Here is a 46,663-nt window from a genome sequence, read left to right as displayed (position 1 = left end):
CCCCACCAGCCGCGAGGGACTCCCCGCCTCCCGCGAGGACCTCCCCACCGGCCGTCAGGGATTCCTCCTCCTGGACATGCGCGATGCCGAAGTCCGTGAGGACGACGCGTCGGTCGGGGCCGAGCAGGACGTTGGCGGGCTTCACGTGCCGGTGCACGATGCCGACGGAGTGCGCGGCGCGCAGGGCGCCGAGGACGGCCTGGCCGATCCGGGCCGCTTCGCGCACGTCGACGGGACCGCGTCGGAGCGTCTCGTGCAGGGACTCGCCCTGGACCGACTCCATGACGATCCAGGGGAGTCCGTCGAGCGCCTCGGCCGCGTCCAGCTCGTCGGGGCCCGTAGGGCGCGGGCCCTCGTCCGGCCGCTCCGGCTCGACGACCACGTCGTGGATGGTGAGGGCCGCGGGATGGTCGACGCGGGCGGCGGCCCGGGCCTCGCGATGGAGCCGGTGGGCCGCGCGCCGGTGGCTCTCGTCCCGGGGGCCGCCCCGCAACCGGGGCTGCCTGATGACGACTTCACGCTGGACGAGTTCGTCGTGGGCCCGCCAGACCGTGCCTGTCCCGCCGGAGCCGATGCGCTCGATCAGCCGGTAGCGCCCGCCGATCAGCCGGCCCTGAGCGTCCGTCCCGCCCCCGTCGTTGCTCATGCCCCATCAGTACCGTGCGGGGCGGCCGGTTGTCGACGCGGGTGCTTTCCGGGGGTGTTGGAGGCGCGCGGGTTCAGGTCCCGTCGATGTCCAGGTTCGCGATCGCCGTGCTCGCCACCTCACGCCCCCGGTCGGTGAAGTCGCCCTTGCCCGGGTAGCTGACGGTGAGCTTGTACATGTCGCCGCCGGGAGTCCCGTAGTAGAACATCCGGAGTTCGCGGGGGCGGGGGTTCTCGCTGTCGTCGGTGTCGTAGACGACGGTGTTCTCGGCGGCCTTCTTGCCTCTGTACGTCGTCACCTTGGGGTTCGTCCTCGGGTTCTCCGGCATGTCCAGGTCGTAGCTGCCGCTCTCCTTGAACCCGCTGTCGTCGTCGTACATCTCGGCGGCCGCGGAGCCCGCGATGTTGCCGCCGGTGTCCTCCGCCTTCTTGTAGAGGGTCAGGCCGATCCAGATGCTGCCGCTCCAGTCGGTGTACGTGACCCAGTGCCCCTGGTCCCTCTCCCCGTCGGGCACGGCCCGGCGGTACTCGTCGGGGACGGCCAGCGATGCGGCGAGGCTCTTCTCCTGCTTGGTCTGCCAGCCGTCGGGCAATGGCCCGGCGAAGGGATCGGCGATCACCAGGTACGCCGTCACCGCCGCCGCCACGACCGCCGCGCCGAGTCCCAGCCACGCTCTTCGGCCGAACCGGATGCCCCGGCTGCCGGTGCCCTCGCCCGGGCCCCGCACGACCTGGGTGGGCTGAGCGGCGGGCGGGGCGGCGGCCTCCTCCAGCCGGGCACGCACCTGTGCGGCGTTCGGGCGGCGGGCCGGGTCCTTGTGCAGCAGGCTGGTGATGACCTCGGCGAGCGGGCCCGGGGCGGAGGCGGGCGGCGCGGGCGTGGCGTTGAGGACGGACTGCAGCGTGGCGGGCGTGTTGCTGCGGCGGAACGGCGAGACGCCCTCCGTCGCCGCGTACAGCACCACGCCGAGGGACCACAGGTCGCTGGCCGGGCCCGGGCGCTGGCCCAGCACCCGCTCCGGCGCGATGTACTCGGGCGAGCCGACGAAGCCGCCGGTGTCGGTCAGACTGGTCTCGCCCTCGATCTGGGCGATGCCGAAGTCCGTGAGGACGACCCGGTCGTACCGGCCGAGCAGCACGTTGTCCGGCTTCACATCGCGGTGCAGGATGCCCGCCGCGTGCGCGGCCTCCAGGGCGCCGAGCACCTCCAGGCCGATCCGGGCCGCCTCGCGCGCGGGCAGGGTGCCCTCCTGGAGCGCGTCGCCCAGCGACCGGCCCCGCACCAGCTCCATCACGATCCACGGCTGGTCGTCCACGACCGCCACGTCGTGGACGTCGACCACCGCCGGATGGTCGAGCCGGGCCGCGGCACGCGCCTCACGGCGCATGCGCTCGAAGGCATTGGCGCGTTCGCGCTCGGGAAGATGATCCGGAACGCGGGGCTCCTTGACGGCGACCTCCCGGTCCACCGTCTCGTCCTCGGCCCGCCACACCGTGCCCATGCCGCCGTGCCCGAGCTTGGCGATCAGCCGGTAACGCCCGGCGATGAGCCGACCGGCACCGGGATCCTCCGCCGCAGTCGCCACCGGTGCCGCGGCCGCCGTCCGGGGCGGTACGACCTGGGTGGGCGTCGCGTACGGGTTGCCCGGTACCGGCGCCGGCGGGTTGGGCGGTTGCAGAACGAAACTTGTCGGCTCATCGGCCCCGGATCCGGATCCCCCGTCGCTGCTCATGGGGTCATCCATATCGCGCCAAGCGCTTACGTATCCACCAATGCCGCGAACCGGTCACAGACCCGTGACCCTGGCCGAGGGCTTATCTCCCGTTTGTGCCGGTAGGAGAGCCGACCGGGGTGGTCGTGGGTGCGGGGGCGCTCGGGGACGAGGGCCGGGTCGAGGGGGTCTCGGGAGCCGAACTCCTCGGTGTGGAGCCTCCTCCCGGCTCACCGCTCTCGTCCATGAGCAGCGCAGCAGCGGACACTCCCGCCCCTGCCATCGCGGCGACCAGCAGCGCGGCCACGAGCACCCTCCGGGTGGGCTGCCGCATCAACTGCTCGGCGAGCCGGCCCGGTGCGGGCATGCCCGCCGACGGCATCAACGGCTGCTGTTCGGCGGCGTCTTTCGCTGTGCCGGGCGGCCGTCCGCCCGGTGTGTCCCGTACTGTCGGCACGTACCCGGGCGGCGGCGCCTCCGGCGTCCGGCCCGTGTCACGAAAGGCCCGCAGCATCCGCTCCGCCCGGTCCGCGTCCAGCCGCCGGTCAGGATCGCGTTCGAGCAGGCCCTGTACGACGGGCAGGAGCGGCCCGGCCTGCGCGGGTGGCCGGATCTCGGCGGCGACGACCGCGTGCAGGATGCCGCCCAGCGAGTCGCGGCGGAACGGCGACTCTCCGCTGAGGGCCGCGCACAGCAGCGCGCCCAGCGACCACAGGTCGGACTCGGGCCCGGTCCTGGCCCCCGACATCCGCTCGGGCGCGGTGTACTCGGGCGAGCCGACGAAGGAGTTGTTCTCGGTGAGGGTGGGGGCGCCCGCGACCTGGGCGATGCCGAAGTCGGTGAGGACGACCCGGTCGGTTCCGGCCTCCAGCAGGACGTTCGCGGGCTTGAGATCCCGGTGCAGGACCCCGGCGGCGTGCGCCGCGCGCAGCGCGCCGAGCAGGTCGATGCCGATGCGTGCGGCCTCGGCGGCGTCGACCGGGCCCCGGGCGGCGACCCGGTCGGCGAGCGAGCCGCCCTCGATCAGCTCCATGACGATGTACGGGCGTTCGTCGTCCTCGACGACGTCGTGCACGACGATGATGTGCGGATGGCTCAGCTGGGCGACGGCCCGGGCCTCGCGCAGCGTGCGGTCCCGCTGCCGGCGTGCCTCCGCCGCGGAGAGCGTCTCGTCGTAGGGGAGCTCCTTGACTGCCACGCCCCGGCCGAGCAGCTGGTCGGTCGCCCGCCACACCACGCCCATGCCACCGCGCCCGAGTCTCTCCTCGAACCGGTAGCGGCCCGCGATGACACGCGTGTTGTGCCCCTCGGTCCCCATGCGGCAATCATGCCCCACCGGACGGACCGGCTCCGGGGCGGCGCTCGCGGGTGGCCGAAACAGACGGCCCGCGTCAGCAGGGCTCCGTGCCGACGAGCCTCGGTGTCAGGAGGTCTTCTCCTGCCATCCCTGGAGCAGCGAGGTGAACTGCTTGCGCGCCTTCGCCCAGTCCTTGGCGGGCGACGACATGTAGAGCGCGTACTCGGTGCCGTCGCGGGCGACGTACGTCTCCTCGATGGCGCGGCGCGGGCCGGGGAACGGGGTGTCCTTCGCCCGCGCGGTCCAGGTGTACTCCCACAGGGCGCCGCCCCGGTCACGGTAGACGTTGCGCTCCAGCGTGATCCGCTTGTAGTCGACCAGATCCTTGATCTGCTGCTCCAGGTCGAGCTGGTGCGCGTACGGGTCGGCGAAGTCCGGGGAGGTGTCGACGGCGATGCGCACGAAGTGCCGTCCGCCGTCCGGCGTGTAGTCGATCTGCCTCAGCTCGCCCTGCGGGCCGAAGGGCTTGCGCTTCCAGCCCTTGGGCAGGGAGAGGCTGAAACCCGCGGGGTCGTCGTGGCGGACCCAGCTGTCGGGAACTCCCCCGGGCTGCTGCGTGCTCGTGGGACCCGCCGAGGAGGAGGCGCCGCCCGGCGTCTGCCGGCCCTCGTTCCACTGCTGCAGCACCACGGCGGTCGTCCCGCCGATGATGGCCGCGAGCGCGACGACGAGGGCGAGCGTCCGCAGCCGGCGGCGCCGGCCCGAACCGGTCTGCTGCGGCCCGGACCCCTGCGGACCCATCGCCGTCGGACCGACGGTGGTGGGAGCGGTCGCCGGATGGCCGGCGACGGGAGTCCCGGACGCCGGAGTCCCGGGTGCCGGGGCACCGTTGGCGGGGGTACCGGCCAGCGGCGGGAGCGGCGTGCGGGTGTGCGACCCGGAGCCGGTGCCGGACATGACAGGGCCGGCCGTGCCCGTGCCCGCCGTGCCCATGCCGCTGTGGACGTCGCGGTACGGCGTCCCCCCGTACTGCGTCGGGACATACGCCTCCGCCCCGCTGGGCCGCCGCCCCTCCGCCGCCTCGGCGAGCATCTGCTCGGCCTCGGACGCGTCGGGCCGGGTGGCCGGATCCTTGCGCAGCAGGGCGGTGATGACGGGCCCGAGCGGACCGGCGTGCCGCAGCTGGGCGGCCTCTTCCTCGACCACCGCCTGCATGGTGGTCAGCGGTGTGGTGCGGCGGAACGGCGACCGGCCCTCCACCGCCGTGTACAGCGTCGCGGCGAGCGCCCACAGGTCGGAGGACGGGCCCGGGTCGTGGCCGCGCACCCGCTCGGGCGCCAGGTAGTCGACGGAGCCGACGACCTCGCCGGTCCGCGTGATGGTCGTGTCGCCCTCGATCTGGGCGATGCCGAAGTCGGTGAGCAGGACGCGTCCGTCATGGCCGAGGAGGACGTTGCCCGGCTTGACGTCGCGGTGCAGGACGCCGGCGGTGTGCGCGGCGCGCAGGGCCCGCAGCACCCAGAGGCCGACGCGTGCCGCCTCGCGCGGCTCGACACGCCCCTCTTCCTTGACCGCGTCGGCCAGCGAGCGGCCCTCGACCAGCTCCATCACGATCCACGGGCGGCCGTCGTGCTCCAGCACGTCGTGCACCGTGACGACCGCCGAGTGGTTGATCCGCGCGGCGGCCCGCGCCTCAGCCCGGGTGCGTGCCAGGAGGATGGCCTGTTCGCTCTCGGAGACGTAGAGGGCTGCCGTCAACTCCTTGATGGCGACGGATCGGTGCAGCACCTCGTCATGGGCGCGCCACACCCGGCCCATGCCGCCGCTGCCGATGGAGTCGGCGAGCCGGTAGCGGCCCGCGACGAGCTGGCCCTGCATCTGATTCACGTTGCCCCGCAATGGTCTTGACAGGGTCAGCGTAAGGACCCGCCCCTCCCCAGGGAACAAGCGGGGTACCACGGTGACCGCACTGTGACGGTTGTCGCCTGCTGGGACGTGAGGCAACCAGGGGTTGAACTACCGCGTACAGGCGGCGCGCCGGGCGCTCAGCCCGTCGCCTTGTAGGTCGCCGCCGCCTGCTCGTACAGCCGCGTCACCTCGTCCCGCTCGGCCTCCGGCCCGCGCACCTGGATCACGTGGTACCGCCCGCCGACCAGCATCGCGAGGTTGCGCACGTACAGCTCGCCCCCGTCGCCGCCGGTCCAGGTGAACTGCCCCTCGGCCATGGTCCGCCCGCCCACCTCGATCGTCTTCAGCCCGGTGGAGGTGGCCCAGCTGGAGTCGCGGTACGGCTGCAACTCCCGCTCCTTCTCACGCTGGTAGGCCATCGGGTCGCCGCCGAACTCCGCGGCGCTGTCCCGGCCCGGTACGACGATGAGCTCGAAGTCTCCCTTCGCGTAGACGACCTGGCCGCTGCCGTTGCGAGGGGTGCGGTCCCAGCCCTTGGCGACGGCGACCTGGAACCCCGCCGAGTCCTTGCGCAGGGTGAAGCCGTCGGCGACATCGGGACCGGCGGTCTGTGTCTCGGCGGAACCGGCCGACGTCGACGGGCTCTTCTCCGGCTCGGGCGACGTCTGGTCGGGCCGGGGCTCGCTGCTGGCGTCCGGCTCGGGCGCCTGGCTGACCTCCCCGGCGGAACCGGCACGGTCCGTGCCGCCCGTGCCGTCCGCGCCGTCGGTCTTCGACTTGGGCATGAAGAGCATGGCGTAGGCGATCGCGGCGGCCATCACGAGCAGGACCAGCAGGAGCAGGGTGCGGCCGAGGCGGTTCGGCGACCGGGACTCGCGCTTGGCCCGTTTGTGCCGCCCGTGGTGCGCGGGCAGCCCGGCCTTCCGCCTGCGCACGAGCTCGCCCCGGCGGCGTACGACGGGCAGCCGGCTCGCGTCGGCGGGCGGCGCCGCGACGACGTGCACCCCGGCCTCCGGCTCGGGCGCGGAGCGTACGAGCGAGCGCAGCCAGCCGCGCAGTTCCTCGAAGTCGAGGCGCTCGGTCGGGTCCTGACGCAGCAGCGACTCCACGACCGGCCGCAGCGGCCCGCACTCCTCGGCGTACGCGGGCGGTTCGGCGCACACCATCTGCACCAGCTCGGCCGTCGACTCCTCCGGGTAGGGCGCATGCCCCTGTACGGCCCTGAAGAGCAGCGCGCCGAGCGCCCACAGGTCGGTCGCGGGTCCGATCGGGGCGGCCAACTGCCAGTTCTCGTGCACGGGTCCGGCCTGCTCGGGCGCCCAGCGCTCCGTCACGGGGCCCACGACGGCCATCCGGGCCTGCCGTGCCCGCTCGGCGGCCAGGGCCGTGGCCGGGCCGCGCCGGGGTGCGGGGGTGTCGGCGACCAGCTCGTCCCACCGGGCGGGCGACCCCTGGGCGGAGGGGTCCGGGGCCGGCGGGAGAGCGGTCTGCTCCTGCCCCTGCGGCAAGGGCGCACCGCCCGTTCCGCCCCGGGGCGTGGCGCCGTGCCACGCGGTCGTGCGGGGGGCGCCGCCCACGCCGTAGGGGTCGGCTATCCGCCCCGGCGGGCCCGCACCGGGGGCCGGGCCCTGCCCGGGGATGTACGGCGACTGCGCCGAGCCGTTGCCGTGGGGCGCGGGCCCGCTGTCCGGGGCGGACCGGGCACCGGGCAGGGCGGCCCGGCCGCCCTCCTGCGCCTCCTGGACCCGTGCGGCGGCCCGGGCACCCGCCCGGTAGGCCGCGATGGCGCCGGCTCGCGCGGCCCGTGGGTCACCACTGTCGTCCACACTCCTGCGGGCCGGCACGGCCGGGCCCCCGCCCGCCGTGTCACCCCCGGCCGCGGGCAGTCCCCTGGCCTCCCGCGCCTCTATGGCGGCTCGCCGGGCGGCCTCGGGATCGGCCGCGCCACGGAGGCCGCCCGGGGCGCCGCCACCCGGGCCTTGGACGCCGTTGGCCGGCCCGGCACCGCCCTCGTCGGCAGGCCCCCGCTCGTGCTCTTCTGCGGCCGGCACCGGGTCGTACCCGCACAGTGCCTCCTCCGCCGCGCCCACCGCGAGACCGGTCAGCATCACCCGGCCGTCGTCGCAGACGAGCACCGTCCGCGCGGTGACATTGCGGTGCACCCAGCCGTGGGCGTGCAGCACCCGCAGGGCCATGAGGACGTCGGAGGCGACCTCGGCCGCCCGGTACGGCGTCAGCGGCTTCTCGGCGAGCAGCGCCGCCAGCGGACGCGCGGCCACCAGCTCGCTGACGATCCACAGCGAACCGCCCTCGGCGAACACGTCGAAGACCTGGTCGAGCCGCGGATGGTCGGGAATGGCCGCAGCGGCCTGGGCGGCGTCGACCGCGCGCCGTACCACCGGGTCCGTGGGCCGCCGGGGGCCCGGACGCGTGCCGGACCGCCGCGCACCACCGTCACGCGCGGTGAAGCCGTCGGGCAGCCCCTCCGCGTCGAGGACCTCGGCCTCGACCACCTCGGGCAACGGCACCTGCCTGACGAGGACTTCCTGTCCGCTGTAGGTGTCGAAGGCCCGGGTCTCGGTGAGTTCGTACTCGTCGGACGGCGGCAGCGGCAGGCGGTAGCGGTCGGCGAGTACCCGGCCCGCATAGTCGTCCACGTTGCCTCCCCCGTCAGCCCGGTCGGTCACATCCGTTCGCCCCACGGTCTGTTCCGGCTGCGCACGGACCGCAAATATTTACGATACGTGCCGCAGGCAACCCGCAATGTGAGGATGCCAGATCTGCCTCCCCAAACCCCGGGACGCTCATGCTCAGGACTTGGGTTCGAAGGTCTTGGTCAGCGTCGCCCATGTCTTCTTGCGCGACTCACCGTCCCAGCCGGCCGCCTTCGCCGTGTACATCAGCGCGTAGCCCTGGGAGTCGTCGACGACGAACCCGCGGTCGATCGTCCGGTACTTGGTGCCGCTCTCGCGGTAGGTGAACTCCCAGTCGGCCGTGTTCCAGCCGCGGAAGTCCACCTTCTCTATTCGGATCCTCTTGTACTCCGCGCGCTGCATGTAGCGCTCCTGGCTCTTCCAGTCCGCCACCGGGTCGCCCTTGGGCGTGGACGTCCAGGCGATGAGCAGCTTCTGCCCGTCGGGCCCGGTGAACCGGTCGCCGGCGGAGCCCGTGGACTGGAACTTCCACCCCTTCGGCAGGCCGATCGAGTACCCCTGGTTCCCCTGGTGAGTCGACTCCGCCGCGGTGCCCGTTCCGGCGGACCCGTCCTTCCCGTCGCCCGCCGATCCGCTCTCCCCGCCGCTCGGTTCGCTGTTCGAGGCGGGCCCCGACGGCGCGGGCTGCGTCGCGGTGTTGTCGGTGCCCGTGCCGCCCTTCTCGTCGCCCTTGGTGTCGGCGCTCGACGCGGTGGCGACGGTCTTGCCGCCGCTCTCACCCCCGGCTCCCTTCGAGCCCTTGCCGTCCCCGCTGAACGCGATGGTGAGCACGGTACCGAGCACGGCGAGCACCACGACCACGGCGATGATCATCAGGGTCCGCCGCGACACCACGTCGGTGAGCGGCGCCCGGGGCACCTGCCGCGGCGGCAGGTCCGGCGGCGGCACGACGGGCCATCCCGAACTCCGCCCTTCGGAGGTCGCCTTCGCGTCCTGCGCGCCCCGCTCACCGGCCCCGGAAGCCGCAGCCTCCGACGTCTGCTTCGGACCCGACTTCGCCGCGGACGCGCTCGCGCCCCCGGCGGCCGCCTCGTCCTTCGGTCCGGAAGCGGCCTTGACGTCCTCCGACTTGGTGTGGGTCGCGGCCGACGCCGCGGCCGGTCCGGCCGCGGCCTTGCGCACCGAGCGCAACGCCCCGCGCAGCCGCTCCCCGGCCTCCTCGCCCCGCTTGCTCCCGGCACCCGCCGGACCACCCTTGCGTGAGGCCTTGTCCGGCTGCTTGGGCAGCGGCACGACCTTCGTCGCGTCCAGCGGCTCCGGCTCGGCCTTCTCCGGCGCGTGGATGACGGAGTTCAGCATCGCCCGGGCGCCCGCGTCGTCGAGCCGCTTGGCCGGGTCCTTGGTGAGCAGCCCGTGGATGACGTCCGTCAGCGGACCCGCGTTCTTCGGCTCCTCCAGCGGCTCGGTCATCACCGCGGTGAGGGTCGCTATGGCCGACCCCTTGTCGTACGGCGGCGTTCCCTCCACCGACGCGTACAGCAGCCCGCCGAGCGACCACAGGTCGGCGGCCGGGCCCGGCTTGTGGCCGCGCGCCCGCTCCGGGGAGATGTAGGAGGGCGCGCCGACGAGCATGCCGGTCGAGGTGATGGACGGGTCGCCCTCGACCTGGGCGATGCCGAAGTCGGTGAGCACGACCCGGCCGTCGTCGGAGATCAGCACGTTCGACGGCTTCACGTCGCGGTGCAGGATGCCCTCGCGGTGCGCGGACCGCAGCACGTCGAGGACGGCGAGCCCGACCTCCGCGGCCCGCTTCGGCTCGAGCAGGCCGTCCTCCCGGATGACCTCGGCGAGCGACTTGCCCTCGACGAGCTCCATCACGATCCAGGGCCGGTCGTCCTCCTGGACCACGTCGAAGACGGTCACGGCGCTGTTGTTGCGGATCCGCGCGATCGCCTTGGCCTCGCGCAGCGTCCGCGTGATCAGCCGCCGCTTCTCCTCCTGGTCGATGTTGGTCGGGAACCGCAGCTCCTTGACGGCGACCGTCCGCCCCAGCGTCTCGTCCTCGGCGCGCCACACCGTGCCCATGCCGCCGCGGCCGAGCACCTCGCCCAGCCGGTAGCGCCCCGCCAGGAGACGCTCCCTGTTGTCCTGACGAGTGTCCTGACGGGATGTGCCCGCCCGCTCCGCCTCCGACATGCGTCCCCTCATACAACCCGCCCTGACAGAGCCTCCATTGTCTCTCACCCGACAAGTGCCCCGTGCCCAGGGGGCCCCTGGGCACGGGGCGCCGGGCCCGCCCACCCGGAACCCGGGTGTGCCGCGCCCCGCGCCGCGCTGCATGATGGGCCCTGACTAGGGAGGAGCCCGTATGCCGCCGTTTCGGACGCTGCTGGCCCTGCCCGTGGCCGCCGCCCTCCTCGGCCTGCCCCCGGCCGACTCCTCGGCGCTTTCGGCCCCGCCCACGGACGCGGTGCTGCCGCTGCTCACGACCCGGGGCGGAGCCCCCGCCGCGGCCCTGCTGGCCCGGGAGGGAAGCACCACCCGCTATGCCCATGCCGGTCCCGGAATCGCCCGGTCGGACCATTTCCGCGCCGGCAGCATCACGAAGACCTTCATCGCGACGGTCGTGCTGCAACTGGCCGCCGAGCACCGGCTGTCGCTGTCCGACACCGTGGAGCAGCACCTGCCCGGCCTGGTGCGGGGAGCCGGCAACGACGGCCGCGCGCTGACCCTGCGCTCCCTGCTCACCCACACCAGCGGCCTGTACGACTTCACCGCGGACACCGACGGAGCGGCACCCGTCACACCCCGTCAGGCCGTACGCATCGCACTCACCCACCCCCCGGCCCCGCGCGGCCGCTTCTCCTACTCGAATACCAACTACGTCCTGCTCGGCCTGGTCATCCAGCAGGCCACCGGCCACTCGTACGCCACCGAGGCCGAGCGCCGCATCCTCACTCCCCTGCGTCTGACGGGCACCTCCTTCCCCGGCTCCCGCTCCTCGCTGCCCTCTCCGCACGGCCGCGGCTACGCCGCCGACGGAACCGACGTCACCCGTCTCGACCCGCGGGTGGCGGGCGCCGCGGGCGAACTGGTGACCACGCTCGCCGATCTGGACCGCTTCTACGCGGCCCTGCTCGACGGCCGGCTGCTGCCCCCGCGCCGGCTGCGCGAGATGCTCGACACCCGTGCCACACACGGCGCGTACGGCATGGGCCTGCTCCCCGAGAAGCTGCCGTGCGGCACCACGGTGTGGGGGCACAACGGGCACATAGCCGGCAGCTATGTGCGCACCGCGGCCACCGTCGACGGCCGGCGGCTCCTCACCTTCCGCGTGAACACGGACGAGATCGCGGATCCCGAGCTCGAACCCGCGGTGCTCGCGGCCGAGTTCTGCCCCCGCACCTCGTAGAACGACCGGACTCCGAACGAAGATCCCAGCTCACGACACTCGTTCGAGTGATGTCGGGAGCGGATACCCGGACACGGTGCCGTCGTCGGCAGGCGCCTACAGGGGCACGATGTCCGGCGCCCCCAACCGCGCCGCGTCCGCCGTGAGGTCGTCGGGCTGCCGCTGCGACTCCCGCTCGGCCTCCACCCGCTTCTGGTAGTGCTCGACCTCGCGCTCGATCTGGTCCTTGTCCCAGCCGAGCACGGACGCCATCAGCCCGGCGGCGTCGCGTGCGCTGCGGCTGCCCCGGTCGAAGGTCTCGATCGAGATGCGCGTCCGCCGCGTCAGCACGTCGTCCAGATGCCGCGCCCCCTCGTGCGAGGCCGCGTACACGATCTCGGCGCGCAGGTAGTCGTCAGCCGCCGACAGGGGCTCGCCCAGCGACGGGTCCTCGGCGATCAGCTCCAGGAGCTCCTCGGTCATCGCCCCGTACCGGTTCAGCAGGTGCTCCACCCGCACCACGTGCAGTCCGGTCCGGGCGGCGATCCGCGCCCGCGCGTTCCACAGCGCCCGGTAGCCCTCGGCGCCCAGCAGCGGCACGTCCTCGGTGACGCACTCGGCGACGCGCATGTCGAGCCCGTGCACCGCCGCGTCCACCGCGTCCTTGGCCATGACCCGGTACGTCGTGTACTTGCCGCCCGCCACGACGACGAGCCCGGGCACCGGATGCGCCACGGTGTGCTCGCGCGACAGCTTGCTGGTGGCGTCCGACTCGCCCGCGAGCAGCGGCCGCAGGCCCGCGTACACACCCTGGACGTCGTCCCTGGTGAGGGGCACCGCGAGCACTGAGTTCACATGTTCCAGCAGGTAGTCGATGTCCGCGCTGGACGCGGCCGGGTGGGCCTTGTCCAGGTCCCAGTCGGTGTCCGTGGTCCCGACGATCCAGTGCCGGCCCCAGGGGATGACGAACAGCACGGACTTCTCCGTGCGCAGGATCAGCCCGGTCGTGGAGTGGATCCGGTCGCGCGGCACGACCAGGTGGATGCCCTTGGACGCCCGGACGTGGAACTGGCCGCGCTCCCCGACCATCGCCTGGGTGTCGTCCGTCCACACGCCGGTCGCGTTGACGACCTGCTTGGCGCGGATCTCGTACTCCCCGCCCCCCTCGACGTCCTGCACCCGCGCCCCGACGACCCGCTCGCCCTCGCGCAGGAAGCCCGTCACCCGCGCGCGGTTGGCGGCCTTGGCGCCGTACGCCACCGCCGTGCGCACCAGGTTGGTCACGTAGCGGGCGTCGTCCATCTGGGCGTCGTAGTACTGGAGCGCCCCGACCAGGGCGTCCTTCTTCAAGCAGGGCGCCACGCGCAGGGCGTGAGAGCGGGTCAGATGGCGGTGCATCGGCAGGCCCCGGCCATGGCCGCGCGCCATGGACATGGCGTCGTACATCGCGACGCCCGACCCGGCGTACAGGCGCTCCCAGCCCTTGTGCTGCAACGGGTACAGGAACGGCACGGGCTTCACCAGATGCGGGGCGAGCCTCTCCAGGAGCAGGCCGCGCTCCTTCAGCGCCTCCCGGACGAGCGCGAAGTCGAGCATCTCGAGATAGCGCAGGCCGCCGTGGATCAGTTTGCTGGACCGGCTGGAGGTGCCCGAGGCCCAGTCGCGGGCCTCGACCAGGCCGGTGGCGAGTCCCCGGGTCACGGCGTCGAGGGCGGTGCCCGCACCCACCACGCCCGCGCCCACGACCAGCACGTCCAGCTCTCGCTCGGCCATGGATGCAAGTGACTCGGCGCGCTGCGCCGGCCCGAGTGTCGCTGTCCTCACCGCTGCCTCCCGCTCATCGGTCGCGCCGGCCGCACCCGTCGGGTGAGGCCCCGTCCGTATCCCCCATGCCCAAATTCTGACCGGGTTGCCCGACTTCAGCCACCACGGGCCCGCAGCCTGTGGACAACCGGCACGGAACACTCACCGAAACTCGGCCGGGCAATCCCACATAACGGTCATATTTACTCCTAGTCTGACATTGCGCTCGCCCGTCCTGTCCACAGGGCTTGCGCACCTGTCCCACTTCGGCTACGGGAAGGACGGCCACGCCGTGCCCGCAGATCTCGCCGTCATCGGACTCGGCCCTTACGGCCTGCCCCTGGCTCAGGCCGCCGTCGCCGCCGGCGTCCCCACCATCGGCTACCGGACCGGACCCGAGACCGGCCCCCTCAGCCCCGCCGAACTGCGCCGGATGCTCTCGGGGGGCTTCCGGCAGACCACGAACGCCGCCGAACTCGGCCGGGTGCGCACCGCGGTCATCTGCGCACCGACGCCGCCGGGTGCGGACGGCCGGCTCGACCTGAGCCAGGTGGAGACGGCCGCCCGCACCCTGGCCGCCCAGCTGCGCCCGCACACCACGGTGATCCTGGAGTCACCTGTGTACCCCGGGGCGACAGAGGAATTCCTGCGCCCGCTCCTCGAAGAGGGATCGGGCCTGCGGGCGGGCCGCGACTTCCACCTCGCCCACTCCCCCAGCCGCGTCGACCCCGGCAACCGCGACCTCACCCCCGCCGGCACCCCGAAGGTCATCGGCGGCCTCACCCCGGCCTGCACCGAGTCGGCCGCCGCCTTCTACGGACGGCTCACGGACAAGGTGGTACGCGCGCGTGGACTGCGCGAGGCGGAGACCGTGCAGCTGCTGGAGACCAACTACCGGCACGTCAACATCGCCCTCGTCAACGAGATGGCCGCGCTCTGCCACGACCTGGGCGTCGACCTGTGGGACGTGATCCGCTGCGCGGAGACCAAGCCGTTCGGCTTCCAGGCCTTCCGCCCCGGCCCGGGCGTCGGCGGCCACACCCTCCCGCAGGACCTGACCGCCCACGGCGGCCGCAGCCTGCGCATGGTGGAACTGGCCCAGCAGGTCAACAGCAGGATGCCCCGCTACGTCGTCCAGCGCGGCGCCCAGCTCCTCAACGAGCACGGCAAGTCGGCGCGTGGCGCACGCGTGCTGCTCCTGGGCGTCACCTACGAGCCCGACCTCGCCGACCTGCAGGGCACCCCCGCCGAGGAGATCGCCCTGCGTCTGATGGAGCTGGGCGCCTCGGTCAGCTACCACGACCCGCACGTCCCCGACTGGAGCGTGCTCGACCGCCCCGTCCCCCGGGCGGACTCCCTCTACGAGGCGGCCGCCGACGCGGACCTGACCATCCTGCTCCAGCAGCACCGCACGTACGACCTCCAGGGCCTGTCGGTGAAGGCACAGCTGCTCCTGGACACACGAGGGGCGACACCCGCAGGTGCCGCCCACCGTCTGTGACGTCGCCCTCGGGGCCTACCGCCGGTGCTGCGAGTCCGCCACCGTCACCTCGACGCGCTGGAACTCCTTCAGCTCGCTGTAGCCGGTGGTGGCCATGGCGCGGCGCAGGGCGCCGAAGAGGTTCATCGAGCCGTCGGGGGTGTGGGACGGGCCGGTGAGGATCTCCTCGATGGTCCCGACCGTGCCGAGGTCGACCTTCTTGCCGCGCGGCAGCTCCTCGTTCACGGCCTCCATGCCCCAGTGGTGGCCCTTGCCCGGACCGTCGGTCGCGCGCGCGAGCGGGGAGCCCATCATGACCGCGTCGGCACCGCAGGCGATCGCCTTGGGCAGGTCGCCGGACCAGCCGACACCGCCGTCCGCGATCACGTGCACGTAGCGGCCGCCGGACTCGTCCATGTAGTCACGGCGCGCGGCGGCCACGTCGGCGACCGCCGTCGCCATGGGCACCTGGATACCGAGCACGTTGCGCGTGGTGTGCGCGGCGCCGCCGCCGAAGCCGACCAGCACACCGGCCGCGCCGGTCCGCATCAGGTGCAGGGCCGCGGTGTACGTGGCGCAGCCGCCGACGATCACCGGGACGTCCAGCTCGTAGATGAACTGCTTCAGGTTCAGCGGCTCGGACGCCCCCGAGACGTGCTCCGCCGAGACCGTCGTACCGCGGATGACGAAGATGTCCACGCCCGCGTCGACGACGGCCTTGGAGAACTGGGCCGTGCGCTGCGGGGAGAGCGCGGCGGCGGTGACCACGCCCGAGTCGCGCACCTCCTTGATGCGGGCGCCGATCAGCTCCTCCTTGATCGGCGCGGCGTAGATCTCCTGGAGGCGCCGGGTCGCCGCCTCGGCGGGCAGCTCGGCGATCTCGTCGAGCAGCGGCTGCGGGTCCTCGTGGCGCGTCCACAGGCCCTCGAGGTTCAGCACGCCGAGGCCGCCGAGCTCGCCGATGCGGATCGCGGTGGCCGGGGAGACGACCGAGTCCATGGGGGCGGCCAGGAACGGCAGCTCGAAGCGGTAGGCGTCGATCTGCCAGGCGATCGAGACCTCCTTCGGGTCCCGCGTACGGCGGCTGGGGACGACGGCGATGTCGTCGAAGGCGTACGCCCGGCGGCCGCGCTTGCCGCGCCCGATCTCGATCTCAGTCACGTCTGTGGCCTTTCCCTGATGCGTTGCAGCGTCTTCCAGTATCGCCGACGGGCATGACGAGGGCGGCCCCGGATGCTTCCAGGGCCGCCCCATCAGGCCTGATGCCTACTGACGGCTGTAGTTCGGCGCCTCGACCGTCATCTGGATGTCGTGCGGGTGGCTCTCCTTCAGGCCCGCCGAGGTGATGCGGACGAAGCGGCCCTTGGACTCCATCTCCTCGATGGAGGCCGCGCCCACGTAGCCCATGGTCTGGCGCAGACCGCCCACGAGCTGGTGCAGCACGTTGGCCAGGGGGCCGCGGTAGGGCACCTGGCCCTCGACGCCCTCGGGCACGAGCTTGTCGTCGGAGGCCACCTCGGCCTGGAAGTAGCGGTCCTTCGAGAACGACTTGCCCTGGCCGCGGGACTGCATGGCGCCGAGCGAGCCCATGCCGCGGTAGGACTTGAACTGCTTGCCGTTGATGAAGAGCAGCTCGCCGGGCGACTCCTCGCAGCCCGCGAGCAGGCTGCCCAGCATGACCGTGTCGGCACCGGCGGCGAGCGCCTTGCCGATGTCGCCGGAGTACTGCAGACCGCCGTCGCCGATCAGCGGGATGCCCGCGGGACGGGCGGCGAGGGAGGCCTCGTAGATGGCGGTGACCTGCGGGACGCCGATACCGGCGACGACACGCGTGGTGCAGATCGAGCCGGGGCCGACACCCACCTTGATGCCGTCGACACCGGCGTCGATCAGGGCCTGCGCACCGTCGCGCGTGGCGACGTTGCCGCCGATCACGTCGACGGACACGCTCGACTTGATCTTCGACATCCAGCTGAGGGCGTTGCTGTTGTGGCCGTGCGAGGTGTCGACGACCAGGAAGTCCACCCCGGCATCGGCGAGCGCCTGGGCACGCTCCAGGGCCTCGGGGCTGGCGCCCACCGCGGCACCGACCAGCAGCCGGCCCTCGGCGTCCTTGGCGGCGTTCGGGTACTTCTCGGCCTTGACGAAGTCCTTGACCGTGATCAGGCCCTTGAGGATGCCGCGGTCGTCGACGAGCGGCAGCTTCTCGATCTTGTGCTTGCGCAGCAGCTCCATCGCGTCGACGCCGGAGATGCCGACCTTGCCGGTGACCAGCGGCATCGGCGTCATGACGTCACGCACCTGACGGCTGCGGTCGGTCTCGAAGGCCATGTCACGGTTGGTGACGATGCCGAGCAGCTTGCCGGCCGGGTCGGTGACGGGGACGCCGCTGATGCGGAACTTGGCGCACAGGGCGTCCGCCTCGGCGAGCGTCGCGTCGGGGTGCACCGTGATGGGGTCGGTGACCATGCCGGACTCGGACCGCTTGACCAGGTCGACCTGGTTGACCTGGTCCTCGACCGACAGGTTGCGGTGCAGCACGCCGACGCCGCCGAGGCGGGCCATGGCGATCGCCAGCCGGGACTCGGTCACCTTGTCCATCGCCGCGGAGAGCAGCGGGATGTTGACCCGGACGTTGCGGGAGATGCGGGACGAGGTGTCGACCGCGCCCGGGAGCACCTCGGATGCGCCCGGCAGCAGCAGCACGTCGTCGTAGGTCAGCCCGAGTGTCGCGAATTTTCCGGGCACTCCGTCGACGTTTGCAGTCATGACACCTTCCCCAAATGGCCTTGATCGGTGCGGATGTCCATGCTAACGGGAAGCGCGGCTGTCTCATTCCACGGTTCCCGCTCGCTCCGGGCTTCGTATGTTCGTACGGAGGCCGCGCACCGCCTGTTCAACCAAGGGCCGCTGAAGGGGCTACTGCTCAGCGAGCGCCCGCAGCCGGCTCAGCGCCCGGTGCTGCGCCACCCGGACGGCGCCGGGTGACATTCCCAACATCTGGCCCGTCTCCTCGGCCGTGAGCCCCACCGCGATGCGCAGCAGCAACAGCTCCCGCTGGTTCTCGGGCAGGTTGGCCAGGAGCTTCTTGGCCCATTCCGCGTCACTGCTCAGCAGTGCGCGCTCTTCCGGTCCCAGGGAGTCGTCGGGGCGCTCGGGCATCTCGTCGGACGGGATGGCCGTCGAGCCGGGGTGACGCATCGCGGCGCGCTGCAGGTCGGCGACCTTGTGGGCGGCGATGGCGAAGACGAACGCCTCGAAGGGGCGCCCGGTGTCCCGGTAGCGGGGCAGTGCGAGGAGCACCGCCACGCAGACCTCCTGGGCGAGGTCCTCCACGAAGTGCCGGGCGTCGCCAGGGAGACGGGACAGACGGGTGCGGCAGTAGCGCAGCGCCAGAGGGTGGACATGGGCGAGCAGATCGTGCGTGGCCTGCTCGTCCCCGTCGACGGCGCGGTGGACGAGCGCTCCGATCGCCCCTTGGGCATTGACCGCCTCGTCGTCGCGCATCGGTCCATGGTGCCTTGCGGCCACCGGGTCCGCGGCACCGCGCCCGTTGTTGTGCACCGAAGCGTTATGAGCAGGTGCGCCGGCACTCATCCCCTGCGCCCTCCCCTTCCGCTCGACCGACTCGTCCCCGAGGAACTCCACACCCTCAAGGATGCGGCATCCGCGGCGAAACAAGCAGCGGGCACCCTGCGGACCCCCGGTCCACCCCCGCCCACCTGGCTTTCCGTACTTCCGCCACGACCGCTTGGACCTCCGCGGTCGCTCCCAGGGCCTGCTGTTCGGATCATCCCGGGTACGTGGGTCCTCGCGGACACCCTCCCGAGCTCCCGGCCCCGCCCGGGGAGGCGGTGCCCCGCACCGGCGTCGCCGTCGACCGCCGGCTGTCGCACGCGGGCGTCCGGCTCACGCGGGGGCATCCGCATGCCCCCGCTCCCCGACCCGCCCCGGATGCCGCGCCTCGAGGCTGGCCCGATCCGAACGACAGGCCCTAGCGCACCAGGCCCCACCGGAAGCCGAGCGCCACGGCGTGGGCCCGGTCCGAGGCGCCGAGCTTCTTGAACAGGCGCCGGGCGTGCGTCTTGACGGTGTCCTCGGAGAGGAACAGCTCGCGGCCGATCTCCGCGTTCGAGCGGCCGTGACTCATGCCCTCCAGCACCTGGATCTCACGCGCCGTGAGCGTGGGCGCCGCACCCATCTCGGCCGAGCGCAGCCGGCGCGGGGCGAGCCGCCAGGTCGGGTCGGCCAGGGCCTGCGTCACCGTCGCGCGCAGCTCGGCGCGGGAGGCGTCCTTGTGCAGATAGCCGCGGGCACCGGCGGCGACGGCGAGCGCCACACCGTCCAGGTCCTCGGCGACGGTGAGCATGATGATGCGCGCACCGGGGTCGGCGGACAGCAGCCGCCGGACCGTCTCGACGCCGCCCAGGCCGGGCATGCGTACGTCCATCAGAATCAGGTCCGAGCGGTCGGCCCCCCAGCGGCGGAGGACTTCCTCGCCGTTGGCCGCCGTCGTCACGCGCTCTACGCCGGGCACGGTCGCGACCGCGCGACGGAGCGCCTCTCGGGCAAGCGGGGAGTCGTCGCAGACGAGGACGGAAGTCATGACCGCCCTCCGCAGCTGATGCGCGTCACCTTGAGCCTCCAGGCTGGTACGAAATCGTCACCTGTGCGGTCGACCGCCTCGGACGCCTGTCCGAGCGCTTGTTCCTTCAACCGCCTCGCACTCTCAACGACGGTCACTCGAAAGAGTTACGGGGTCGGCTGTCATCTTCGGCACTCTACGTGAGGGGGCGGACACGGTGCAGACATGCGCAGCAGACCCACGAACTTTCATCACAACCTATGCCCCATTCAGACCCATTTCTTCCGCTTTGCCAGTGTCTGGAGCTAGATTCGCAATGAGTCATATTTTCATCTCCTTAGATCGTAGTTGTACGGTCGTAGACACCGGATCCGCCCAAAACGGCTACAAGGGGTCACGTAATGGCAGATTTCTCCCGCCTTCCCGGACCGAACGCGGACCTGTGGGACTGGCAGCTGCTGGCTGCCTGTCGCGGGGTGGACAGCTCGCTCTTCTTCCATCCGGAGGGCGAGCGCGGTGCGGCTCGGAGTGCTCGCGAGAACTCGGCCAAAGAGGTCTGCATGAGGTGCCCGGTACGCGCCGAGTGCGCTGCTCACGCGCTGGCGGTGCGTGAGCCGTACGGCGTGTGGGGCGGGCTGACCGAGGACGAGCGCGAAGAGCTCATGGGGCGGGCGCGCAACCGGCTGGTGTCGGCGTCGGCACCGGGCGGGCATACCGCCTCGCATCACTGAAATAACGTTTCTGCGAAGGGCACGCGCACGCGTGCCGTCGGTTCTCGCTACCGGTCGGCCGCCCGCGCCAGCTGGTCGAGCGTCGCCGACACCGCCGGGACCTGTGCGAGGTCGGGCAGGGTGAGCGCGACGATCTCCCGCCGCACCGCCGGTTCCAGCGTCACGGTGCGTACTCCCCTGGGGCGCACCGACTCGACAGCCAGCTGGGGCAGCACGGCCATGCCCAGCCCGGCGCCGACCAGGCCGACCACTGCCGGATAGTCGTCGGTGGCGAAATCGATGCGAGGCGTGAAGCCGGCCGCCGCGCACACCTCGACCAACTGACCGCGACAGCGCGGGCAGCCCGCGATCCACGACTCCCGCGCGAGCTCCCCGATGGCGACGGATCCCGCACCCGCGAGCCGGTGCCGCTCCGGCACGAGGGCGACGAGCCGGTCCGACAGCAGCGGCCGTACGACGAGGTCGTCCCACTCCTCCGCGCCCGCCGCGCCCTCGTAGCGGAAGGCGAGCGCCACGTCGCAGTCGCCCTCGCGCAGCAGGCCCACCGACGCGGGCGGTTCGGCCTCCTCCAGGGAGACCCGGGTGCCCGGGTGTGCCGCGCGCAGTGCGGCGAGGGCCGTCGGTACCAGGGTGGAGCTGCCGCTGGGGAAGGAGACGAGCCGGACCCGTCCCGCGCGCAGCCCGGCGATGGCGGCGACCTCCTCCTCCGCGGCCGTGAGTCCGGCGAGGATCCCGGCGGCGTGCCGCACCAGCGCCTCACCGGCCTGGGTCAGGCGCATCTCGCGCCCGGTGCGGATGAGCAGGGGGGTGCCGACGGAGGTCTCCAGGGCCTTCATCTGCTGGCTGACGGCGGGCTGCGTGCAGCCCAGTTCCCGGCCCGCGGCGGAGAAGGAACCGGTGGCGGCGACGGCGCGCAGTACGCGGAGATGACGAGCTTCGATCACCCTTCGAGAATAAGCGACCCTTTGACGCTGATGCGAATATTGCGTCGACGCTTTGAGCCTCGGTCGCTTACCGTGCGGGTATGAAGCTTCTGTCTGTGAATCTGGGCCGTGCCAAGGCTGTGTCGTACACGGACAACCCGGCGGGCGTGACCGGGATCGACAAGCGGCCGGTGGACGGGGCCGTTCGGGTGTCGGCGCCCGGGCCCAAGGGCATCGGCGGGAGCGGGCTGGCCGGGGACGCGGTGTGCAAGCTGGAACACCACGGCGGCGACGACCAGGCGGTGTACGCGATGGCGCGCGAGGACCTGGACGAGTGGGAGCGCGAGCTGGGCCGGACGCTGGCCGACGGGGCGTTCGGCGAGAACCTCACGACCCAGGGGCTCGACGTGTCCGGCGCACTGATCGGCGAGCGCTGGCGCATCGGGCCCGAGGTGGTGCTGGAGATCACCTGCGGGCGGATCCCGTGCCGCACGTTCCAGGGTCATCTGGAGGAGAAGGGCTGGGTGAAGCGGTTCACCCGGCGGGGCGCGCCGGGGGCGTATCTGCGGGTGATCGAGCCCGGGGCGATCCGCGCGGGCGACGCCGTCGAGATCCTGCACCGGCCGGACCACGACGTGACGGTGGCGCTGCAGTTCCGCGCGGTGACCACCGAGCGGACGCTGCTGCCGCGGCTGCTGGCGGCGGGCGAGGCCCTGCACCCGGAGGTGCTGCGTTGGGCGCGCGAGTACGTGGAGAAGAACGGGGCCTGACAGCGCCTCACCGCGACTGTCTCCACGGACCCTTCACCGGCGAAGGTCCTGTTCGGAACCGGACGCACCCAGTCCGGGTCACTAACCTTCTGCCATGACAACGGCTCTGATTACGGGATCGACGGCAGGCATCGGGGCCGCGTTCGCGCGGCGACTGGCGGGCGACGGGCACAACCTGGTGCTGGTGGCCCGCGACACCAAGCGGCTCAGGGAACAGGCGACCGAACTGCACGACGGGCACGGCATCGAGGTTGAGGTGCTGACGGCCGACCTGGCTCAGGACAAGGGCATCGAGGCGGTGGCCGGCCGGCTGAGCGACCGCAAGAACCCCGTCGACCTCCTGGTCAACAACGCCGGCTTCGGCAACAAGGGCCGCTATCTCGATGTCTCCATGGCCGATGAGCTGCGGATGCTCAAGGTGCACTGCGAAGCCGTGCTGCGGCTGACGTCGGCGGCGGCCGAGGGCATGCGGGAGCGCGGCCGGGGCGGTGTCGTCAATGTCGCGTCGGTCGCCGCGTTCGTCCCGCGGGGCACCTACGGCGCGTCCAAGGCCTGGGTCGTGCAGTTCACGCAGGGCGCGGCGCGCGACCTGGCCGGCAGCGGCGTACGGCTGATGGCGCTCTGCCCCGGTTTCGTGCGCACGGAGTTCCACGACCGGGCCGGCATGGGCACGGACAACATCCCGAGCTGGATGTGGCTCGACGCGGACAAGCTGGTGGCGGCGGCACTGCACGATCTGGCCCGGGGCAAGACGCTGTCGATCCCGGATCCGCGCTACAAGGCGCTGATGGGGGCGGCGAAGCTGGTGCCCAGAGGGATGCTCGGGGCGGTGTCGTCCAAGACCGGGCGGAAGTACGGACCGCAGTAGGCGCCTGGAGTCAGGAGGCGACGGGCAGCTCCCGTTGGGACAATTGGAGCTGTTCGACCGGACCCAGGGGGGCCGGAGGCGAGGCCATGACCTTCGTACAGCTCATCGAATGCAGAACCAGCCGGCTCGACGAGATGAACCGGCTGATGGACAGGTGGGTCGAGCAGACCAAAGGGAAGCGCACCGCGTCGCACAGTGTGGTGGCGAAGGACCGGGCCGACGCGTCGCACGTGGTCGAGATCGTGGAGTTCCCGTCGTACGAGGAGGCGATGCGGAACTCCGGGCTTCCGGAGACCGACCGGATCTTCCAGGACATGGTGGCGCTCTGCGACGAGGCACCGACGTTCACGGATCTGGACGTGGTGCGGGACGAGCAGTTGTACGCGGCCGCCGCGCGCGGGTTCTTCGAGCAGGCGCCCGGGCAGGGTGCGGCGCCCCCGTTCAACGACGTGTTCATCGAGGACTACCACGACCACGATCCCGCCAATGTGCAGGACGTCATCGGGCTGGACGCGCTGCGGCGCGAGGTGGAGGTGTGGCGAGGCGGGTTCGACTTCTCGTTCACGATCGAGGACCAGATCGCCCAGGGCGACCGGGTCTGCACCCGCTGGACCTGGAAGGGACACCACAAGGGCGACTTCCTCGGGATTCCGCCGACCGGGAAGGACGTCACCATGACCGGGACGACCGTCCACCGGTGCACTCCGGACGGGAAGCTCGCCGAGGGCTGGTGGCAGTACGACCGGCTGGGGCTGATGCAGCAGCTGGGGGCGCTGGACCCGCTGGAGTTGTGAAGCACCCCACAAGGGAGAAGTCCCCGCACACGGGAGAAGCCCCCGTTCCGCACGAGGCGGAACGGGGGCTTCTGCTACGAGGCCGGTGCCTCAGTGAGCGTGGCCGTGGCCGTGGCCCGCGGCGGCCGGCTCCTCCTCTTCCTTCTTCTCGACGACCAGGGTCTCGGTCGTGAGGAGGAGGGAGGCGATGGAGGCGGCGTTCTCCAGGGCGGAGCGGGTGACCTTGACCGGGTCGATGACGCCGGCCTTCACCAGGTCGCCGTACTCGCCGGTGGCGGCGTTGAAGCCCTGGCCCTTGTCCAGCTCGGCGACCTTGGAGGTGATGACGTAGCCCTCCAGGCCGGCGTTCTCGGCGATCCAGCGCAGCGGCTCGACGGCGGCGCGGCGGACGACCGCGACACCCGTGGCCTCGTCGCCGGTCTTGCCGAGGTTGCCCTCGAGGACCTTGACGGCGTGGACGAGAGCGGAGCCACCACCGGAGACGATGCCCTCCTCGACCGCGGCGCGGGTCGCGGAGATGGCGTCCTCCAGACGGTGCTTGCGCTCCTTGAGCTCGACCTCGGTGGCGGCACCCACGCGGATGACGCACACGCCGCCGGCCAGCTTCGCGAGGCGCTCCTGGAGCTTCTCGCGGTCCCAGTCGGAGTCGGTGGACTCGATCTCGGCCTTGATCTGGGCGACGCGGCCCTGCACGTCGTCCTTGTTGCCGGCGCCGTCGACGACCGTGGTGTCGTCCTTGGTGACGGTGATGCGGCGGGCGGAACCGAGGACGTCCAGGCCGACCTGGTCGAGCTTGAGGCCGACCTCCTCGGAGACGACCGTGGCGCCGGTGAGGACCGCGAGGTCCTGCAGCATCGCCTTGCGGCGGTCGCCGAAGCCGGGGGCCTTCACCGCGACGGCGTTGAAAGTGCCGCGGATCTTGTTCACGACGAGGGTGGACAGCGCCTCGCCGTCGACGTCCTCGGCGATGATCAGCAGCGGCTTGGAGGCGTTGGCCTGGATGACCTTCTCCAGCAGCGGCAGCAGGTCCGCGATGGCGGAGATCTTGCCCTGCGTGATGAGGATGTACGGGTCGTCCAGGACGGCTTCCATGCGCTCCTGGTCCGTCACGAAGTACGGCGACAGGTAGCCCTTGTCGAAGGCCATGCCCTCGGTGAAGTCCAGCTCGAGGCCGAAGGTGTTGGACTCCTCGACGGTGATGACACCGTCCTTGCCGACCTTGTCCATCGCCTCGGCGATGAGCTCGCCGACCTGCTGGTCCTGGGCGGACAGCGCGGCGACCGCGGCGATGTCGGACTTCTCGTCGATCGGGCGGGCCGTGGCGAGGAGGTCCTCGGAGACGGCGGCGACGGCGGCGTCGATGCCCTTCTTCAGGGCGGCCGGGGAGGCACCGGCGGCGACGTTCTTCAGGCCCTCGCGCACGAGCGCCTGGGCGAGCACGGTCGCGGTGGTCGTACCGTCACCCGCGATGTCGTTGGTCTTGGTCGCCACCTCCTTGACCAGCTGGGCACCGAGGTTCTCGTACGGGTCCTCGACCTCGACCTCACGGGCGATGGTCACACCGTCGTTGGTGATGGTGGGAGCGCCGAACTTCTTGTCGATGACGACGTTGCGGCCCTTGGGGCCGATCGTCACCTTGACCGTGTCGGCAAGCTTGTTGACGCCGCGCTCGAGGGCGCGACGGGCGTCCTCGTCGAACTTCAGGATCTTCGCCATGGGAGCGTGAGCCCTCTTCCGGAATCTGGGATATACGGCACTGCGCCCCGGGCGCCCGGCTTATTGGAGATCGCGGGGGCCAGGGGCGCAGCTCAAAGCAATGTGCTTGGGGTGAATTACTTCTCGACGATCGCGAGCACGTCGCGGGCCGAGAGGACGAGGTACTCCTCGCCGTTGTACTTCACCTCGGTGCCGCCGTACTTGCTGTAGAGCACGACGTCGCCGACGGAGACGTCGAGCGGAAGACGGTTACCGTCCTCGAAGCGGCCCGGGCCCACGGCCAGGACGACGCCCTCCTGGGGCTTCTCCTTGGCGGTGTCCGGGATGACCAGGCCAGAGGCGGTGGTCTGCTCGGCGTCGAGCGGCTGGACCACAATGCGGTCCTCGAGCGGCTTGATGGCAACCTTGGAGCTGGTGGTCGTCACGATCCGACCTCCCCCTTCGGAGATCTCACGGGGTTAACTGTCTGAGGTGGCGACCAGGTGGATCCGTCGTCGCGGGTGCCGGACCTGCCCGTCGCTGTGTTGGCACTCTCCAGGGGGGAGTGCCAGAGCCGAGACTATGACCGTGATTAGCACTCGGTCAAGCGGACTGCTAATTGCCCGGCGGCGCGTCGGCCGGGCGGGTCTTTGAAGGCCGCCCCTACAGGTAGTCCTCCAGCCGCCCCACCCGCAGTCCCCGCCCCTCGATCTCCCCCAGCAGCCGCACGGTTCGTTCCGTCGTTGTCAGGGGATTCGTCGCGGCCGACGGCACCGAGACGATGTCGCCGGGGCGAAGGCGGGGCTCGCCGCGGGTGTACGTCAGTTCGCCGTCGGCGGACAGGGACGCCCGCCAGCGGACGATCGCCGTGATGCCGCAATCGGCGGCGGCGCGCACGGTCGTCGTGTCGTAGGTGCCGTAGGGCGGGCGGAAGAGGTGGGGGCGGATGCCGAAGCGGGTGCGGAGTTTGTGCTGCTGGCCGCAGATCTCGGCGCGCTGGCCGGCGTAGGGCAGGCCGCGCAGGGCCGGATGGTCGAGGGTGTGGTTCTGCACGGTCGCGCCGACCGCGCGCAGCCGGGCCAGATGGCCGTAGCCGGGGCCCGCGACGCTGTCCGTGAGGAACAGGCTGACCGGGAGCCGCCGTTCGCGGACGAGGCCGGCGAAGCCGGGGTCGCGTTCGGCGCCGTCGTCGTAGGTCAGGAAGACGACCGGGTCGCGGGTGCGGACCCGGTCCACGACGGGCGGCAGGCGTGCCGGACGGGTGTCGGGGCCGGCCGAGTGGGCCCGGTCCTGGCCCCGGCCGTCCGCTTCCGCCCGCTCCCCAGACGTCCCGGCGCAGCCGGCCAGCAGGAGCATGCCCGCACACAGCGCGGCAGCGGCCGGCAGCCGCCTCACAGGTAGTCCTCCAGCCGCCCCACCGCGTATCCCTCGGCCGTGACCTTGTTCAGGAAGCGGCGGATCATGTCGGTCATCGTGCCCTTCCATAGCTCACGGCCCCGGAAGTGGGTGAGGACGATGTCGCCCGGGCGCAGCCTGCGGTCCGCCTCGCGGTACTCCCAGTGGTCGGCGAAGACCTCCGCGTTCCACAGGGGGACGTACTCGATGCCGCAGGCCTCGGCGGCGCGCAGCGTCGCCCTGTCGTAGCTGCCGAAGGGCGGGCGGAAGAGGGTGGGGCGGGTGCCGTAGCGCCTCTCGATGAAGCGCTGCATGCCGCAGATCTCGCGCTTCTGCGCGCGGTACGACAGGCCCGGCATGTAGCGGTGCCGGAGGGTGTGGTTGTTCAGGACCGCGCCCCTGGCCTGCATCTGCCGGAAGTAGCGGTCGTCGTCCTTCACCAGGTAGCCGCTGAGGAAGGCGGTGTACGGGACGTCCAGGTCGCTCATCATCCGCAGGAATTCCGGGTCCTTCTCGGCACCGTCGTCGATGGTGAGGAAGACGACCTTGTCCCGGGTGGGGACGGTGGTGAAGACGGGCGGGAGGCCCAGCTCCCGGTGGCCGTCCACCTCGAAGCCCTTGCGGGTCCTGATCCTGGGCTTCTTCGCGGGGGCCGGCGGGGCGGCCTGCGGGACCCTTCTCAGCCCCCAGCGGTGCGCCGCGGCGATGCGGGCGGCGTGCGCGGCGCGCAGCTTGGTGGCGTAGGAGTCGAGCGCGCGGGCCGGGGGCGCGTCGAGCGGCTGCTGGCCGCCGGCCGGGGCGACCTGGCCGCCGTCGGCCTGTGCGCAGCCCGAGGCGATGGCAGCGAGGGCGAGCACGACGAGGCCGATGCGGATGCCGCCCGCTGCCCGCCTTTTGTCATTTTGTACGACTGCTCGCATGATGCCGGATCCTCGCAGCCGGCCGGTGCGAACCCTCCCCGACACCGCGGCCGACGGCATACCGTCCACCGACTGGCCCACAATGGTCCGGTGAACGATCTCGCCCCCCTCCTCACCCCCGAAGGCCGCGCCCTCCTCGACGAGGTCCGCGACACCGACCCGGCGAAGGAGCTGGCCGTGGCGACGCGGCTGCGCCGGGAGCACCCCGCCGAGCTGGTGTCGGCGGCGCTGGGCCAGGCGCGGTTGCGGCAGCGGGCGGCGGTGAAGTTCGGGGCCGAGGACGCGGGGCGGATGTTCTTCACGCCGAACGGGGTGGAGCAGTCGACCCGGGCGAGTGTGGCGGCGTACCGCGCCCAGCGGATGAAGGACCTGGGGATCACCTCCATCGCCGACCTGTGCTCCGGCATCGGCGGGGACGCGATCGCGCTGGCCCGCGCCGGGATCCGGGTGCTGGCCGTGGACCGCGACCCGATGACGGCGGCGGCGGCTCGGGCGAACGCCGAGGCGCTGGGTCTCGCCGCCCTGATCGAGGTGCGGGAGGCCGATGTCACCGAGGTGGACACGGCCGGGTACGACGCCGTCTTCGTCGACCCGGCCCGGCGCGGCGGCCGGGGCCGGATCTTCGACCCCGAGGCCTACTCACCGCCCCTGTCCTGGGCGGTCTCGGCCGCCCGCCGGGCCCCCCGGGCCGCCGCGCTGAAGATCGCCCCCGGCATCCCGCACGAGGCGGTGCCCGAGGACGCCGAGGCGGAGTGGATCTCCGACGGCGGGGACGTGAAGGAGGCGGTGCTGTGGTTCGGCACCGAGCCGGGGGCGGTCCGGGCCACCCTGCTGCCCGGCCCCCGCACCCTGCTCTCGCGCGGCCTGCCCGACCCGGAGGTCCGCCCGCCGGGCCGCTACCTGTACGAGCCCGACGGCGCCGTCATCCGGGCCCACCTGGTCTCCGAGGTGGCCGACCGGGTCGACGGCGGCCTGCTCGACGCGACCATCGCGTACGTCACGGCCGACACCCTGCGCCCGACCCCGTACGCCACCGCCTACGAGATCACCGACCATCTTCCCTTCAACGTCAAGAAGCTGAAGGCCCTGCTGAGGGAACGCCAGGTCGGCACCCTCACCGTCAAGAAGCGGGGCTCGGCGGTCGAGCCGGAGGAACTCCGCAAGAAGGTCAAGCCCCAGGGCCCGCACGCGGCCACGGTGTTCCTGACCCGGGTGGCGGGGGCGCCGGCGATGCTCATCGGCCACCCTGTCTGACGCTCAGGTCTCCTCCGCGGCCCGCCGCAGCAACAGCTCCCGCTCGCGCGCGTTCCGCGTCAGGGCCGCCGCCCGCTCGAACTCGGCCCGGGCCTGAGCCGTACGGCCGAGACGGGCGAGGAGATCACCGCGGACACTGGGCAGCAGGTGGTACTCGCGCAGGGCGGGATCGTCGGACAGTGCGTCGACGAGGGGCAGGGCGGCCTCCGGGCCCTCGGACATCGAGACGGCCACCGCCCGGTTCAGCTCCACGACGGGCGACGGGGAGCGGGCGGCCAGAAGTCCGTAGAGCACGGCGATGCGGGACCAGTCGGTCTCCTCGTACGTGTACGCGTGCGCATGGCAGGCGGCGATGGCGCCCTGCAGGAGGTACGGGCCCGGGGCGCCGGAGGAGGCGGCCTCGGCTCGGCCCAGCGCGGCGACGCCGCGGGCGATGAGCATGCGGTTCCAGCGGGCACGGTTCTGGTCCTTGAGGAGGACGGGTTCACCGGAGGGGCCGGTCCGGGCCGCCGTGCGGGACGCCTGGAACTCCAGGAGCGCCGTCAGGCCGTGGACCTCGGGTTCCTTCGGCATGAGGGACGAGAGCACCCGGGCCAGGCGCAGGGCGTCCTCGCACAGGGACGGGCGGAGCCAGTCGTCGCCGGCCGTGGCGGCGTAGCCCTCGTTGAAGATCAGGTAGATGACGTCGAGGACGGAGCCGAGACGGGCCTCGCGGTCGGGGCCGTAGGGCACCTCGAAGGCGACGTTCTTGGTGGCCAGCGTGCGCTTCGCACGGACGATGCGCTGGGCGACCGTCGGCTCGGGGACCAGGACGGCGCGGGCGATCTCGGCCGTGGTGAGGCCGCCGAGGAGGCGCAGGGTGAGGGCGGTGCGGGCCTCGGTGGACAGCACCGGATGGCAGGCGGTGAAGACCAGGCGCAGCAAATCGTCGTCGATGCCGTCGGGGTCATGGAAGTCCGCGGGCTCCTCCGGGGGAGACACGGTCGACGGGTCGCGGCCGATCTCCGCCAGCTTGCGGGCGTAGTTCTCCCGGCGGCGGACCAGGTCGACGGCGCGGTTGCGGGCGGTGGCCATGAGCCAGGCGCCCGGGTTGTCGGGCACGCCGCCGCGCGGCCACTGCTCCAGCGCGGCGACCAGGGCGTCCTGCGCGAGTTCCTCGGCGATGCCGACGTCCCGGACGATCCGGGTGACGCCGGCGATGATGCGGGGCGACTCGATGCGGAAGACCGTTTCGATGGCCGTGCCGGTGCCGCTCGGGTCCGGGGTGGGCTGCGCTGTCACAGCCCACCATCAGACACCCTCGGCGGCACCCGGCCAAGCAGCGCCGGTCAGTCCTCGGCGATCTGCCGGACCTCGGCCGTGATCGTCCAGTAGTCCTCGTGCGTGGACAGGAACCGCTTGGTCCACTCGATCGCCTCGGCCTTGTCCTTGCACTGGCTGATCGAGTAGCCGCCGATGACCTCCTTGGACTCGGTGAACGGCCCGTCGGTGACGGAGAGCTGCCCTCCCTCCCAGGTCACCCGGCTGCCGTCCGAGGTGGGGGTGAGTCCGGCCGTGTCGAGCATGACCCCGGCCTTGGTGATCTCCTCCAGGAGCGCGCCCATCCGCTCCATGAGCTCCGGGCTCGGGCCCTCAGCGGGGGCGTTCTTCTCGTCGATGCGGATCAGGGTGAGAAAGCGCGGCATGGTGACTCCTCGGGGTCTTCGGAGCGGGGCCTTTCCCGCTCTCACCCCTGCGTCGATCGGGAGACCCCGGGATCGACACGGTCGCCGCATTTTCTTCGAGATTTTTTTCCGGGTCCTCCCCGGGCCGCGTTCCCGCAGGTCAGCGCAGTGACTCCCACAGCTTCTCCGCCTCGGGCTGCTCGGCCACCACCCGGTTGGGGTCCGACGGTGCCCGCACCACCGGCATCGTCACCGTCCGCACCTCACTCGCCGAGAGGCCCCGCAGGCTCTGTCCGAGCCGGGTCAGATCGGTCAGGGAGTCCAGGCCGGTGTCGGTGGTGAGGCCGGCGGTCACCGCGTCCGCGACCCGGTACAGCTTCGCCGGGTCGGTGAGCAGGTTCTGTTCGGCGATCTGTTCCAGCAGCGCCTTCACCAGCGTCTGCTGGAGGCCGATGCGGCCGAGGTCGCTGCCGTCGCCGATGCCGTGCCGGGTGCGGGCCAGGGCGAGGGCCCGGGTGCCGTCCAGATGGTGGGTGCCCGCCTTCAGCCGCAGATGGCTGTGGTCGTCGGTGATGTCGTCCTCGGTGGTGACCGTGACGCCGCCGAGCGCGTCGACGAGCTTCGCGAAGCCGGAGAAGTCGATCTCGATGTAGTGGTCCATGCGGACGCCGGTCAGCGACTCGACCGTCTTCACGGCGCAGACCGGACCGCCCACCGCGAACGCGCTGTTGAACATGGAGTTGTAGGCCACCGCCGTCGAACCTCCGGACGAGCGGGGGCAGGACGGGCGAGTGACCAGCGTGTCGCGCGGGATGCTCACCACCGTCGCGCGGGTCCGCCCGGCGTCGAGGTGGACGACCATCGCCGTGTCGGAGCGGGCACCCGAGCTGTCGCCGCCGCCGAGCCTCTGGTTCTCCTCCCCGCCGCGCGAGTCCGAGCCCAGGACCAGGATGTTGAGCGCCCCGCTGGGCAGGGCGGAGGCCGAGGGCGACGGCGTCGTCACCGGCCTCGGCGGGCGGTTGTCGCCCAGCGCGTGGTCGATGTCGACGCTCTTGATGTTGCTGTCGAGATGCCAGTAGGCCCAGCCCGCCGCCGCGGCGGCCAGCATCAGCAGGGCCGTCAGGGTCAGGCCGGCGGTCCGCAGCGCGGTCGACCGCCGGGCAGTGCCTCTGCTCTCGTCCCCGTTCGCCTCGTGTCCCGTCACGGCAGGAACGTAAGTCCGAATTATTACCGGCAGGGACCTCGACGCGCCTTTTCTTCGGAAATTCTCAGACTTCGCTGGCACCGAACCGCCGTCCGGCACCGACCAGTTGTACGAGGCACTCGCACAACTGACCGCCACACCCGACTGGGTGTCTCAGCGATCTCGCACCTGATCTCGGCATCTCATCGCGGGGCCTCCGAAAGTTTCGGCGAGGCAACCGATTGGCTTCGGAGGTGTGTCGAGATGCCCGCCCCGCCCGTCAAAACGTCAACTTCCGGCCAGGGGCGCCGCCGTGCTGCTGCGCACCACCAGGCTCGTCGCCAGCTCGACCCGGGTCGCCGCCGGGGTGCCCTCCTCGCGGCCGAGGTCCAGGACCAGCTTGGCCGCCGCCTCGGCCATCTCCGTCAGCGGCTGCCGTACGGTCGTCAGCGGCGGCCCGACCAGAGGCGCCACCGGCAGGTCGTCGAACCCGACCACGCTCAGGTCCTCGGGGATGCGCAGCCCCAGTTCGCGCGCGGCCTCGTACAGCCCGAGCGCCTGCAGGTCGTTCCCGGCGAAGACGGCGGTCGGCCGGTCCGGGCGGCGCAGCAGGTCCAGGCCCCGCCGGTAGCCGGCCTCGTGATGGAAGTCGCCGTCCGCGATCAGCCCGGGGTCCACCGGCAGCTCGGCCGTCTCCAGGGCGGCCCGGTAGCCGTCGACCCGGGCGCGGCTGCACATCATCTGCGAGGGCCCGGTGATCGCGCCGATCCTGCGGTGCCCCAGCTCGACCAGGTGCCGGGTGGCGGCGAGACCGCCCTGCCAGTTGGTCGCGCCGATCGACGGCACGTCGGCGCCGGGGTCCCCGGCCGGGTCCATCACCACGAACGGGATGGCGCGGCTGGTCAGCAGTGCCCGCTGCGACGCGTCGAGCCCGGACAGCACCAGGACGACGCCGTGCGGGCGGCGCGCGGCGACCTGGTCCGCCCAGGTCCGCCCGGGGGTGAGCCGCCCGGCGCTCTCCGACAGCACCACACTCAGCCCGGCGTCCCGGGCCACGTTCTCCACACCCCGGATGACCTCCATCGCCCAGGCGCTCTCCAGCTCGTGGAAGACCAGGTCGATCAGGGGCGAGCGGGTCGCCTCGGCCCGGCGGCGCCGGTAGCCGTGGGCGCGCAGCAGGTCCTCGACGCGGGCCCGGGTGGCGGGGGCGACATCGGCACGGCCGTTCAGGACCTTCGAAACAGTCGGCGCCGACACACCAGCCTCACGGGCGATCTCGGCGAGCGTCGCGGTCTGCGCGGTGCGCCCCTGCGTCCGGGTTTGCGTCCGGCTTTGCGGCCGGCTTTCAGCGGGCTCCGGGGAAGTCATGGCGGCGATCGTAACCCTGCGGGCCCCCTTGACGAAGTCCTCGCGGCGCCATAGGTTCCCGGAACATTCGGAGTGAATATCGAAACATTCGTAGACACGTTCGTGAGAAACGCTCGTCAGCACCGTTCGTGAGAGGGCCGTCCGTCCACCCGACAGGAGCTTCATGACCACCGTGCCCTGGCGTGACCCCGCGCTGCCCGCCGCCGCCCGCGTCGACGACCTGCTCTCCCGGATGACCCTGGAGGAGAAGACCGCCCAGCTGTACGGCGTCTGGGTGGGCGCCTCGACGGACGGCGACGGAGTCGCTCCGCATCAGCACGACATGGCCGTCGACTACTCCGACGAGGCATGGGACGAGCTGATCACGCGCGGCCTGGGCCAGCTCACGCGCTCCTTCGGCACCGCGCCCGTGGACCCGGCGCTCGGCGTGCGCGCCCTGGCCCGCGCCCAGCGGCGTATCACCGAGGCCGGCCGCTTCGGCATCCCGGCGATCGCGCACGAGGAGTGTCTGGCCGGCTTCACCGCCTGGCAGGCCACGGCCTATCCGGTCCCGCTGGCCTGGGGCGCGACCTGGGATCCCCCGGTGGTCGAGGAGATGGCCCGCCGGATCGGCGACGACCTGCGCTCGGCCGGCGTCCACCAGGGCCTCGCGCCCGTTCTGGACGTCGTACGCGATCCGCGCTGGGGCCGGGTGGAGGAGACCATCGGCGAGGACCCGTATCTGGTCGGCACGGTCGGCTCGGCCTATGTGAGGGGCCTGGAGTCGGCCGGGGTCGTCGCCACGCTCAAGCACTTCGCCGGGTACGCCTCCTCGGCGGGCGCCCGCAATCTGGCACCGGTACGGGCCGGTGTCCGCGAGTTCGCGGACGTCACGCTCCCGCCCTTCGAGATGGCGCTGCGCGAGGGCGGGGCGCGCTCGGTGATGGCCGCGTACACCGAGCGGGACGGCGTCCCGGCCTCGGCGGACCCCGACCTGCTGACGGGGCTCCTGCGCGAGGAGTGGGGCTTCACCGGCACGGTCGTCGCCGACTACTTCGGCATCGGATTCCTGCAGACCCTGCACCGGGTCGCCGGCACCCCGGCCGAGGCGGCCCACGCGGCCCTCGAGGCCGGCATCGACGTCGAACTGCCCACCCTCAAGTGCTACGGCGACCCGCTGCCGGCCGCCGTCCGGGCGGGCCAGGTGCCCGAGGAACTCGTGGACCGCGCGGCCCGCCGTGTCCTGCTCCAGAAGTGCGAACTGGGCCTGCTGGACGAGGACTGGACCCCCGAGCCGGCCGCCGCGGTGAACCTGGACTCCACGGGCAACCGGATCCTGGCCCGCCGCCTGGCCGAGGAGTCGGTGGTCCTGCTCGACAACCCCGACGGCCTGCTCCCGCTGGCCCCCGACACCCGGGTCGCGGTGGTCGGCCCCCGGGCCGCCGACGCCCTGGCCATGCTGGGCTGCTACTCCTTCCCGTCCCACGTCCTCACCCACCACCCCGACGTACCGACGGGCATCGAGATCCCGACCGTCCTCGACGCCCTGCGCACCGAACTCCCCGACGCCAAGGTGACGTTCGCGGGGGGGTGCGAGGTGACCGGCCCGGACACCTCGGGCTTCGAGGAGGCCGTCGCCCGCACCGCCGAGGCGGACGTGTGCGTGGCGGTCCTCGGCGACCGGGCGGGCCTGTTCGGCCGGGGCACCTCGGGCGAGGGCTGCGACGCGGCGGACCTCGGCCTGCCGGGCGCCCAGGGCGAGTTGCTGGACGCGCTGATCGCCACCGGGGTGCCCGTGGTGCTGGTCCTGCTGACCGGCCGGCCGTACGCCCTCGGCCGCTGGCACGGACGCCTGGGAGCCGTCGTCCAGGCCTTCTTCCCGGGGGAGGAGGGCGGCCCGGCGGTCGCGGGCGTGCTGTCGGGCCGCGTGAACCCGTCGGGCCGTCTCCCCGTGAGCGTCCCGCGGGTCCCCGGCGGCCAGCCCTGGACGTATCTCCAGCCGCCCCTGGGCCTGGCGGGAGAGGTCAGCAACCTCGACCCGACCCCGCTGTACGCCTTCGGCCACGGCCGCTCGTACACGACGTTCGCCTGGGAGGACGGCACGGGCGGCGCGGAACCGGCCGAGATCGGCACGGACGGCTCGTACGAGGTGTCGGTGACCGTCCGCAACACGGGCGGGCGCGAGGGCGCGGAGGTGGTGCAGCTGTATCTGCACGACCCGGTGGCGTCCGTGACCCGTCCCGACATGCGGCTGATCGGCTATCAGCGGGTGACGGCAGCACCGGCCGAGGCGGTCCGGGTGACGTTCCGCTTCCACGCGGACCTGTCGTCCTTCACCGACCGCGCGGGCCGCCGGGTGGTCGAGCCGGGCGCCCTGGAGCTGCGGCTGGCGGCATCGAGCGCGGACGTACGGCACACCGCGCGCCTCACCCTGACGGGCCCGGTCCGGGTGCTCGGCACCGACCGGCGGCTGCGCTGCGACACGGAGGTCAGCGGCGTGGAGTGACCGGGCCGCTCAGCCCGTGCCCAGTGACTCGAACCGCCACCGGTGCACCGCCCGGGTCACCAACTCCGCGTCCGGCTCCGGCAGTTCCGGCAGCTCGGCGTCGTACGGAGCGTCCCACCAGGTGAGGACGAGGACCCGGTCCTGGGGAGCGCGCAGGGTCTCCCGGCGCAGCGGCTCGCGGGGCAGCTCCTGGGCGCGGGCCCAGGCCAGCAGGTCCTCGCCGCGCCCGGGCACGGCCCGCGCCTCCCACATCAGGGCGACCGTCACGGGTAGAGGTTCTCCTTGCTGACCTCGTGCACGTGGTCGTGACCATGGTGGTGTCCCTGATGGCTGCCCGGCACATGAGGCTCCGTCACCGGCAGCGAGGAGTCGGCCGGCAGGTCCCAGCTCGACGCGGCCCGGTTCCGGGCGACCATCTCGGCGCCGAGCGCGGCGACCATCGCCCCGTTGTCCGTGCACAGCTTGGGCCGCGGCACCCGCAGCCGGATCCCGGCCGCCTCGCAGCGCTCCTGGGCCAGGGCGCGCAGCCGGGAGTTGGCGGCCACACCGCCACCGATCATCAGGTGGTCGACGCCCTCGTCCTTGCAGGCCCGGACGGCCTTGCGGGTCAGCACGTCCACGACCGCCTCCTGGAAGGAGGCCGACACGTCCCGGACCGGGACCTCCTCCCCCACCGCCCGCTTGGCCTCGATCCAGCGGGCCACGGCCGTCTTCAGCCCCGAGAAGGAGAAGTCGTAGGCCGGATCGCGCGGGCCGCTCAGGCCGCGCGGGAACGCGATCGCGTTCGGGTCGCCCTCCCGCGCGTACCGGTCGATGACGGGGCCGCCCGGGAAGCCCAGGTTCAGCACGCGCGCGATCTTGTCGAAGGCCTCGCCGGCCGCGTCGTCGATGGTCGCGCCCATCGGGCGGACGTCGGAGGTGATGTCCGAGGACAGCAGCAGCGAGGAGTGCCCGCCGGATACCAGCAGCGCCATGGTCGGCTCGGGCAGCGGGCCGTGCTCCAGCTGGTCCACGCAGATGTGCGAGGCGAGGTGGTTGACGCCGTACAGGGGCTTGCCGAGCGCGTACGCGTACGCCTTCGCCGCCGAGACGCCGACCAGCAGGGCTCCGGCGAGGCCGGGACCGGCCGTGACGGCGATGCCGTCGAGGTCACGGGCGGTGACCCCCGCCTCCTTCAGCGCGCGGTCGATGGTGGGGACCATCGCCTCCAGGTGGGCGCGGCTCGCTACCTCCGGGACCACTCCGCCGAAGCGGGCGTGCTCGTCGACGCTGGAGGCGACGGCGTCGGCCAGCAGGGTGGTGCCGCGGACGATGCCGACGCCGGTCTCGTCGCAGGAGGTCTCGATGCCCAGGACGAGCGGTTCGTCAGCCATTGATCTCGGTTCCTCGTACGGAAGTTGAAGGGTCGGTGAGTCGCATGACCAGGGCGTCCACGTTCCCGGGCTGGTAGTAGCCGCGCCGGAAGCCGATGGGCTCGAAGCCGAAGCGCTCGTAGAGCTTCTGCGCGCGGACGTTGTCGACGCGGCACTCCAGCATCACCTCGGCGCACTCGAAGGCGGTCGCCGCGCGCAGCAGCTCCGCCAGCAGCAGCCCGCCGAGTCCGGTGCCCCACCGGTCCCGGGCGACGGCGATGGTCTGGACGTCGGCCTGCTCACCGGTGGCGACCAGTCCGGCGTACCCGGTGATCCGCCCGCCGGCCTCGGCGACCACGTACCGCCGGGTCGCCTCCGGCCCGCGCGCGTGGGCCAGTTCGGACCAGAACATGCCACGCGACCAGGCATCCTCGGGGAACAGGTCCCGCTCCAGCTCCAGCACGGGGTCGATGTCCCACCAGCGCATCTCGCGCAGCGCACACATCACGGGTTCGGTCACTTGGGGGTGACCACCTTGTAGTTCTTGGGGACCTGGGCGTCCGGGCGGCGCAGATACAGCGGCCGGGGCGCCGGGAACTCCTCGCCCGCCGCCAGCTTCCCGGCGGCCAGCCGGGCGAGGGCGGCGGCGGACACGTGCTCCGGCTCGTGCGCCTTGGGGAAGGTGTCCGGATAGAGCAGCGCGCCTGCGCCGACCGCGGGCAGGCCCTTGACCTGCTCGGCGATGTCGGCGGGCCGGTCGACGGCCGGGTCGGTGAGGCGGGTGCGGGAGTCGGCGTAGCGCGCCCAGTACACCTCTTTGCGGCGGGCGTCGGTGGCCACGACGAACGGGCCCTCGAGGTCGGCGGCGAAGGCGAGGCCGTCCAGCGTGCACAGGCCGTGCACGGGGACGCCGAGCGCCAGCCCGAAGGTCTCGGCGGTCATCAGCCCGACCCGCAGGCCGGTGTACGGGCCCGGACCGATGCCGGCGACGATCCCGGTGACGGCGTCCAGCTTCAGACCGGCCTCGGCGAGCACCCGGTCGATCGCCGGCAGCAACAGTTCCCCGTGCCGCCGCGCGTCCACCTGACTCGACGAGGCGATGACGTCGCGGCCGTCGTGCAGCGCGACGGTGACGGCGGGTGTGGCGGTATCCAGAGCGAGCAAGAGCACGCAAACAGCCTACGGCTCCGCGGGGCCCGAGTCGGACGTACCGCCGTCCGCCCGTCGGTCGCAAAGCCCCGGGGCCGGACCGGTTCCGGCCGTTCGGGGACGACCCCGCGGCGCGCCGGGCGCGCGTGCCCGGCATCGCGCGGCGGGCAGGACGTTCGACACGGGCCCCGGGCCCGGCGGAGCCGCACCTGCCGGGCCGTCACCTGCTGCTACCGTCACCTACCGTCACGGCAGGGACGTACGACGCGGAGGTGGCCGCCGGTGGCAGTCAGCAGCTCGGGAATCGTGGCCGGGCTCACCGCCGCGGCCCTCACGACGGTCGGCTACCTGGCCTACCAGGCGTCGGCGACCGCCCCGGCCGGCCTCGGCAAGCCCCAGGCGGGCGCCTCACCGAAGGCCGGCGCCTCGAAGGCGCCCCGGACCAAGAAGGACCCCTCCGCGCTGCCCGGCGGCTCCGGCCAGGGCGCCCGGGTCGTGTACTCCCTGAGCGGCGACCGCGTGTGGCTGGTCGGCACGGACGAGGTGGTCACGCGCACGTTCGAGGTCGACCCGAGCGCGGTGGACCCGGCGCCGGGCAGCTACTCGGTGACCTCCCGCTCGAACGCGATCACCGGCTCCGACGGCGTCCCCGTCGAGCACGTCGTGCGCTTCACCAGCGTCGATGGCGTGGTCATCGGCTTCAGCGCGGCCGTGCCCGGCTCGACCGCCACCCCCGACCCGAAGGTCCGCACGGGCGGCATCCGCGAGTCACGCGTGAACGGCGACGCGATGTGGACGTTCGCGACGATCGGCCGCAAGGTCGTTGTGGTCCGCTAGTCATATGGGGAGAAGCGGACCGGGAACTCGCCGGCCGCGCTGACTCGTTCCGCACCGGCGTCGTGCTCCTGCCCGCCGATGTGACCTTCATCGCGACAGCGGGGGCTCAGCGCCCTCGCCGTCACCCCGTCCATTCATCACGACGGGAGCGGCGCATGGCTCATCGACGGAGGTCAAAGCGCTGTGGCCGGAAGTGACCGGCAGGAACACTTCACCCGCACGGAACCAATATCTGTATCCGTGACGTGAGAAATAGCTGCGGTCCGCTGCGAGTATTTCTCGACCGCAGACCGGATCGGAATTTCCGACCGCACACGGCCCATCACACCGTGCTAATGTCGATCTCAGTTGCAGGTGTGGTTGCCAGAAGGTTCATTTTCCGACGGTAAATCAGCACGGCGACGCGGAATCCGCACAGGGCGAATTCCGAACATCGTGTCCGAAGGAGAAATAACATGGCTACCGGCACCGTGAAGTGGTTCAACGCGGAAAAGGGCTTCGGCTTCATCGAGCAGGACGGCGGCGGCGCCGACGTCTTCGCCCACTACTCGAACATCGCCACCCAGGGCTTCCGCGAGCTCCTGGAAGGCCAGAAGGTGTCGTTCGACATCGCGCAGGGCCAGAAGGGCCCGACGGCCGAGAACATCGTTCCCGCCTGACACCGGCGGCAACGCATACTTCGCAGCTGGGGCCCGCACCATGGGGTGCGGGCCCCAGCTCGCCGCATTTCAGGGCGCCCACGCGCCGCCCGTCATCTCCGGCTCGTTCTCGCGATTCTCTGCGTCTTTCATTTTGCTGCGGAAAATTCCTTGCTACGTGCCTACGTGCCCACATCGAGGAAGGTTCCGCTTGAACCGCGCACGCACTGACCGCACGACCCGCACGACCCCCACGACCTGCACCTACGACCGCTCCCGGAGTGCTGCCGCCCAGCGCTCGGGAGCATCGCGGCGTTCCAACGGCTACGAGCGCCGGCCGGCCGCACGCCAGGGCGAGTTCGCACTGCCGAAGACGATCACGCCCGCGCTGCCCGCCGTCGAGTCGTTCGCCGACCTCGCCCTGCCGGCGCCGTTGCTGGCCGCGCTCGGCCACGAGGGCGTGACCGTGCCGTTCCCCATCCAGGGGGCGACCCTGCCGAACTCCCTCGCCGGACGTGACGTGCTCGGCCGCGGCCGTACCGGGTCGGGCAAGACCCTCGCCTTCGGCCTCGCGGTGCTGGCCCGCACAGCGGGCCGGCGCGCGGCGTCACGGCAGCCGCTCGCCCTGGTCCTCGTCCCCACCCGCGAGCTGGCCCAGCAGGTGACCGACGCGCTCACCCCGTACGCCCGTTCCGTGCGGCTGCGGCTGGCGACGGTGGTCGGCGGGATGTCCGTCGGCCGGCAGGCCGGTGCGCTGCGTGCCGGGGCGGAGATCGTCATCGCGACGCCGGGGCGGCTCAAGGACCTCATCGATCGTGGCGACTGCCGACTGGACGACATCGGCGTCACCGTCCTCGACGAGGCCGACCAGATGGCCGACATGGGCTTCATGCCCCAGGTCACCGCCCTGCTCGACCAGGTGCGTCCCGAAGGGCAGCGGATGCTCTTCTCGGCCACCCTGGACCGCAACGTCGACCTGCTGGTCCGCCGCTACCTGACGGACCCGGTGGTCCACTCCGTCGACCCGTCCGCGGGCGCTGTCACCACGATGGAGCACCACGTGCTCCACGTGCACGAAGCGGACAAGTTCCGGACGACCACCGAGATCGCGGCACGAGAAGGCCGGGTGATCATGTTCCTGGACACCAAGCACGCCGTGGACCGGCTGACCGGGCATCTGCTGAACAGCGGCGTCCGCGCCGCCGCGCTGCACGGTGGCAAGTCCCAGCCCCAGCGCACCCGGACCCTCGCCCAGTTCAAGACCGGACATGTGACCGTGCTGGTGGCGACCAACGTCGCGGCCCGCGGTATCCACGTCGACCACCTCGATCTGGTCGTCAACGTGGATCCGCCGGGTGATCACAAGGACTACCTGCACCGCGGTGGCCGTACCGCCCGCGCCGGCGAGTCCGGCAGCGTCGTCACCCTCGTGACGCCCGGCCAGCGCCGCGGCATGAGCCGGCTGATGGCTTCGGCCGCCATCACCCCCCGGATCACCGCGGTACGTTCGGGTGAAGCGGAACTGAGCCGCATCACAGGTGCCCAGGCCCCCTCCGGTGTCCCTGTCGTCATCACCCCGCCGGCCGCGCCCCGCCCCCGCCGCGCCGCGTCTTCCGCGGCTCCCTCCTCCCGGGGCCGCCACGACCGTCCCACCCAGGGACGCGCCACCGGGCCAGCGGGGCGGCGCAGGCCACAGCGGTCCTCCTTCGACCCGACGGCCTAGAGCGCGTCGATCAAGAGCTCACCCATCTCCGAGGAGGCCGCTTTGGCACCGATTCAGGCACCGCGACACCAGGCGGATCACTCCCCCATGGCCCTGGCCGACGACATGACCGTAGAGGTCGCGCTGTCCGTCATGGCCAGTGCCCGGGTCGAGTACCTCCTTCTGTGCGACGCGGACGACCAGTGCACGGGCTCGGTCACCCGGGCCGAACTCGCCGTGCACCGCGGCAGCGCCACGTACACGGACCGGATCCGTCTACGGGACGTCCTCGACGGCTCCTTCACCTCGCCCGTCCCTCGGCCCCACGCCGTCGGGGCGCACGGCCGGGCCCCGGGCGTCCTCACCCTCTCCCACTGATCAGCCTCGGCCCGATCAGGCCGTCAAGCAGTTCAGCGAGGTCATCACCCGGCAGGACCGCCGCGACTTCACCAGCGGCGAGGTCATCCGGGCCATGACCCGTCTCGGCTTCACCTGCCCGGACCACGTCAAGGCCGCGGCCGCGCAGGTCCCCCCTCCGCTCCAGACGGCGTCGGCACTGCTCGGCGCCCCGTCCCTGGACGTATGAGGAAGGGCGGAAGACCGCCATCAAGGTCCCGATGAGGGCCCTGCCGACGCGCGTCGGCAGGGCCCTCATCGCCGTTCCGCCGTCCGTTCCGCCCGTCGCAGAGCCCGAGGCTGCCACCCATCAAGGCCGATCACAGGCTATCTGTGCCCCCAGAGGACTGAAATCTACTCTTGTCAGAGTAGACATTGAGCTCTGGCACGGTTAGCATTCTTCTCGTAGACAAGGTCAAGCGAAACCCGGCAGACACGAACTGGCGGGTGCAGTACCTGAGTAGTTCCGCAGTACCAGTTCGCCCAGTGATTGGTTCAGAGGAAGGACGGAGGAGCAGACGCCATCAGGATCGCCCGGCCCGAGAAGCACTCGGCCCGGGTACCGCAAGACCCCGGATTGGAAGGTGGTCCTCGGTCACGCACCGCGATCCCCGCACCCCCCTTCTGCAGGGCCGGTAGCGGAAAACAGAAGGTCGGCACAGCATGAGGGCCGACAGATGGTGTTGAATTTCCTTCGGGGCCCTGGTGCCGTACGGCACCAGGGCCCCTCGACGCGTTGCACATCGAGGTGAAATGACAGCTGATATCCCTCTCAGTGATCGTCTGGACGACGACGACTACCCCGCGTACACGATGGGGCGGGCCGCCGAGATGCTCGGTACCACCCCGGCTTTCCTGCGAGCCATCGGTGAGGCCCGGCTGATCACTCCGCTGCGCTCGGAGGGCGGACACCGCCGGTACTCCCGCTACCAGTTGCGGATCGCGGCGCGCGCCCGCGAGCTCGTCGACCGGGGCACCCCGATCGACGCCGCGTGCCGCATCGTCATCCTCGAGGACCAGCTCGAGGAAGCTCAGCGCATCAACGCCGAGTACCGCCGCCGCGCCGGGCACGAAGTGCCCAACGATTCCGCTTCCGATTCCAGCTGAGCGTTCGCCCGGGACAGCAGGTCGTGCGGCCGCGTGTCGGCATCCCGCGAGCCCCTGGCGACATCTGCGCCCTCCACGCACACCGCGCGGGCCGCGCCCGCCAGAACGACCACTCCCTTGCAGACCATCAGGTCAGCGCGCGCCGGCGAACACAGCTGCCGGTGACGCGTCATTCCGGGGCGCCAGGACGTCGCGGTGACAGGGAAGTTCGCGCCCGGTCACACACCCCCAGGGGCTGGCTCCTAAGCCGCTTCGCGGTGTTCCGGGGTCCGCTCCGAGAAATCCGGGTCCGGAGCTCGCGGGGGCGTGGAGACCAGGGCCGCCGCCTCGCCGGCCGCCAGCAGATCACGCATGGACACCCCGGCGACCGCGAACGGCTGCGGCTGCCCCTTGCTCTCTGTAGCCGACATGGACGCCTCCCGAAGGCCGGGGCAACGAAGTTAGGTTCACCTAACCACGGACTGGATACCATGTGACCACGCACAAGACGCCGAACGCAACATCTTGCCGACGTCTTGTCGGAACGTTCATCAAAAGACCGCACACCGCGACGTACGCGGCTCACGAACTCACGCGGCGAGCACGCTCAGGTCCGCCGACGCCCAGCGTTCGCCCACTCCGGTGATCGTCATCTGCCGGACCTCGTCGGTCGTGTCGCCCACCGCGCGGTGGATGACGACCTGGAGCCGGTCCTCGGTCAGCTCCTCGACCTTGCCCTCGCCCCACTCCACGACCATCACGGACTCGGGCAGCGAGACATCGAGGTCGAGGTCCTCCATCTCGTCGAGACCACCGGAGAGCCGGTAGGCGTCGACATGGACCAGTGGCGGCCCGTCGCCCAGCGAGGGATGCACCCGGGCGATCACGAAGGTCGGCGAGGTGACGGCCCCGCGCACGCCGAGCCCCTCCCCCAGCCCACGGGTCAGAGTCGTCTTGCCCGCCCCGAGCTCTCCGCTGAGCATCACCAGGTCACCGGCGCGCAGCAGTTTCGCGAGCCGGCGGCCCAGCTCCCGCATCTGCTCGGGGGACGTGACGGTGATCTGGACGGATCCGGGCTCAGCCGGGCTGTGCGGTGCTGGTGCTTCCATAGCCCTTCACGGTAGCCCCTGCGGGCACGGCACCCGTGCGGGTGAGCAGGTCGGCGAGGCGGTCGGTGACCACTTCCGGGTGCTCCAGCATCACCAGATGCCCGGCGTCGGGCACCAGGACCAGCTCGGCGTCCGGCAGCAGATCGGCGATGGCCTCGCTGTGCTCACTGGGCGTGACCAGGTCCTGCACCCCGGCCAGGACGAGAACCGGCATGCCGGCGAAGCACCCGAGCGCCTCGGTCTTGTCGTGGTCGTTGAACGCCGGATAGTACTCGGCGACCACGTCGATCGGCGTGCCCTCGATCATCCGCTCGGCGAACCGGGCGACGGCCGGATCGACGTCCCGGGACGCGAAGGAGTACCGCTTGATGATCCCGGCGAACAGGTCCGCGGTGGCCCGGCGCCCCTTCTCCACCAGGTCGGCCCGCTGCCCCAGCACCTTCAGCACGCCGGGCAGCACCCTGCGCACCGCGTTGACGCCGGCGACCGGAAGCCCGTAGTTGACCTCGCCCAGCCGCCCCGACGACGTCCCCACGAAGGCGACCCCGACGACCCGCTCGCTGATCAGCTCGGGGTACTGGTCGGCCAGCGCCATCACCGTCATGCCGCCCATCGAGTGGCCGACCAGCACGATCGGCCCCTCGGGGGCGGCCGCGTCGATGACCGCCTTGAGGTCGCGGCCCAGCTGCTCGATGGTGACCGGCTCGTCGTCCCGCGTCTGGGCCACGCCCCGCGCGGACCGGCCGTGGCTGCGCTGGTCCCAGTGCACGGTCCGGACGACGCCGCGCAGTGCGGCCCGCTGGAAGTGCCAGGAGTCCTGGTTGAGGCAGTAGCCGTGGCTGAAGACGATCGTCACGGGGGCTGGGGCCTTGCGGCCGAAGAGCCGCCGGCGGCGGGGGCCGATGGCGGCAGGGGCCGCCTCGGAGTCGATGTCGTCGACCTCGTAGTACAGCTCGGTTCCGTCGTCGGCGAACGCCTTGCCGGGGGTTCCGCGCAGCGAGCCGTAGGGTCCGGCCGAGTCCAGGGCGAGCCGGGCCTTCTGGCGCATGCCCCGGCCCACCGTCATCCGCTCCAGGGCGACACCGGCGGCCGCGCCCGCGGCCACCACACCTATCGCCACGCCCGCGACGCCGGTCGCCCGGCGCCAGCCTCCCGCCGCCCCCGCGGCGGAGGCCGCGACGGCCGCGGAGGCTGCGTTCGCGACTGCCTCCGCACTGCTCTCGCTCACGTACCGCTCCTCTTCGCCGGGGTTCTGATCGGGTGACTCACTGGGTCGGATGGTGCTGGTGTTGCCAGGGTGCCTGTCGTTTCTCGCGTGATGGCACCCTGTGCGAGTTACCCGTCCTGTTCCTCATTCACATAGACGCGAGGAACGCGCGTTCCGATCCGGGTCACGATCTCGTATGCGATGGTTCCGGCCGCCTGGGCCCAGTCCTCGGCGGTGGGCTCGCCGCGGTCCCCGGGCCCGAAGAGCACCGCCTCGGCGCCCGCGGCGGGCGTGTCGCCGCCCAGGTCCACCACGAACTGGTCCATGGCGACCCGCCCCGCGATCGTGCGCCACTTGCCCTCGACCAGGACCGGTCCGGCGGAGGAGGCGTGCCGCGGGATGCCGTCCGCGTAGCCCAGGGGGACGAGGCCGAGAGTGGTCTCGCCGGGGGTGACGTACCGGTGGCCGTAGCTGACCCCGTGCCCGCCCGGTACGTGCTTGACCAGGGCGAGCGAGGCGGACAGCGTCATCACCGGGCGCAGCCCGAAGTCGGCCGGGGTGCCGAGCTCGGGGCTGGGCGAGATGCCGTAGGTGGCGATGCCGGTGCGGACCAGGTCGAAGTGGCTCTCGGGGAGGGTGAGCGCGGCCGGTGAGTTGGCGATGTGCCGGACCTCGGGCCGGGCGCCCCGCTCCTCGGCGTAGGCGACCATCTCCCGGAACAGGGCGAGCTGGGCGGCGATGGAGGGATGGCCGGGCTCGTCGGCACAGGCGAGGTGCGACCACAGCCCTGTGACGCGCAGCAGCCCCTCGGCCTCGGCGCGCAGGGCCGCGTGGACGAGTCCGGCCCAGTCGTCACCGGGCTGGCAGCCGTTGCGCCCGAGCCCGGTGTCGGCCTTGAGCTGCACCCGCGCGGGCCGCCCGGCGAGCCGGGCCGCCGCGGTGACCTCGTCCAGGGCCCACATCGCGCTGACGGACACGTCGAGGTCGGCCTCGATGGCCTCGCGCCAGGGCCCCCCGGGCGTCCACAGCCAGCACATGACGCGGCCCGGCAGCCCGGCGGCCCGCAGGGCCAGCGCCTCCTCGGGCGTGGCGGTGCCCAGCCAGTCCGCCCCGGCCGCGACGGCGGCCCGGGCGCACGGCACAGCCCCGTGGCCGTACGCCTCGGACTTCACCACGGCCATCAGGGCCGCGCCCGGCGCGTGGGCACGCAGGGCCCGCACATTGGCCCGCAGGGCGGCCAGGTCGATCTCGGCGCGGGCCCGCGAGGGCGCGGTCCGCGGGGCTGTTCTCTCGCTCATCGCGAACAGTGTCTCAGAGCGGCCTGACACTGCCGGGGCACCGGCCCTGCGATTCCAGCCCGTCCGTCGCGCGGGGACGAGGCCAGCCCCGGCTTTCAGCCCGCATTGGCGCACGGGGACGAGGCCGGCACCGGCTTTTCAGCCCGTCCGGCGCGCGGGGACGAGGCCGTCCAGGCCGAAGCGGGGGCTCGGTGGGCGCCAGCCCCCGCCTTTCAGCCCGTCCGACGCTTGACGACAAGCCACCCCAGGCCGAAGCAGGGACCAGAGACGCCAGCCCCCGCCTTTCAGCCCGTCCGACGCTTGACGACAAGCCACCCCAGGCCGAAGCAGGGACCAGAGACGCCAGCCCCCGCCTTTCAGCCCG

The 46,663-nt window shown here is 72.2% G+C and carries 41 protein-coding genes and 1 pseudogene; 14 read left to right on the top strand and 28 right to left on the bottom strand.

All coding sequences use genetic code 11. The features are described 5' to 3' along the window. From AC07DF_RS01925 to AC07DF_RS01900, 6 genes are all read right to left on the bottom strand, one after another. Positions 1 to 646, bottom strand: a 646-nt coding sequence (locus AC07DF_RS01925) for a serine/threonine-protein kinase (RefSeq protein WP_478966002.1), incomplete at its 3' end; no start/stop codon positions are given. 73 nt (positions 647 to 719) lie between these two features. Further along, a complete protein-coding gene (locus tag AC07DF_RS01920; protein WP_478966000.1) occupies positions 720 to 2,378 on the bottom strand; it encodes a serine/threonine-protein kinase in 1,659 nt (552 codons plus the stop codon). A gap of 82 nt (positions 2,379 to 2,460) precedes the next feature. After that, positions 2,461 to 3,675 carry a serine/threonine-protein kinase gene (locus AC07DF_RS01915; RefSeq protein ID WP_478965998.1) on the bottom strand — a complete coding sequence of 405 codons (1,215 nt, stop codon included), beginning with the start codon at positions 3,673 to 3,675 and terminating at the stop codon, positions 2,461 to 2,463. A gap of 105 nt (positions 3,676 to 3,780) precedes the next feature. After that, positions 3,781 to 5,532 carry a serine/threonine-protein kinase gene (locus AC07DF_RS01910; protein ID WP_478965996.1) on the bottom strand — a complete coding sequence of 584 codons (1,752 nt, stop codon included), beginning with the start codon at positions 5,530 to 5,532 and terminating at the stop codon, positions 3,781 to 3,783. A 167-nt stretch (positions 5,533 to 5,699) separates the two neighbouring features. Continuing rightward, a complete protein-coding gene (locus AC07DF_RS01905; protein ID WP_478965994.1) occupies positions 5,700 to 8,219 on the bottom strand; it encodes a protein kinase in 2,520 nt (839 codons plus the stop codon). Positions 8,220 to 8,372: 153 nt separating this feature from the next. Next, the gene (locus AC07DF_RS01900; RefSeq protein WP_478965992.1) at positions 8,373 to 10,412 is read right to left on the bottom strand and encodes a serine/threonine-protein kinase; all 2,040 of its coding nucleotides are present in this window, start codon (positions 10,410 to 10,412) and stop codon (positions 8,373 to 8,375) included. Between the two features lie 172 nt (positions 10,413 to 10,584). Between AC07DF_RS01900 and AC07DF_RS01895 the strand changes: the two genes are divergently transcribed. Then, complete coding sequence (locus AC07DF_RS01895) at positions 10,585 to 11,628, top strand: serine hydrolase domain-containing protein (protein WP_478965990.1); 1,044 nt, start codon at positions 10,585 to 10,587, stop codon at positions 11,626 to 11,628. Between the two features lie 96 nt (positions 11,629 to 11,724). On the opposite strand, the gene AC07DF_RS01890 is transcribed toward AC07DF_RS01895, so the two are convergent. After that, the gene (locus tag AC07DF_RS01890) at positions 11,725 to 13,431 is read right to left on the bottom strand and encodes a glycerol-3-phosphate dehydrogenase/oxidase (protein WP_478965988.1); all 1,707 of its coding nucleotides are present in this window, start codon (positions 13,429 to 13,431) and stop codon (positions 11,725 to 11,727) included. 271 nt (positions 13,432 to 13,702) lie between these two features. On the opposite strand from AC07DF_RS01890, the gene AC07DF_RS01885 reads away from it, so the two are divergent. Beyond that, the gene (locus AC07DF_RS01885) at positions 13,703 to 14,911 is read left to right on the top strand and encodes a nucleotide sugar dehydrogenase (RefSeq protein WP_478965986.1); all 1,209 of its coding nucleotides are present in this window, start codon (positions 13,703 to 13,705) and stop codon (positions 14,909 to 14,911) included. Positions 14,912 to 14,926: 15 nt separating this feature from the next. On the opposite strand, the gene AC07DF_RS01880 is transcribed toward AC07DF_RS01885, so the two are convergent. The 4 genes from AC07DF_RS01880 to AC07DF_RS01865 form a co-directional block, all read right to left on the bottom strand. Continuing rightward, positions 14,927 to 16,051, bottom strand: coding sequence for a GuaB3 family IMP dehydrogenase-related protein (locus AC07DF_RS01880; protein ID WP_184591345.1), 1,125 nt, complete (start codon positions 16,049 to 16,051; stop codon positions 14,927 to 14,929). A gap of 105 nt (positions 16,052 to 16,156) precedes the next feature. After that, positions 16,157 to 17,659 (bottom strand): IMP dehydrogenase, encoded by a 1,503-nt coding sequence (gene guaB / locus AC07DF_RS01875; protein ID WP_478965984.1) that lies wholly within the window; start codon positions 17,657 to 17,659, stop codon positions 16,157 to 16,159. 150 nt (positions 17,660 to 17,809) lie between these two features. Next, entirely contained in the window at positions 17,810 to 18,397 is a 588-nt protein-coding gene (locus AC07DF_RS01870) for a sigma-70 family RNA polymerase sigma factor (RefSeq protein WP_184591349.1), read from the bottom strand. A 487-nt stretch (positions 18,398 to 18,884) separates the two neighbouring features. After that, on the bottom strand, positions 18,885 to 19,496 hold the full coding sequence (locus AC07DF_RS01865) for a response regulator transcription factor (protein WP_003948568.1): 612 nt from the start codon (positions 19,494 to 19,496) through the stop codon (positions 18,885 to 18,887). A 380-nt stretch (positions 19,497 to 19,876) separates the two neighbouring features. Here AC07DF_RS01865 and AC07DF_RS01860 point away from each other — a divergent pair, with 380 nt between their 5' ends. Further along, the gene (locus AC07DF_RS01860) at positions 19,877 to 20,206 is read left to right on the top strand and encodes a WhiB family transcriptional regulator (protein WP_184591351.1); all 330 of its coding nucleotides are present in this window, start codon (positions 19,877 to 19,879) and stop codon (positions 20,204 to 20,206) included. Between the two features lie 47 nt (positions 20,207 to 20,253). Here the strand turns inward: AC07DF_RS01860 and AC07DF_RS01855 are convergent, their stop codons facing one another. Continuing rightward, positions 20,254 to 21,150: a LysR family transcriptional regulator gene (locus AC07DF_RS01855; RefSeq protein ID WP_478965981.1), complete on the bottom strand. Its 897-nt coding sequence runs from the start codon at positions 21,148 to 21,150 to the stop codon at positions 20,254 to 20,256. An 80-nt stretch (positions 21,151 to 21,230) separates the two neighbouring features. Here AC07DF_RS01855 and AC07DF_RS01850 point away from each other — a divergent pair, with 80 nt between their 5' ends. The 3 genes from AC07DF_RS01850 to AC07DF_RS01840 all read left to right on the top strand — a co-directional run bounded on the left by AC07DF_RS01850 (position 21,231) and on the right by AC07DF_RS01840 (position 23,561). Further along, the gene (locus tag AC07DF_RS01850) at positions 21,231 to 21,899 is read left to right on the top strand and encodes an MOSC domain-containing protein (protein WP_478965979.1); all 669 of its coding nucleotides are present in this window, start codon (positions 21,231 to 21,233) and stop codon (positions 21,897 to 21,899) included. 94 nt (positions 21,900 to 21,993) lie between these two features. Further along, complete coding sequence (locus tag AC07DF_RS01845; RefSeq protein ID WP_478965977.1) at positions 21,994 to 22,767, top strand: SDR family NAD(P)-dependent oxidoreductase; 774 nt, start codon at positions 21,994 to 21,996, stop codon at positions 22,765 to 22,767. Positions 22,768 to 22,853: 86 nt separating this feature from the next. After that, on the top strand, positions 22,854 to 23,561 hold the full coding sequence (locus tag AC07DF_RS01840; RefSeq protein WP_478965975.1) for an ester cyclase: 708 nt from the start codon (positions 22,854 to 22,856) through the stop codon (positions 23,559 to 23,561). Between the two features lie 90 nt (positions 23,562 to 23,651). On the opposite strand, the gene groL is transcribed toward AC07DF_RS01840, so the two are convergent. The 4 genes from groL to AC07DF_RS01820 all read right to left on the bottom strand — a co-directional run bounded on the left by groL (position 23,652) and on the right by AC07DF_RS01820 (position 27,571). Then, positions 23,652 to 25,277, bottom strand: a complete 1,626-nt coding sequence (gene groL / locus AC07DF_RS01835) for a chaperonin GroEL (protein WP_454362706.1) — start codon at positions 25,275 to 25,277, stop codon at positions 23,652 to 23,654. Between the two features lie 116 nt (positions 25,278 to 25,393). Further along, positions 25,394 to 25,702 carry a co-chaperone GroES gene (gene groES / locus AC07DF_RS01830; protein ID WP_003974211.1) on the bottom strand — a complete coding sequence of 103 codons (309 nt, stop codon included), beginning with the start codon at positions 25,700 to 25,702 and terminating at the stop codon, positions 25,394 to 25,396. 217 nt (positions 25,703 to 25,919) lie between these two features. Then, positions 25,920 to 26,612, bottom strand: a complete 693-nt coding sequence (locus AC07DF_RS01825; protein ID WP_478967545.1) for a polysaccharide deacetylase family protein — start codon at positions 26,610 to 26,612, stop codon at positions 25,920 to 25,922. Positions 26,613 to 26,647: 35 nt separating this feature from the next. After that, positions 26,648 to 27,571, bottom strand: coding sequence for a polysaccharide deacetylase family protein (locus tag AC07DF_RS01820; RefSeq protein WP_478965972.1), 924 nt, complete (start codon positions 27,569 to 27,571; stop codon positions 26,648 to 26,650). Positions 27,572 to 27,661: 90 nt separating this feature from the next. On the opposite strand from AC07DF_RS01820, the gene AC07DF_RS01815 reads away from it, so the two are divergent. After that, positions 27,662 to 28,825, top strand: a complete 1,164-nt coding sequence (locus AC07DF_RS01815; protein ID WP_478965970.1) for a THUMP-like domain-containing protein — start codon at positions 27,662 to 27,664, stop codon at positions 28,823 to 28,825. Between the two features lie 3 nt (positions 28,826 to 28,828). On the opposite strand, the gene AC07DF_RS01810 is transcribed toward AC07DF_RS01815, so the two are convergent. The 4 genes from AC07DF_RS01810 to AC07DF_RS01795 form a co-directional block, all read right to left on the bottom strand. Then, the gene (locus tag AC07DF_RS01810) at positions 28,829 to 30,106 is read right to left on the bottom strand and encodes an RNA polymerase sigma factor (RefSeq protein WP_478965968.1); all 1,278 of its coding nucleotides are present in this window, start codon (positions 30,104 to 30,106) and stop codon (positions 28,829 to 28,831) included. A 47-nt stretch (positions 30,107 to 30,153) separates the two neighbouring features. Continuing rightward, on the bottom strand, positions 30,154 to 30,510 hold the full coding sequence (locus AC07DF_RS01805) for a YciI family protein (protein WP_376386542.1): 357 nt from the start codon (positions 30,508 to 30,510) through the stop codon (positions 30,154 to 30,156). A gap of 139 nt (positions 30,511 to 30,649) precedes the next feature. Continuing rightward, a complete protein-coding gene (locus AC07DF_RS01800; protein WP_478965965.1) occupies positions 30,650 to 31,693 on the bottom strand; it encodes an LCP family protein in 1,044 nt (347 codons plus the stop codon). Positions 31,694 to 31,960: 267 nt separating this feature from the next. Beyond that, positions 31,961 to 33,040, bottom strand: coding sequence for a LacI family DNA-binding transcriptional regulator (locus tag AC07DF_RS01795; RefSeq protein WP_478965963.1), 1,080 nt, complete (start codon positions 33,038 to 33,040; stop codon positions 31,961 to 31,963). 163 nt (positions 33,041 to 33,203) lie between these two features. On the opposite strand from AC07DF_RS01795, the gene AC07DF_RS01790 reads away from it, so the two are divergent. Then, positions 33,204 to 35,525, top strand: coding sequence for a beta-xylosidase/alpha-l-arabinosidase (locus AC07DF_RS01790; protein WP_478965961.1), 2,322 nt, complete (start codon positions 33,204 to 33,206; stop codon positions 35,523 to 35,525). A 9-nt stretch (positions 35,526 to 35,534) separates the two neighbouring features. On the opposite strand, the gene AC07DF_RS01785 is transcribed toward AC07DF_RS01790, so the two are convergent. Genes AC07DF_RS01785 through tsaB form a run of 4 tightly spaced genes read right to left on the bottom strand, consistent with a single transcriptional unit; the run spans position 35,535 to position 38,047 of the window. Further along, positions 35,535 to 35,792, bottom strand: a complete 258-nt coding sequence (locus AC07DF_RS01785) for a hypothetical protein (RefSeq protein ID WP_478965959.1) — start codon at positions 35,790 to 35,792, stop codon at positions 35,535 to 35,537. Then, the gene (gene tsaD, locus AC07DF_RS01780; RefSeq protein ID WP_478965957.1) at positions 35,789 to 36,898 is read right to left on the bottom strand and encodes a tRNA (adenosine(37)-N6)-threonylcarbamoyltransferase complex transferase subunit TsaD; all 1,110 of its coding nucleotides are present in this window, start codon (positions 36,896 to 36,898) and stop codon (positions 35,789 to 35,791) included. The genes AC07DF_RS01785 and tsaD overlap by 4 nt, the downstream gene beginning before the upstream one ends. Continuing rightward, on the bottom strand, positions 36,891 to 37,397 hold the full coding sequence (gene rimI / locus AC07DF_RS01775) for a ribosomal protein S18-alanine N-acetyltransferase (RefSeq protein WP_478965955.1): 507 nt from the start codon (positions 37,395 to 37,397) through the stop codon (positions 36,891 to 36,893). The genes tsaD and rimI overlap by 8 nt, the downstream gene beginning before the upstream one ends. After that, entirely contained in the window at positions 37,394 to 38,047 is a 654-nt protein-coding gene (tsaB, locus tag AC07DF_RS01770) for a tRNA (adenosine(37)-N6)-threonylcarbamoyltransferase complex dimerization subunit type 1 TsaB (RefSeq protein WP_478965953.1), read from the bottom strand. Before tsaB ends, rimI begins: the two co-directional genes overlap by 4 nt. 261 nt (positions 38,048 to 38,308) lie before the next feature. On the opposite strand from tsaB, the gene AC07DF_RS01765 reads away from it, so the two are divergent. From AC07DF_RS01765 to AC07DF_RS01740, 6 genes and pseudogenes are all read left to right on the top strand, one after another. Continuing rightward, the gene (locus AC07DF_RS01765) at positions 38,309 to 38,863 is read left to right on the top strand and encodes a hypothetical protein (protein WP_478965951.1); all 555 of its coding nucleotides are present in this window, start codon (positions 38,309 to 38,311) and stop codon (positions 38,861 to 38,863) included. 455 nt (positions 38,864 to 39,318) lie between these two features. Further along, positions 39,319 to 39,522, top strand: coding sequence for a cold-shock protein (locus AC07DF_RS01760; RefSeq protein ID WP_028799214.1), 204 nt, complete (start codon positions 39,319 to 39,321; stop codon positions 39,520 to 39,522). 190 nt (positions 39,523 to 39,712) lie between these two features. After that, positions 39,713 to 41,224: a DEAD/DEAH box helicase gene (locus AC07DF_RS01755; protein ID WP_478965949.1), complete on the top strand. Its 1,512-nt coding sequence runs from the start codon at positions 39,713 to 39,715 to the stop codon at positions 41,222 to 41,224. Positions 41,225 to 41,311: 87 nt separating this feature from the next. Next, complete coding sequence (locus tag AC07DF_RS01750; protein ID WP_478967543.1) at positions 41,312 to 41,581, top strand: CBS domain-containing protein; 270 nt, start codon at positions 41,312 to 41,314, stop codon at positions 41,579 to 41,581. 22 nt (positions 41,582 to 41,603) lie between these two features. Beyond that, a pseudogene (locus AC07DF_RS01745) lies at positions 41,604 to 41,789 on the top strand (SCO5918 family protein); the annotation flags it as partial. Between the two features lie 563 nt (positions 41,790 to 42,352). Further along, a complete protein-coding gene (locus AC07DF_RS01740; RefSeq protein WP_478965947.1) occupies positions 42,353 to 42,706 on the top strand; it encodes a MerR family transcriptional regulator in 354 nt (117 codons plus the stop codon). Between the two features lie 242 nt (positions 42,707 to 42,948). On the opposite strand, the gene AC07DF_RS01735 is transcribed toward AC07DF_RS01740, so the two are convergent. From AC07DF_RS01735 to alr, 4 genes are all read right to left on the bottom strand, one after another. Continuing rightward, positions 42,949 to 43,116 (bottom strand): hypothetical protein, encoded by a 168-nt coding sequence (locus AC07DF_RS01735; protein ID WP_478965945.1) that lies wholly within the window; start codon positions 43,114 to 43,116, stop codon positions 42,949 to 42,951. Positions 43,117 to 43,275: 159 nt separating this feature from the next. Next, positions 43,276 to 43,794: a tRNA (adenosine(37)-N6)-threonylcarbamoyltransferase complex ATPase subunit type 1 TsaE gene (gene tsaE, locus AC07DF_RS01730; RefSeq protein ID WP_391098934.1), complete on the bottom strand. Its 519-nt coding sequence runs from the start codon at positions 43,792 to 43,794 to the stop codon at positions 43,276 to 43,278. Then, complete coding sequence (locus AC07DF_RS01725) at positions 43,763 to 45,022, bottom strand: alpha/beta fold hydrolase (protein ID WP_478965943.1); 1,260 nt, start codon at positions 45,020 to 45,022, stop codon at positions 43,763 to 43,765. The genes tsaE and AC07DF_RS01725 overlap by 32 nt, the downstream gene beginning before the upstream one ends. 107 nt (positions 45,023 to 45,129) lie before the next feature. After that, a complete protein-coding gene (gene alr / locus AC07DF_RS01720; RefSeq protein WP_478965941.1) occupies positions 45,130 to 46,299 on the bottom strand; it encodes an alanine racemase in 1,170 nt (389 codons plus the stop codon). Between the last annotated feature and the right edge of the window lie 364 nt (positions 46,300 to 46,663).

This window comes from Streptomyces sp. NPDC044719 (genome assembly GCF_056433405.1).
This window is presented reverse-complemented; position numbering and strand designations above follow the sequence as displayed.

Coding starts and splice junctions, on each gene's coding strand:
- AC07DF_RS01860 (WP_184591351.1), top strand. CDS start 19,877: ATGGCAGATTTCTCCCGCCTTCCCGGACCGAACGCGGACCTGTGGGAC.
- AC07DF_RS01845 (WP_478965977.1), top strand. CDS start 21,994: ATGACAACGGCTCTGATTACGGGATCGACGGCAGGCATCGGGGCCGCG.
- AC07DF_RS01865 (WP_003948568.1), bottom strand. CDS start 19,496: ATGACTTCCGTCCTCGTCTGCGACGACTCCCCGCTTGCCCGAGAGGCG.
- AC07DF_RS01735 (WP_478965945.1), bottom strand. CDS start 43,116: ATGTCGGCTACAGAGAGCAAGGGGCAGCCGCAGCCGTTCGCGGTCGCC.
- AC07DF_RS01740 (WP_478965947.1), top strand. CDS start 42,353: ATGACAGCTGATATCCCTCTCAGTGATCGTCTGGACGACGACGACTAC.
- alr (WP_478965941.1), bottom strand. CDS start 46,299: ATGAGCGAGAGAACAGCCCCGCGGACCGCGCCCTCGCGGGCCCGCGCC.
- tsaE (WP_391098934.1), bottom strand. CDS start 43,794: ATGGAAGCACCAGCACCGCACAGCCCGGCTGAGCCCGGATCCGTCCAG.
- AC07DF_RS01915 (WP_478965998.1), bottom strand. CDS start 3,675: ATGGGGACCGAGGGGCACAACACGCGTGTCATCGCGGGCCGCTACCGG.
- AC07DF_RS01895 (WP_478965990.1), top strand. CDS start 10,585: ATGCCGCCGTTTCGGACGCTGCTGGCCCTGCCCGTGGCCGCCGCCCTC.
- AC07DF_RS01900 (WP_478965992.1), bottom strand. CDS start 10,412: ATGTCGGAGGCGGAGCGGGCGGGCACATCCCGTCAGGACACTCGTCAG.
- AC07DF_RS01805 (WP_376386542.1), bottom strand. CDS start 30,510: ATGCCGCGCTTTCTCACCCTGATCCGCATCGACGAGAAGAACGCCCCC.
- AC07DF_RS01910 (WP_478965996.1), bottom strand. CDS start 5,532: ATGCAGGGCCAGCTCGTCGCGGGCCGCTACCGGCTCGCCGACTCCATC.
- AC07DF_RS01850 (WP_478965979.1), top strand. CDS start 21,231: ATGAAGCTTCTGTCTGTGAATCTGGGCCGTGCCAAGGCTGTGTCGTAC.
- AC07DF_RS01920 (WP_478966000.1), bottom strand. CDS start 2,378: ATGAGCAGCGACGGGGGATCCGGATCCGGGGCCGATGAGCCGACAAGT.
- tsaD (WP_478965957.1), bottom strand. CDS start 36,898: ATGGCTGACGAACCGCTCGTCCTGGGCATCGAGACCTCCTGCGACGAG.
- guaB (WP_478965984.1), bottom strand. CDS start 17,659: ATGACTGCAAACGTCGACGGAGTGCCCGGAAAATTCGCGACACTCGGG.
- AC07DF_RS01760 (WP_028799214.1), top strand. CDS start 39,319: ATGGCTACCGGCACCGTGAAGTGGTTCAACGCGGAAAAGGGCTTCGGC.
- AC07DF_RS01870 (WP_184591349.1), bottom strand. CDS start 18,397: ATGCGCGACGACGAGGCGGTCAATGCCCAAGGGGCGATCGGAGCGCTC.
- AC07DF_RS01825 (WP_478967545.1), bottom strand. CDS start 26,612: ATGCTCCTGCTGGCCGGCTGCGCCGGGACGTCTGGGGAGCGGGCGGAA.
- AC07DF_RS01795 (WP_478965963.1), bottom strand. CDS start 33,040: ATGACTTCCCCGGAGCCCGCTGAAAGCCGGCCGCAAAGCCGGACGCAA.
- AC07DF_RS01790 (WP_478965961.1), top strand. CDS start 33,204: ATGACCACCGTGCCCTGGCGTGACCCCGCGCTGCCCGCCGCCGCCCGC.
- groL (WP_454362706.1), bottom strand. CDS start 25,277: ATGGCGAAGATCCTGAAGTTCGACGAGGACGCCCGTCGCGCCCTCGAG.
- AC07DF_RS01750 (WP_478967543.1), top strand. CDS start 41,312: ATGGCCCTGGCCGACGACATGACCGTAGAGGTCGCGCTGTCCGTCATG.
- AC07DF_RS01820 (WP_478965972.1), bottom strand. CDS start 27,571: ATGCGAGCAGTCGTACAAAATGACAAAAGGCGGGCAGCGGGCGGCATC.
- AC07DF_RS01840 (WP_478965975.1), top strand. CDS start 22,854: ATGACCTTCGTACAGCTCATCGAATGCAGAACCAGCCGGCTCGACGAG.